Here is a 40,943-nt window from a genome sequence, read left to right as displayed (position 1 = left end):
GACCCCAGCGCCCCAGCGCCCCAGCGCCCCAGCGCCCCAGCGCCCCAGCGCCCCAGCGCCCCAGCGCCCCAGCGCCCCAGCGCCCCAGCGCCCCGAATGATGAGCTCTGTGCCCAGCATCCCGTGACTGGCACAAGCCCGGCACCGGAAAGCGCCGTCACCCGCAGCCGGCAGATCCCCGGCACGCAAGCCACCGTGACCGGCAGCTCCATGACGGTAAGCCCTTTGACCGGCCTTACCGTGACGGGCTCCGTGGCAGGGTCGGGGGTTAGCCGACCTTGATGGTGTTGGTGATGGTGATTTTGGTGCCGTCGGCGGCGGTGCCTCGGATGGTGAGGGTGCCGGTTTTTGCTGATTGGACCGGGCTGATGAGGCGGGTGGCGGTGCCGGCTCGGCTGACGCGGGCGGTGCCGAGGGCGACGGTTTTGCTGATGAAGATGTTTTTTCGGGGGTAGCGGTACGTCTCGGTGACGGTGACGTTGGTGCCTGGTTTGAAGGCGGCTACGTGGACGGTGATGCGGGTTCGTTTGGTGACTTTGAGGCTGGAGATGGTGACGGTGGGGACGTTGTTGGAGACCAGGGCGTAGGGGTTGACGATGCCTGCGCCGTATTGGGCGTCGGGGCCTGGTTCGCCGGCGTCCTGGGCGGTGGCGGTGAGGGCCTGGCGGACCTGGACGGAGGTGGAGGTGGGGTGGGTGGCTCGGTAGAGGGCTACGGAGGCCGCGACTTCGGGGGAGGCCATCGACGTGCCGGATTTGTAGATGTAGCGGCCTGTTTTGGCGTCCAGGCCGTAGATGCCTGTGCCGGGGGCGGCGATGTCGGCGACGCCGCTGGTGTTGGAGTAGGGGGCGACGGTGCCGTTCTGGTCGATGGCGGTTACGGCGATGGCGCCCGGGGAGGAGGCCGGCCACAGGGCCTGGTTTCCGGTGGTTCCGTTGTTGCCGGCTGCGACGACGACCGGGACGTTGTGCTGGGTTGCGTAGGCGACGGCAGGGTCGTAGACCTCGGAGTAGTCGCCGGCGGCCGAGATGTTGATGACCGTGGCGCCGTGGTCGACGGCGTAGACGATGCCGGTGGCGATCGCGGTGGAGGTGCCTGCTCCGTCCTTGTCGAGGACGCGGACGGGGAGGATCTGGGTGCCGGAGGCGAGGCTGGCGACTCCCTTGGCGTTGTTGGTGACGGCGGCGGCGATGCCGGCTACGTGGGTGCCGTGGCCTTCGGGGTCGGTGCAGCCGTTGCCGGCCGGGTCCAGGGTGTCACCGACGAGGTCCGTGCCCAGGTCGCAGCGGACCTGGCCGGGGGCGAAGTCCTCGTGGGCGGCGTCCACGCCGGTGTCGACCACGGCGATGAGCTGGCCGGTCAGGTCGACTGCGGGGAGGTCGTCGGAGCGCAGGACGTCCAGGGCCCACTGCACGGGCCGGCTCGGGTCGTCAGGGGTCGCGGCTGTGCGTACCGCAGCTTCTGTGGCGTGGCCCGCACTGCCGGGGAGCGCATCGGCCCGTCGTCGCTCCTCGGCCGCGGTCCGGGCCTTGACCTCGACGAACGTCGGCCTTCCCGTGGCGTCGACGAGCTGTGCGAGCGTGGTCACCGTAGCGCCGTCGGCGGTAACCGCAGGGCCAGCAAAGGCAGGGGCGGGGGTGGCCGAGGCCGTGAGGCAGGCCACTGCGAGCGCTGGGACAAGAATCACCGATGGGGTACGCACGACTGAGTTATCGGCTCCGACCGGCAGCAGGGCCAGGTTTTCCCGCGTTTCCGGCGCCGGAGTGGGCAACTAGCACCCCAGCGGCACCCAGCCGGCCCCGCAAGACCGACAGAGTCGGAGACTGGGCGGACCTGGAAGACTGGGCGGACCTGGAAGACTGGGCGGTATGAAGAGTGAATTCGGGATCCGGCCCGATGTCCCGCCGTCGGGTACCGGCTGCGTCGAGTGTCTCGCGGATGGCGGATGGTGGTTCCATCTGCGCCGGTGCGCGGAGTGCGGGCACATCGGCTGTTGTGACACCTCCCCCTCGCAGCATGCGACCGCCCATTTCAAGGAGACCGGGCACCCGGTGATCCGGTCCTTCGAGCCCGGTGAGAGCTGGTTCTACAGCTTCGAGACCGATGACGCCGTGGCCGGGGAGCACCTCGCGGCCCCGCAGCACCACCCGCTCGAGCAGACGGTCCCGGGGCCTGAGGGGTCCGTGCCCGACGACTGGCGTCACCACCTGCACACCTGAGGATCTCAGGGTCGGGTCAGGGGCGGATCCCGATGTTTCTGGGGTACGCGGGCGCCCACTCTTGAGAGGTCAGCACAGTGAGTGACCCGAAGGGCAGCGACCATGAACTCGTTCTCCGATTCGATGACCCGTCAGGGCCTGGTCCGGCCGCGTGAGGGCCGCATCCTCGGCGGTGTGTGCGCGGGGCTGGCGCAGCGCTTCGGCCTCGACCCGTGGCTCGCACGCGCCATCTTCGCGGTGACCCTGCTCGTGATCCCCGGCAGCCAGTTCCTGATCTACCCGCTGCTCTGGATCCTGATGCCGTCCGCCTGACCGTCACGAGCCGGCGGCCGGCGGCCCTGACCGACAGGCGGCCCTGACCGACAGGCGGCCCTGACCGACAGAGGCCCTGACCGACAGAGGCCCGTGGCCGGCCGGCGGGCCTGACGGAACAGGGACCCGTGACATGCGGGCCTGGTGGAAGCAGAGCCCGTGGCCGGTAAAGCATCGGCGCTCCGACCGGGTCTGCGGTGGTGATGCCCCGCGGACCCGGATCGGGGACGTGCGCAGCCGCGTACCGGTCTAGGGTGCGGGTATGTGCACCCATTCGCTGAGCCGCCGCGCTGCCCTGACCGGAGCCGCTGCCGCCGTCGGGGGGATGGCCTTCGGCGTGCCGGCGGCCGCGTCCGGGAAGCGGGGTCTTGCCGACCTCACGTACCCGATCACCACGGCGTTCCCGCCGTTCGCCGACGGTGAGGAGGCTCGCCGCAGCGCGTACACCACGATTGCGGATGATGGTTATTACATGCAGGAGTGGCGCCTGGTTGAGCACACCGGGACCCATGTGGACGCGCCCGGCCACTTCACCGAGGGCGGGCGGCTCTCCACCGAGCTCACCCCCGACGAGCTGATCACGCCGGCCGTCGTGGTGGACATCGCGGCCAAGGCCGCGGAGAACCCCGACGCTCAGGTCACGGTCGCCGACCTCAGGGCGTTTGAGCGACGGTACGCGAAAATCCCGCGCGACGCCGCTGTGCTGATGTACTCGGGCTGGGGCGTGAAGGCGGGCTCGACGGACGCGTACCGCGGCACGGACGCCCGGGGTGTCCTGCACTTCCCCGGTTTCAGCGCGGACGCCTGCGAGTGGCTGCTGGAGAAGCGGCACATCCGTAGCCTCGGCGTCGACACGCTGAGCATCGACCCGGGGGATTCCGAGGAGTTCCCCGTGCACGTGACGCTGACCGGCGCCGACCGTTACGGCCTCGAGAACCTCGCCAATCTCAGCTCCATCCCCCGGCACGGGGCGACGATCATGGTCGGGCTGCTCCCCTTCGAGCAAGGCTCCGGCGGACAGGCCCGCATCTTCGCGATGTGGTGACCGACCTGGCGAGCGCTGTGGTGAGCAATCCGGCGAGCGCTGTGGTGAACGATACGGTCGGTGATGCGGTCGGCGATGTGGCGAGTATCGCGGATCACGAGGGCGGGCCACCGGCGGTTTGCAGCGCTAGTCTCGCGTCATGACGTCCCCGAAGGACCCCGCTCCCCCACCGCCCTGGAAGGTGGAGGGACACCCCGGTGGCGCGCCCGGCACCCCGGCGCCGAAGCAACGCCCGGCCTGGATGCGGTTCGGGTGGCTGCTGCTGGCGCTGCTCGCCGTCAACTGGATCGTCTCGTCGTTCATCCTGGCGCCGCCCGAGCGCACCGCCGTCTCGTACACCTACTTCCTCACCCAGGTGGACGCGAAGAACATCGGGGACATCACCTCGACCGGGGACACCATCGAGGGCAGCATGAAGAAGGAGGCCTCCTACACGCCGGTCGGCGAGAAGAAGGCCGAGAAGGTCACCCGGTTCACCACGCAGCGCCCGTCGTTCGCCGACGACAGCCTGTTCACGAAGCTGCAGACCGACGGCGTGCAGGTCAACGCGAACCCACCGGACGCGCCCGCGCCGATCTGGCAGCAGCTGCTCGTCGGGTTCGGGCCGACGCTGCTGCTGGTGGGGCTGCTGATCTGGTTCCTGCGCCGGGGTGCCGCCGCGGCCGGTGGCGGTGGCATCGGCGGGTTCGGCCGGTCTCGGGCCAAGCTTTACCAGCCCGACACCACCACCCGCACGACGTTCGCCGACGTCGCCGGGATCGAGGAGGTCGAGCAGGAGGTCACCGAGATCGTCGACTTCCTGCGCGAGCCGGAGCGCTATCGCAAGCTGGGCGCGCAGATCCCGCACGGCGTGCTGCTCTCCGGCCCGCCCGGCACCGGCAAGACGCTGCTCGCCCGGGCCGTGGCCGGCGAGGCGCAGGTGCCGTTCTTCTCGATGTCGGCGTCGGAGTTCATCGAGATGATCGTCGGTGTCGGCGCCAGCCGGGTCCGTGACCTGTTCGACCAGGCCAAGAAGGTCGCGCCGTCGATCATCTTCATCGACGAGCTGGACGCGATCGGCCGGGCCCGCGGCGGCGCGCAGTCGCTCGGCGGCAACGACGAGCGCGAGCAGACCCTCAACCAGATCCTCACCGAGATGGACGGCTTCACCGGCAGCGAGGGCGTGGTCGTGCTGGCCGCGACGAACCGCCCCGAGATCCTCGACAAGGCACTGCTGCGCCCGGGCCGGTTCGACCGCCGGGTCACGGTCAGCCCGCCCGACCTGGACGGGCGCCGCAAGATCCTCGAGGTGCACACCCGGGGCGTCCCGCTCGGCCCCGACGTCGACCTGGCCGCGATCGCCTCGACGACGCCCGGCATGGTCGGCGCCGACCTGAAGAACCTCGTCAACGAGGCAGCCCTGCTCGCGGCGCGGCGCAAGCACGAGACCGTCGTCGGCGCGGACTTCAGCGACGCGCTCGAGAAGATCGTCCTCGGCACGGTGCGCGGCATCATGCTGACCCAGGACGAGCGCCGCCGCACGGCGTACCACGAATCGGGTCATGCCCTGCTCGGCATGCTCACCCCCGGCGCCGACCCGGTCCGCAAGATCTCGATCATCCCGCGTGGCCAGGCGCTCGGCGTCACGTTCCAGAGCCCGTCCACCGACCGCTACGGCTACTCCGCGGAATACCTCAAGGGCCGCATCATCGGTGCGCTCGGCGGGCGTGCGGCCGAGGAGGTCGTCTTCGGCGACATGACCACCGGTGCGGAGAGCGACCTCGACCAGGTCAGCAACATCGCCCGGCAGATGGTGGGCCGCTGGGGCATGTCCGAGGCGATCGGCCCGGTGACGGTGCTGCCCCCGCCGGGCAGCGAGTCCCCGCTCGGTCTCGACGGCGTGGCCCCGGCCACCAAGGAGCTGATCGACGCCGAGGTCCGCAAGATCGTCGAGGAGTGCTACGCCCAGGCGCTCAGCCTGCTCGGCTCCCATCGCGACCAGCTGAGCCGGTTGGCGGAGCGGTTGCTGCAGTCCGAGACCCTGGACGAGGACGACGCGTACGCCGCCGCGGGCATCGAACGCGACAAGGCCCCCGGTGCCGTGGCCCGCGGCGAGGTCCCCGGCACCGCACCGGCCCCGGGACTGCCGCCGGTGACGGTTCGCGACGAGGACGGCGTACCCATCGCGAAGTAGATTTTCTGGAAAGCCCACTTTCACCACAAACTTCGCAAATCTCGCCTAACGTCCCTCAGTGAGGGCAGGCGGCGAGAAGTCGGAGCTGACGTGGATGCTGAGCTGGACTACCGGCGGCTGTTCGAGTGCGCACCGGTCGCACTGCTCGCGATGGCTCCGGACCTGACGATCGTCGCGGTCAGCGACTACTACCTGACGACGACCGGCGTCAGCCGGGAGATGCTCCTCGGCCGCAAACTCTTCGACGTGTTCCCCGACGATCCCACGGACCCCGATGCTTCCGGGGTCGACAACGTGGGTGGGTCGCTGCGACGGGTTCGCGAGCAGCTCGCCATCGAGGTCATGCCGATCCAGAAATACGCCGTGGCCGGCCACGACGACGAGTTCACGAACCGGTACTGGGCGGTGATCAACGCGCCGGTGCTCGGGATTGACGGTGACCTGACGTTGCTCATGCAAAGGGCCGACGACGTCACCGAATACGTACGCGCGAAGCTCGGGGACGTCTCCCAGCAGGACCTCGCGGACGCGCTGCGGCCGACGTTCCAGGCCGAGTCGGGGGTCTTCACGCGGCAACGGCTGCAGGAACAGAACCAGACGCTGATGGCCGTCCTGAACAGCCTCGACACCGCCGTCGTCGGCTGCGACCGCGAGGGCCGGGCGGTGCTGACGAACCGCAGCGCCCGGGAGCTGTTCGCGCTGCCCGACCACACGGAACCGGTGGACCACTGGGCCCGGCGGTACAGCGGTTTCGTCTTCTCCGACGCGGTCGGCAACGTTCTCGCGCACGACGACCTGCCCACCCAGATGCTGCTGCGCGGCGAGCCCGTGCACAACATGCTGATCGTCGCCAAGGCCGACGGCGTCACCGCCCGTACGCTGCGGATCCACGGGGAGCCGGTCACCGACGGTGGCCAGCTCGCCGCCGTGATCGCCGTACACGAGATCACCCGGGCGAAACGCGCCGAGAAGCTGAAGGAATGCGAACGGCTGATCGCCCACCTGCTGTCCAAGCCCGAACCGCCCGACCATCTGCTCAAACAGGCCGTGGAGCACATCGGCGACATGCTCGGCTGGACGGTCACCGAGTTCTGGACCGTCGACGCCGTCGGCGAGGTCCTGCGCCGCAAAGCCCTCTGGTCCGGCACCGGCGACAATCAGGATCTCCCCGACCGGCTCCACAAAGGAATCGGCATCCCGGGCAAGGCCTGGGCAGTCACGGATCCGATCTGGACGACCAACCTCGCTGCCGACCCGGCCGCGTTGCAGCAGACCGCGCAGTGGCTCCCGCTTCGATCCGCGCTCGCGGTTCCACTGCCCAGCGGGAACATCGTGCTCGGCGTGCTCGTCTGCTACAGCGACAACTTCGAGACCCCCGACGACATGCGCACCGCTGTCATGACGGGCATCGCCGCGCACCTCGGTGAGTTCCTCGAACGCCGGCGCGCCGAACAGTACGCCGCCGAGCTCGAGGCCACCCGGGACGAGTACATCGCGCTTGTCGGGCACGAACTGCGTACGCCGCTGACCGCCATCCAGGCCTACACCGACATGATGCGCACCGACCCCGGCCTCTCCGCCGAGGAGCGCGGGCAGATGCTCGACGTGATGCACCGGCGCGCCACGGACCTGCACACCCTGATCGCGAAGCTGCTCGACGTCGCGGGCACCCGCTCCGGGCACATCGCCCTGCAGCCCCGGCGCATGGACCTGGCGGAGATCGCCCGGGAGGCGGCCGACAACGCCCGTGCCGGCAACCCCGCCGCGAACGTCGACCTCACCGCACTGCCCCTGGTCCCGATCGACGGCGACCCCGAACGCCTCCGCGAAGTCATCGACGAGCTCCTGCGCAACGCCCTGACCTGGGCCCCGCCGGACAGCACCGTCGGCATCGTCGTCCACGCCGACGAAGACACCGCCGTGCTGTCGGTCACCAACACCGGCGCCCGCATCCCCGCCGACGAGCATGTCCGCATCTTCGACCTTTTCTACCGTACGGGCGACAGCCTGCACCACGGCCTGCCCGGCACCGGCCTGGGCCTCACCCTCGCGCGGGCCATCATCGAACAGCACGGCGGCAACCTCACCGTCAGCGAACCCGACGAGGCCGCCACCACCTTCACGATCTACCTCCCCGCCGGCAGCGGCACCACCCACCACCCCGCCCACACCCCGGGTGAATCCCTCAGCTCGCAGAAGGCCGTCCCGCTGACCTGAGGTAAATCGATTGCCCGGCCGAGGGCCGTCGGCCAGGATCCTGGCCATGGCAGAGCTTTCCCGGCCGGTAGCGCTCATCACCGGCGTCGGCCGTACGGCCGGCATCGGCGCGGGGATCGCCCATCAGCTCGCGGCCTCCGGCTGGGACATCGCGTTCTCCTACTGGGTTCCGTACGACGAACGTATGACCTGGGGCGCCGAGGCCGGCGCTGCGGAAACCATCAGCGCCACGCTCGCCGGGCAGGGCGCCGCCGTCGCCGCGATCGAGGCGGACCTGGCCGACACGTCCGCCCCGGCCGCGATCTTCGACGAGGCGGAGCGCCGGCTGGGCCCCGTCACCGCCCTGGTGATGTGCCACTGCGAGTCGGTCGACTCCACGATCCTCAACACCACCATCGAGAGCTTCGACCGCCACTTCGCCGTCAACACCCGGGCGACATGGCTGCTGATCCGCGAGCACGGCCGCCGGTTCCGCGGCATGCACGGCGCCGGGCGCATCATCGCCCTGACCAGCGACCACACCGTCGGCAACCTGCCGTACGGTGCCAGCAAGGGCGCGTTGGACCGGATCACCCTCGCCGCCGCCCACGAGCTGGCACACCTCGGCATCAGCTCCAACGTCGTCAACCCCGGCCCCATCGACACCGGCTGGATGAGCGACCCGATCCGGCAGAACGGCATCCGGCAGACCCCTCTCGGCCGCCTCGGCACCCCGCAGGACACCGCCCACCTCGTGGACTTCCTGTGCTCACCCCAGGGCCAATGGATCAACGGTCAGCTCCTGCTCAGCAACGGCGGCTTCGCCTGACCCGGTCCGCACCGCACTCGCCGCGGATCTGGCCGCACCCGTCGCACACACCCTCTTTGGCATCCTAGGAGGCTAGTTCACCGGCCTGACCCTGCGGCCTGACCCTGCGGCCTGACCCTGCGGCCTGACCCTGCGGCCTGACCCTGCGGCCTGACCCTGCGGCTGCCTACGCCGGCAGGTGGCGGAGCAGGCCTTCCAGGTCGCGCTCGCCTTCACGGGTCTGGGCGCCGTGGGCCAGCCCGCCACCGATCAGCCGGGCCGCCGCCGGACGACCGATCAACCCCGCCCAGGCGTCGTGCTCGCGCAGCAGGCCCTCCCCCAGATCAGCGGGGACGATGGCTCGCTTGGCCGCCTCGATCACTCCGTCGGGGAGCGCCGCGATATTGCGGGCGAGCCGGTCGACGAAGGCGTCGAGCTCGTCCGCGGGCAGCGCCCGGTTGATCCAGCCGTAGCGCTCGGCCGTCTCCGCATCGAACAGATCGGCGCCCAGCACCACTTCCAGCGCGCGGTTGCGGCCGACCCGTCCGGCGAGGTATTGCGTGCCACCGCCGCCGGGGACGATGCCCATCAGTGCCTCGACCTGGCCGAGCCCGGCACGCCCGATCGCGGCGAACGCCATGTCCGCGGCGGCGACGAACTCCGCACCGCCGCCGCGGGCCTTGCCGGCCAGCTTGACGATGGTCACCTGGGGCTGGTGGCGCAGCATCTCCCCCAGGGCCTGGAAGACGTTGACCCCTGCCGGGGCGGTGGCGGCCAGGCCGGCGAGGCTGTCCGGGGTGACGGTCATGTCGACGTGGGCGATGAAGAATTCCGGGTCGGCGCTGTCGAAGACGATCACCCGGACCTCGTCGTCGTCCCGCAACGCGGTCAGCAGGTCGCGCAGGTCGGTCATGAGCGCGACACCCAGGACGTTGACGGGTGGGTTGTCGAGGGTGACGCGGGCGATACCGGGTTCGCGGGTCACGTGCAGGGTGGCGTACATAATGATCCTTGGTCCGTATCTGGTAGGCATCTAAGTTCCTGATGTATACCTACGGTGCGGCCCCGGCCGATCAAGGTCAATAACGCACTTCAGGCATCGCAAGGATCACGGGGGATACCGGTATGCCCACGTCCGACACCGTTTACGAATCCATCGCGAAGGGCGGCACCGTCTTTCGCGCCGACTGCCCCAGCCGCCCGATCCTCGACCAGATCGCCGACAAGTGGTCGATGATGGTGATGGCGGTCCTCGAGGAGCCACGCCGCTTCAACGAGATCAAGCGCCGTCTCGAAGGCGTCACCCAGCGGGTCCTCACCCAGACCCTGCGCCGCCTGGAACGCAACGGCATGATCGAACGCCGGGTCCTGCCGACCGCGCCGATCGGCGTCGAATACTCACTCACCCCCCTGGGTGAATCCCTGCGCGAGCCGTTCGGCCGCCTCTACGACTGGACGGTCGCCCGCGCCGGCGAAATCCAGGCAAGTCAACGCGACTACGACACCCGGGCAACGGGCTGAGCGACCGGGTGCACGGGACGCCGCGTGCCGAGCAGACGATCAAGATCGCGGCTATCCTCGGGCAGATGTCCAGTAACACAATCGTCGCGTACGAGGATGTCACCACCGACGGGCTGCTCACCGCGGTGCTGGAGGGCGATCTCGACCTCGACAGCGCCGATGAGGTGCGTGACAGCCTCGCCGCCGCGGCCACCGGCACCGGCTGCCGCTACCTGCACGTCGACGTGGGCCGTCTCGGCTTCATCGATTCGTACGCCCTGGGCGCCCTCGTCAGCGCCCGCAACAGCGCCGCAGCCGCCGGTGTCACCCTGACCTTGACCAACGCGTCGTCGCCGGTGCGCAAGGCCGTGCAGGTGACCGGTCTCGCGCACGTGTTCGGCATGCCCGCCGAGACCGAACCGGCCGAAAAAGCGGGCAGATCCGCGGAGTAGTTCAGGCAGCGTTGCGGGCGATCGCCGCCGTGATCCGCGGCCACAACTCGCGCGGCAGGTCGTGGCCCATGCCCGGGATCGTGAGAAGCGTGGAGCCGGGGATCGCCGCGGCCGTCGCCCGGCCCCCGCTCACGTCGATCAGCGGGTCGTCCTCGCCATGGATGACCAGGGTCGGTGCGGTGACCCGGCGCAAGGCCTGCGTACGGTCCGGGGAGGCCAGCACCGCCGCATATTGCCGCAGCGTCCCCAGGGGCCGGTAGGCCCGGTCGTACTTGGCCGCCGCACGCGCGGTCAGGTATTCCTCGGTCGCGGGGTAACCCGGCGAGCCGATCACCCGCGAGCCCGCCACGCTGCCCGCGATGACCTCCTCGCGGCTGGCCGACGGCGGACGGCCGATCATCGCGGCCGCCTCGGGGCGCGGACGCCCGACCGTGAAGTCGCCGGTCGTGGACATGATGGAGCACAGGCTCGCGACCCGGTCCGGGTAGTCGATCGTGAGCTGCTGGGCGATCATCCCGCCCAGCGACGCGCCCACCACGTGCGCCCGCTGCACGCCGAGCGTGTCGAGCAGGCCCGCGGCATCCGCCGCCAGATCCGCGATCAGGTAGGGCGCCGAGGAACGGTCACCGCCCATCAAGGCGGGGATATCGGGTACGCCGGAATCGTCGAGGGCTGTCGAAAGTCCCGCGTCCCGGTTGTCGAACCGGATCACGTGGAAGCCGTTCGCGGCGAGCTGTTCCGTGAACTCGAGCGGCCAGTCCGTCAGGTGCGCCCCGAGGCCCATCACCAGCAGCAACGCGGGCGCCGCCGGATCTCCGTGGGTCTCGTAGGCCAGCTCGACGCCGTTGGTTTTCGCGACCGGCACGTTCTCCCCTTTTCCCGCGTACACGTGGACGTTCACAGCATTTCAGATCTTGACCGGAAGCATCGACAGGAGTTGGGTGGCTCATACAGTTACACCTCTCATTGAGGGAGACCCCGGAAGATGCTGATCCCTTCAACACTGAGGTACCGGATCACGGCCGTCGTCGCGGTGGGCGCGGCAGCCGTCTCGGTCCTCGGCGCGGCGCCCCCGGCGTCGGCGCGCCCCGGACGGCACACCATCAGCGGCAGCAAGCCGAAATGGATCGCCCGTGCCCAGCAGGCCGGCACCCCGGCCGCCGCCAGCACCATCCAATTCGGCCTGCTGCTCGCCATGCGCGACCAGGCCGGTGCGGAGTCGTCGCTCGCCGCACTGTCCGATCCGGGCAGCGCCAGCTATGGCAAATGGCTCACCGGCACCCAGTTCGCGTCGCGCTACGCCCCCGCCGCAGCCGACGTGAAATCCGTGTCGTCCTGGCTCACCGGCCAGGGCTTCCAGCTGCGCGACACCCTCGCCGGCGGCCTCTACGTCGAGGCCTCCGGCACCACCGCACAGATCAACAAGACCTTCGGCACGACGGTGCGTGACTACACGTACGAGGGCAAGACGGTGCACGCCAACAGCACCGACCTGTCCCTGCCGGAGGACGCCCCCGCCGTCGTCACCGGGCTGCTCAGCGGCGTGATCGGGATCGACCAGGGCTCGCTGCTCAAGGAGCCCGCCGACACGCTGCCCCCGCCCGGAGCCGGCTTCCGCGCGGCGACGCCGTGCTCGTCCTACTACGGCGAGAAGACCGCGACGACGCTGCCCAAGGCCCCGGACGGCAAGAAGGCGCCGTACGTCGTCTGCGGCTACACGCCGAAGCAGTACCAGGAGGCGTACGGTGCCACCGACCAGATCAAGAAGGGTCTGGACGGCAAGGGCGTAACGGTCGCCGTCACCGACGCCTACGCGTCGCCGACGATCGTGCAGGACGTCGCCAAGTACAACAAGAAGTACGGCCTGCCCGCCTTCAAGCGGGGCCAGTTCAGCCAGATCACACCCCCCGCGGACGGCTACGCCTACACCGAGGAATGTGACGCGGCCGGCTGGTACGGCGAGGAGACCCTCGACATCGAGGCCGTCCACGCCATGTCGCCCGGTGCCAACATCGTCTACGTCGGCGGCACCGACTGCGTCACCGGCCTCGACGAGGCCTGGGCCGAGACGATCGACAACCACGTCGCGGACATCATCACCAACTCGTGGGGCTCCGGCACCGACGACATCGAGCTCCTCGGCGCCGAAGCCGTCAAGTTCTACCAGCTCTTCTCGCTCGAGGCAGCCCTCACCGGCATCACGGTCGACTTCTCCAGCGGCGACGCCGGCGACCAGACCGCCGGCGGCACCGACCTCGCCGCCAAATCGGTCAGCTTCCCCTCGGACCTGCCCTTCGTCACGAGCGTCGGCGGCACCAGCGTCGGCATCGACAAGAAAAACAACCGGGTCTGGGAGTACGGCTGGCAGAACGCCTACCAGAGCCTCAGCAACAACGCTTGGGGCGCCTCGGCGTACAGCTCCGGCGGTGGCGGCGGCACGAGCATCCTGTTCGAGCAGCCGTTCTACCAGAAGGGCAAGGTGCCCGCCTCGATCTCGAAGTACTTCTCCGCGACCCCGGCGCGCACCACCCCCGACATCTCCATGCCGGGCGACCCCAACACGGGCTTCCGGGTCGGCCAGACCCAGGAATTCCCCGACGGCACCTACTACGACGAGTACCGGATCGGCGGCACCAGCCTCGCCTCCCCGCTGCTCGCCGGCCTCCAGGCGGTAGCGAACCAGAAGGCACGCCACGCCCTCGGTTTCGTCAACCCGCTGTACTACGCCAAACTCGGCACCTCCGCACTCAACGACATCAAGGCCCCGAAGAAGGCCGTCTACGAGGCACGCGCCAACTACGTGAACTCGGTCGACCCCTCCGACGGACGGGCCTACATCCTGCGGCAGGTCGACGTCCAGACGACGACCATCCACAGCACCCCGGGCTACGACGCCGAAACCGGCGTCGGCGTCCCCGGTGAGAAGTTCTTCTCGGCGGCCCCCAGCCGCTGGTAACGAAACCCGGGCGAGGCCCCCCAAGGCCTCGCCCGGCCCCGTTTCACGCACATCCCGGCCGGCTCCCCAGCCACGCCGCCCCGGCACGCTACTCACCGGTCCGTTCCGATGTGCCGCGCCGCGCTGATACCGATACGCTCCCGGTTCCCACCGCGATGAGCCGCTGCCGGATCTTCCCCGCCGTCGCGCAGCCACCGGGCGGTCGCCGCCGTCGCGAGAGCACCGGGCCGTCCCCGCACTCGCGCAGCCACTGGGCCGTCCCCGCCGTCGCGAGAGCACCGGGCCCTCCCCGCCCTCGCGCAGCCACTGGGCCGTCCCCGCCGCCGTTGCGCAGCCGACGGACAACCCCCGCCCGCCACCGTTGCGCAACCACCGGTCCCTTCCCGCGGTCGCCGGGCATCCCCGCCGCAGTCGCGCAGCCACCGAACCCTCCACGCCGTTGCGCAGCTGCCCGCCACGCCGTTGCACAGCAGCCCGCCACGCCGTTGCACAGCAGCCAAGCCCACCACGCGGTTGCCACAGCCCGCCCGCCGAGCCCCACGCCGTTGCGCGCGAGCAAGGGCGGTCATCGACATTGTCGAGGCCTGGTAGTGCCCCCGCAGCCGCCAACCGCACCGCCGCGGGCGCCAGCCTCCGCACCGCTCCAGCCGCACCGCTCCAGCCGCAGCCGCGTAGCAGGGAGGCCGCAGCCGCCGCAGCCGCAGCCGCCCCAGCCGCACCAGCCGTAGCCGGGAGGCCGCGGGTCAGCTTGCGACGCGGCGCAGGCTTTCCGCGCTGTCAGTGGGCGACGCGGAGCAGGCTTTCCACGCGGGTGGCGGCTTCGAGCAGGTAGGGGCCTCGCAGGTGGTCGACCTTGGCGTTCACCGAGTCGGGGCCGTGACGGAGAAGCATCTCTTCGTGGCGGGCGGCCGGGGTGACCCGGAGCCCGGTGGGGCCGACGGTCTGGTCGGCGTAGGTGAGGGTGTCGAAGAGCATGCTGTCCTCGTAGGGGTACGCCGCGAGGCGCTCGCCCAGGCCACGCGCCGCTGCGACGAAGCGGGCGCCGGAGTGATGGGCGACCTGGGCCGCCACCGAGAGGGGCCAGCCGCGACCGGCCAGGTGGTCGGCGCCGTCGAGCGGGTGGAAGCCGGTGACCTTGATCGGGGCCGCGTAGCCGATGTCGTGCAGCCAGGCGGAGGCGACCAGCGTGTCGTGGTCGAGGCCGAGGCTGTCCGCAAGCTCGCCGGCGCGGTCCGCGACGCCGGCCGTGTGCAGCCACCGGTTGCCCATCGAAGCGAGCAGGTCGTGGGCTACCTCCCGGGCGGCGGTGACGAAGGCCCGCGTCTGAACGCTCATGAACGGATCGTGGCCCGCTCAGATGAACAACAGTTGAATGAGATCTTGCCCAGGACTGAACCACCCTGTCACCGCCCTGAGAGATAGTGCCGCGCGGTCGCCCGCAGCCGTTCATGCACCCCGTCGTAGGCGATTGCGGACCCCAGGTAACGCTTCGCCACCTTCGCGAGCATCGTGTAGTTCGGGTCGCATACGTTGCCCACGGGGGCTTCGCCCGCCTGGCTGATCAACTGGTAGGCGTCGAGCGGATCCAGCCCCGTGAGCCCTGCCGACCAGGTGACCAGGTCGTGCTGGCTGATCCGGTAGGCGTCCTCGAGCGGGCGCGCCGACCCGACCGCCATCAGTGCGTCGTCGGTCTCCAGACGTGGCGTCGGCGTCCCGGCGCCCTTCACCACGTCGACGATCACCACGGTGTTCATCGCCGACTCGATCCCGCTGCCGCAGACCTCCCCGTGCCCCTGCCGGCAGTGCCCGTCGCCGAGGGCGAACATCGCCCCCGGCACATTGACACCGAAGTACGCGGTGACCCCGGCCCGCAGCTCCGGGGTGTCCATGTTCCCGCCGTGCACGTCGGGCACGAGTGTCATCCTGACCTCCCCGGCGGCGGGCGCCACTCCGGCCGTACCGTGCATGGGTTCAAGAGGCAGCTCCACGCTGAAGTCGCCACGCCGGGCCCGGTAGCGAACGGTCCTCGCGGCCACATCGACGTCGTAGCGCCACACCACCTCGTCCAGCGGGGGCTGCAGGGTGGCCGTCGCATGCGTGCCGGTCAGCGCCCCGAAGTGCGGAAACGTCGACGAGATCGCCCAGTCGCGGGCCGGCACGATCTCGACGAAATGCACGGCCAGGGTATCGCCCGGCTCGGCGCCCTCGACGTGGAACGGTCCGGTGACGGGGTTGAGGTAGGGGAACTCGCACACCTTCGACGGCAGGTCACCGACCTCGCGGACCTGCCCGCCGTAGCAGTCCTCGGTGTAGAGCTCGAGAACTGTCCCCGGAGCGACGCGCCGCACGGCCTCACGCCCCCCGAACGTGTATGCGAATTCGCCCGGCTCGGGCCGGTAGCTGACGACATCGGTCATGAAGCGCCTCCTTCTGAGATCCAGCCCACGCGGGCCGCGTCCCGATCAGTCTTGCGTCTCCCCTTAGTGGAGACGCAAGAGTGGACGCAGGACGGAAAAAGGGAGCGATCATGAAGTTCTTCAATCTTTTGCCGGTTGGCGGAACGCGCGGGCCGATCGGTGCGGCGCTCAGGCCGATCGGCGTACGGGCGGCAGCCGATCTTTCTTTGTCGCGCTCCTTGTGCATATGCACGTGCATGAGCCCTTGCAGAACCGGTTGAGCAGGGAAATGCTGGGTTGCAAGCGGCGCGGCCACCGCAGGGGGCGCCGGACAAGCGGGAGCGTGGATGGATCGGAATCGTGGCCCTGTGAGCCCGGTCAGTTGCTTCGCCGAGCCGGATTACCGCTTCGGCGCCGGGCCACTCTGGATGCGGGTGGAGCGGGTCGACTGGAACCGCCCGGTCCGCTACGACGAGGACAACTGGTACGAGGTGGACGGCGTCGAGACGACCTCGGAGGGCCGGGAGATCGGCCGGCGTCAGGCCCTGGTCCGGGCCCGCAGCCTCGGCGCACTACGGCGCAACGCCCGCCCCTGAGCACCCGGGCCAGGCCGCCCCGGCAGGCCTGGCCCCGCGGCCAACCCGGCAGCCCCGACTCCGCAGTCAGCCCGGCGGCCCCGACTCCGCAACTAACTCAGCAGCCCTGGCTCCGCAGGCAGCCCGGCAGTCCTGGGTCCGCAGGCAGCTCGGCAGTCCTGGCTCCACCGGTAGCACGCCAAACCGGGCCGGCATGCATGCAGTACGCCGATCCTGGCCAGCAGGCGGCACGGCGTCTCTACCGCAGCGCCGCTGGAGCCCGGTGGGAGGCGGCGTGGTTGCATCTGATCATGATTAATTTCGGTGCCTTCGTCCCGCAGGGCTGGAAGATGGACCTGGTCGAGATCGCCGACCCGGTGGAGCAGTACGAGGCGATGACCGACGTCGCCCGTGCCGCGGATGCCGGGCCGTGGGACTCGGTATGGGTCTACGACCACTTCCACACCGTGCCCGAGCCGACCGTCAACACGACCTTCGAGGCCTGGACCGTCACGTCGACGCTGGCCCGCGACACCAGCCGGGTCAACATCGGCCAGATGGTCGGGTGCAACGGCTACCGCCAGCCCTCCCTGTACGCCAAGATCGCCTCCACCGTGGACGTGGCCAGCCGGGGGCGGCTGTACGCGGGTCTCGGCGCCGGCTGGTACGAGCACGAGTGGAAGGCGTACGGCTACGAGTGGAAGGAGGTCCCCCAGCGGATGGGCGAGTTCCGGGAGGCCGTCGAGATCGTGCACAAGATGTGGACCGAGGAACGCCCCGTCTTCGCCGGTAAGCACTACTCGATCGACGGCCCGATCAACGAGCCGAAGGGTGTCCGCAAGCCGCACCCGTCGTTCTGGCTCGGCGGCGGCGGCGAGAAGGTCACGCTCAAGCTGGTCGCCCAGTACGCGGACGCCTGCAACGTCGGCGGTGGCGACCCCGAGCTGATCCGCCACAAGCTCGCCGTGCTCAAGGACCACTGCGACCGTCTGGAGCGCGACTACGACCGCATCATCAAGTCGACCGGCCTGGAACTGGATCTCGCCGCGTCGTCAGCCGACACGATCGCCCGGATCGAGAAGATCGCCGAAGCCGGCGCCGACTACGTGATCGTCTACATCCCCCGCGTCGCATACGACCACGAGCCGATGCACCGCTTCGCCCAGGAGGTGATCCCCCACTTCGCCTGAGACCCGGTCCTTGGAGAAGACCCCCTTCGCCCGAGGGCGGGTGACCCAGAGGGGTGATCCCCAGAAGAGGTGACCTCACAACAGGTCACCGCCAGAACAGGTCACCGCCAGAACAGGTCACCGCCAGAACAGGTCACCCCCAGAACAGGTCACCCCCAGAACAGGTCACCCCCAGAACAGGTCACCGCCAGAACGAACCGCTCCGGATCAGAGGCCGGGGGATCGGTTCACCGGGGGCCGGTTCGGGTGAGGGTGGTTTGTGCGACGGCGGCCAGGGCGAGGGGCAGAGCCGGTTTGGGTGCGATGTACGCGTGCCGTGGCCGGGGGACCGGCCACGGGCGCAGTCGCGCGGGGCGTTTGGCGGCCAGGTCCTCGACCCAGCCGAAGACCAGTACTGCCGTGGTGAGGAGGGTGACCGCGATCGCGGAGAAGACGAGGTAGATCAGGGCGCCCTGGCCCGCGTCCCAGAGCATGATCCGGTCGCCGATGAGGATGGCGACGGTGATCACCACGTTGTGCCAGAGGTAGATGGTGACGGCTCGGTTGTTCAGGGCGGCGATGATGCGCTGGACCAGTGGCATGCGGGCGAGCCAGCCCATGGCCGGGCTGACACGCAGGAGGGCCAGGACGAAACCCATGGAGTAGAGCGCGTGGGCGAGGGGGAACGGTACGAGGTCGAGGCCGCCGGGGCCGGGATGCTCGACGACCCAGCCGAGGCTGATCAGGGTGCAGCCGGCGACGAGGGTGGCGACCAGGGCGGGGTGCAGTTTGCGCAGGTCGCCGTCGCGGTGGGCGAAGCCGAGCAGCCAGCAGGGCAGGAAGGTGAGGACATAGCCGATGGTGCGTACGGCGTTGTTGCCGGTGGCCAGCGGTTCGGTGTGCAGCAGGGCGAGGGCGATCAGCGGGACGGCGATCGTGAGCAGTCGCTGGCTGCGGTAGAGACGCAGGAGGAGCGGTGACAGCAGGACCAGCCAGAGGTACGTGGCCAGATACCAGAGCACGCCGGCGCCTTCCGCGCCGACGTCACCGATGCCGTGGCTGGCGGGTGGTGTGGCCAGTGGCACGACCCAGAGCAGGAGCCCGGGCCACGACGGCCGGTGCACCCAGCCGGCGATCAGCATCAGCGGGACGAGGATCAGGCCCATCACCCAGAGTGCGGGCAGCAGCCTGCGGACCCGGCCGCGGACCACGGTGGTGCCCGCGGAGCGGTCGAGCGAACTCGCCATCAGCGAACCGCCGAGGGCGAACATGACGCCCATCGACGGGAACACCAGCGCCAGGACGGCGTAATGGAACGCGTGATAGGCCACGACGCGCACGATCGCCACCGCACGCAGCGTGTCGAAATAGCGATCCCTAACCACCGGCACCCCTGCACTTTCAGGTTGATCAAACTAACCGACAGTAGCGGAATGCTGGGGGATGCCCCTGGCCCGAACGGCTCAGGAAAAGGGGCGGGCGAGCAGGGTGTGTACCCGTCTGAGCAGCTCGTTCGGGCTGAACGGCTTGGTCAGGTAGTCGTCCGCGCCGATGGCGAACCCGAGGTCGATGTCGTACGGGCGGGCCCGCGCGCTGAGGATCAGCACCGGAATGTCCGCCGTCGCCCTGGAACGGTGGATCGCGTGACAGACAGTGAGCCCGTCAAGGCCCGGCATCGACACGTCGAGGATCATCAGACCTGGCAGCATCTGCTCCGCGAGGTCGAGCGCCCGCTGCCCGTCCGGCACGGTCAGCGTCCGGTAACCCGCCCCGCGCAGTTTAAAGGCGACCAGGTCACGGATGTCCTCGTCGTCATCGGCGACGAGGATGCTGGGCGGCGCGGGCGGGCGAACCCCGTCCCGGACCAACAGGTGCTGCTGCATGGAGAAGCTCCTCTCGAATGGCGCCCCCATCGGCACCCTCCGCGCGCATCCAAGCCGACCCCAGGTTGCATCCCTGGAGCACCCACCGCCCCCGGGCGACCCACCCAGCAACACCCCCGGAACGCCGGGCGGTCAGCCGACGGTGACGCCGTCGGCGACCCGGCCCCACACCGCGGCGGGGAAGGAATGGCCCATCGCCGGGTAGACCTCGGAGCGTGCGCCCGGGATGCGGCGGGCGAGTGCGGCGGCGGCGGCCGGGCGTACGATCGGATCGTCGGCGCCGTTGATCAGCAGCGTCGGCACGGAGATCTCCCCCACCCGCCGGCTGAGGTCGCCGGCCCCACGCCCGGAGGCCATCTGCCGCCGGGTCCCGGCGGGGTCGCGTCCGCCGCGTGCGGTGTCCAGCTCTGCGGTCCGTCGTGCCCACTCCTCGTCGAACGCCTCCCGCGGCGAGGCCATGGCCCGTGCGATCGCCACCGTGACATCCGTCGGATCAGGTCCGGCGCGCCTGGCCGCCCGCACCAGCCCGAGAATCCCAGCGGGCTTCAGATAACGCAGCGTGTCGATCTGCCGCCACGGTGTCGTATAGAGCCCGACGATGCTGCGCACCCGCTCGGGATGCAGGATCGCCGTGGCCATTGCGAGCGTGCTGCCCAGCGAGGCGCCGATGACGTGCGCGGACCGCCACCCGACGGCGTCCATCACAGCGAGCCCGTCAGCGACCATGTCGGCCGTGGTGTAGCCCGGTATGCCCCGCGTCGAAAGCCCCGAGTCCCGGTTGTCGAAGCGGACGACATGGAACCCCCGGTCGGCGAGGAGCTCGCAGAACGCATCCGGCCACCAGATCATCGAGAAATCAAGGCCCATGATCAGGAGCAAGGGCTCACCGCCGGCGACCCCGAAGCTTTCGTACGCGATCTGCGCGCCATCGTTTTTCGCGACCTGCACCCCGTACCCCCCAAATTTTTTGTAATGCACTCGCATGATAAAAACATAGCGTGCCCCGCCTTGTCGACCACGAAGAACGCCGCCGCCACATCGCCCAGGCCCTCCTGGGGATCGCCGGAGCCCAGGGGCTCGAAGCGGTCTCGCTGCGCGAGGTGGGTCAGGCGGCCGGCGTGTCGATGGGCACTGTCCAGCACTATTTCCCGACAAAAGACGCGATGCTGGTGTACGCGCTGCAGCACTGGCTCGCCCTCGCCGTCCACGAAGGATTCACCGCCCGCGTCCGCAAGCGCTTGCCGCCCGGCGCCCCGCCCGCACCGCCGGTCATCCTCACGGCCCTGGCCGCGGAGTACCTGCCCTACGACGAGCCGAGCCGGATCGACGCCCGCATCGCAGCGGCCTTCGCAGCCCGCGGCGCGGTGGATCCCCAGGTGGCGGAGGCCCTGCAACCGGCGTTCGCGGGCCTGGTCACCACGATCAAGACCGTCCTGGGCCACACCGATCCCGCGCAGGCCTGGCATTTCGCCGCCCTGCTGGACGGGCTACGCACCCCGGTCCTGCTCGGCGCGCTCCCCTACGAGGAGGCCCTGTCCATCGTCCGGCGCCATCTGGACGCGACGCCGTACGGCGCGATCAATGAACGAGGTCTGCGCACAGAGTGATCATCGCGGCGGTGCTCGTCGGCGCCGGGGTCGCAGGTGTCCTGGTCAACGAGGGGCTGGACCGCGCCGAGAAGTGGGTGTCCATCGTCGTCGGCGTCCTCCCCCTGACGCTCGCCGCAGCGGCCTGGCACGCGACCCGCACTACCCAAACGCCAGCCCGCGCTACCCAAACGCCAGCCCGCGTTACCCAGGCGCCGGCACGGCGCGCAACCCGGGCGGCGGGCCCTGGAATTGCACAAACGGGCAAGTACCGCGTGGACGTCCATAATTCTCAGGGCGTGGCCGTCGGGGACCACGCCACCCAGCACAACTCGTTCGACGACGCACCTTGAAATGCTCCCTGAGCAGCTCATGCGGGAATTCGTAACCCACGGCCCCGGCGGCGCAGCAGGCAACAGTTCTCGGCGTCGTCCAGAAATCCGGGCAGGTCGCGGGGCAGGTCGCTCTCTCTGCCCAGCATGATGCGGATGCCGTGCTGCCGCGCCCAGGCCAGACCACCACCGTGCAGCCCCAGTGCGGCGAACGCCAGCAGCACGGCGACAGCCAGGTCCATCGTCGGATTACGGTTGTCGTCCGGCTGCAGCAACCGGATGACAAGAGTTAGGCAGTACGACGCCAGAAACGCACCGAGTGGCCGGGTGACAACACTGTGACGGGCCCCGGCTCGGACCGTGGCCCAGGACACCAGCAGCACACTCGCCATGACGAGGCTGTTCCCCAGCCACCATTGCAACCCCAGCGGCACCAGGACAGCGAACAGAACCTCGTCCAGCGCCGGGCCCGCGAGGACGGCGACGATCAACGCCAGACGCTTCGCCACCGGCGTCGACCGGGTGGCCAGGCGCCGGAGGTGCCACGTGATCCGCACCGTCCGCGGTGCGGTGCGACCGGGGCGGCGGGCCACTGCCCGTACCAGGCCACCTCGCCGCGGGGCCGCGAGCACCGCGACACCGGACACCACCCCCGCGAGCAGAGCGCCGTAACTCCAGAGGGTGACGGCGGCGTCGACCCCGACCAGCCACGCCACGGCGTAGAAATGATGGACAACGGCGTTGACAGCGAGGATGAGAAAGGCTGACGCGCCGACGATCGTCACAGCGGCTGCCCACACCCGTAACGCGTTGCGGCGCGACGCCTACAGTGCGGCTTCCGGCATCGCGGACGCGGAATTTCCGACCGTCGTGGTGAGACCCTGACCCGTCAGCAGCGCCGCCATGATGAGCAGGGATACCGAGGCCGAGCCGAAGATACCAGCGGCGGCGGGCGACCGGAGAGATCTCAGACCGCACGGAACGGGCGACTCTCAGAACGCACGGAACGGGCGACTCTCAGACCGCACGGAACGGGCGACTCTCAGACCGCACGGAACGGGCGGCTCTCAGATGGGCGCAAGCGATCATCCTGCGCGGAACGGGCGGCAAGTGATCATGCCGCGCGGAACGGGTGACAAGCCGATCAGGCCGGTGGGACCTCGGCGCGGCCGTCGTACTCATCGCGGGCTTCCTGAATCAGCGGCAGGTTCTTGCCGCTCCAGTCCATCAGCGGCGTGGCGGCGTCGAGCATGGCGGTGCCCAGGGGCGTCAACTCATAGCTGACATTCGGCGGCATGACGTTGTGCACCGTACGGGTCAGCAGGCCGTCGCGTTCCAGGCTCCGCAGGGTAACGGTCAGCATCCGCTGGCTGATCCCGTCAATGCCGCGCTTGAGTTCGGTGAACCGCCGCGGCCCGTCGCCGAGCCGGGACACGAGCAGCAGCGCCCACTTGTCCGCGACGATCGCCTTGCAGCCCTCCACGGTTACCTCCACAGAACCGGGGCACCCAAAAGTGCCTGATTGCGCAGTTCGTGACACCTGCGGAGCATGGTTACCAGTCCGCTACCGCGAAGGATAATCATGAGCACATTTCTTCTGATCCACGGCGCCTGGCACGACGGCCGCAGCTGGGACAGGGTCACACCCCTGCTGGCCGCCGCCGGGCACCGGGTGTTCGCGCCGTCACTGACCGGCCACGGCGACCGGGCCGCGCTGCTCAGCCCCGAGGTCGGCCTCGACACCCACGCCGCCGACGTCGTCCGGCTGATCCTCGACGAGGACCTCACCGACGTGATCCTGGTCGGCCACAGCTACGCGGGCCTGGTCGTCTCCTCGGCGGCCAACCAGGTCCCCGACCGGATCGCCCACCTGGTCTATCTCGACGCGATGGTCCCGGAGGACGGCGAGAGCGCCGCCGACATCATGCCCGTCACCCAGCTCCTGATCGACCAGGCCGCACAGACCCCCACCCCCTGGAGGATCCCGCCGCTGCCGGAGATGCCGCCGCCCGCGGGCCTGTTCGGGGTCACCGACCCCGCGGACAAGGCCTGGCTGCGCACGATGATGTCGGACGAGTCGGTCCTCTGCTTCCAGCAACCTGCCCACCTCGACAGCCCCACCCTGGCCACGGTCCCCCGCACCCACATCCACAACGTAGGCGAGGCCGCCGGCCGCCTCCCCCGCCGCCCTGTCCCCGCGCTCCAGCCCAACGGCACCCCCGCCCAGGTCTGGGACCTCCCCACCGGCCACGACAGCATGATCACCATGCCGAACGAACTCGCCGAACTCCTCCTCAAGCTCGGCTGACCCGGCAGACGGCGTCATCGCTCACCTACAACGCGACCTCCCGCTCAAGCTGGGCGGACGCGATAAAGCGCCGTCCACGTAGTCGTCACTCGCCTACAACGCGCCCCCGGCTCAGGCCCGGCTGACCCGGTAAACCATGCCCGTGTAGTCGCCTCACTCACGTAAAGGGCGCCGTCCGGCTCAGGCCCGGCTGATCCGGTAGACCGCGCCCGCGTAGTCATCACTCACGTAGAGCGCGCCATCCGGACCCTGCACGGCCATGACCGGGCGTCCCCACCGCGAGCCGTCCTCGCCCTGAAAACCGGTGATCAGCGTCTGCTGCGGCCCGAGCGTCCCGTCCCGCCAGGCGAAGAACGACACCTCAGGCGCGCGGGGCGGCTTGCGGTTCCATGATCCATGTACGCCGACCAGCGCACCCGGACCGTACCCGTCCCCCAGCCCCGGCGCCGTGGCGAAACTCAGCCCGAGCGGCGCCGAATGCGCACCCATGCCCTGCTCGATCGGCGCCAGCGCTGCACAGTCCAGTTTCGACCCATCCGCGTTGGTCTGCACATCACGCACAAGCGGCCGCTGCGTGTAGCTCAACGGCGAGTCCTTCTCCCCCGGCTTCAGATCCGGATCCGGGTTGCAGTAAGGCCAGCCCAGGTCCCGCCCCTGCTCCAGCCGCGCCAAGGGCTCCAGCGGATGATCATTGACGTACGCCTGGCTCACCTCGCCGGGATTCGCGGGATCCTCCATGTTGTCCCGCCCGTTGACCGCCGTCCACACCCCACCATCAGGATCAACAGCCAATCCAGTCCCGTTACGTACGCCGTGGGCGAACACGCTCGCCGCCCCGCCACCCGCCGGCACCCGCAGGATCGACGCCCGCTCCGGGTCGGCGTCCCGATCCGCCGCCGAGATGTTGCCGGTCGACCCCACGGAAACGTAGAGCGCACCGTCCTGTCCCACCGCAACGCTCTTCAACGCGTGCGCATAGGCACCGCCCAGCTCCGGGCTCTTGGCATCGGGCAACCCGTCCACCACCACGCGTTTGCCGGAGACCGCACCATCCGCGTATGCGAAGCTGTCGACCTGGTCGCTCTCCGCCACGAACAGCGTGTCGCCCTGGAAGGCAAGCCCGTGCGGCTGGTTCAGCCCGTCCACCAGGGTCCGCTGACTCGGCGTGGCATCCCCCTGCCCCGGAACCAGCTCGACAACATCCCCGCTCTTGGGCCGCGAAACCAGCAACCGCTTGTCCGGCGTCCACGCCAGCAACCGAGCCCCCGCCACCCGCGCCCACACGCTCACCGTCCACCCGGGCGGAGCCTGCACCCGCCGCTCCTGGTCGAACGGAGCCGACCCCGTCCCGTCGAGCGGCCGCACAGCCGTGCTGACCAGGGCCGGCACCGAAGCCGGAACCGACCCCACCCCCGACGAAGGCGCCACGGTCGCCCGCAGAGCACCTCCAGCGGCCCCCACCGGTTCCTCAGCGGAACAAGCAGCCAGCGCAAACGTCAACCCGCCGGCCACCACAGCACGCACGACTGTCCTCATGGACGCTCTCACCTGCCCTTGACCGTGACGACCACCCGAGCATCCGGATGCTGAACACTGGCACACACGTACCGCCCCGGCTTGTCGATGGCGAGAACCTGAGTCTCGCCCTTCTCCAGCCGCGAATTATCCCCGTTCCCCCCAGGGTCAGGCGTACACATCACGGTCTGCGGACCCCCCGACCGGTTCACCACGGTGAAATTCTCCGTCGCCACCACCGACATCTTCGCCGGCGAAAAGGCATTCTCCCCGGTCACGGTCACCGTGGGCTCCGGAGTGCCACACCCGCTCTCCCCCGCAACCGTGAGCTTCAGAACGGCCCGATGCGCGCCCTTCACCGTGAACGACCCCACCTCAGGAAACTGGATCACCTGCCGCTCATCCACCCCGAGCACACTCGTCACCATCCCCGCATCCGGCTCCGCAACCAGCGCATGAACCCGCCCCGACCTGTTCGTGATCGCCAGGAACCCCCCACGCTGAACAGTCACCGCCCCCGGGCTGAACGAATACCCCTGCGCCGAACTCCCCACAACCGCCACCTTCAACGCCTTGGTGCAGTCCGCACTACCCCTACCAGCTCCCGCAGCCCCGCTCTCCGTACCCCCAGCTTCCGTGGCTCCGGCCTGACGTGATCCCCCCGCCGAATCCTTCTGGTCAGCGGCACCACCCGTAGCCGGCGCACAAGCCGCCACCGCGAGCAACGACACCACCACCCACCCGGCCAAACCAACCCCTGAAACTCGACGCACCACGCCGCCCTCCCCACCCCGGCAGCCAGCACCCCAGCCGCGAACCACTCACCGCAGCAGATACGTCCCCCACCACCCGTCAGTTCAACGAACTCCCCTCCACAACAAGCAAGCCAGCCCTGTCCCATTCCACAATCGCGCACCAGCAACCGCCCGACCCCTCATTCCATAAGGTCGAGCTGGCGCCCCTGAAACAATATCCCCGCCACCCTCCGCACCACCCCCGATGTCGCCCAGCTCACGTCACCCTGAGCAATTGTTTCGTGACATCGAATTTGGCATGATCAAATACCGATCAGGGTGGAACGATCATGCCGAGGAGGGGGATGATCTGACGCATGGGGCAGTTGCAGATATTCACCCCGGCCCAAGTGTCGGCAATGCGCGACCGAACACGGTCCCGCAACTATTCACCCACCCGAGAAGCCTTCCGCCGCGACCACGAACACCGCCGCGCCTGGGGCAAATACCGCCTGCACACCCAACGCCTCCACGAACTACGCGCCGCACAAGGAAATCCCACCCTCCACAGCACCAGCGGCATCCCCTGGAACGACATCCTCGCCACCGTCACACCCCCACCACAGCACCCTTCACCACCGCCACAAGCCACAGCCCCACGCCCACCTCGCCCGTCGCCGCAGACCGCACCCCCGCGTCTACCGCACCCTTCGCCATCACAGCACGCAGCGCCCGCACCCGCGCCACTACGAGCGCCAGCCCCGACGCCGGTCCGAATGCTCCAGACCCCGCCCCCACCACAGCCGTCGCCATTGCGCCAGCAAAGACCCACACCCGCATCACTTCCAGAGCCAGGCCTGGCACCGGTCCAGATGCTTCGAACCCCGCCCCCACCAGGGCGATCGCCATTGCCACAGAAGACACCAGCACCCGAGCCTGCAGCAGCACCCCCGCCGCTCCCCCTACCGCCGCAACCGCAGCTACCTCCACCGCTACCGCCGCAGGAAGCGCCACCACGTCCTGCGTTCAAGTTGGGCGCGCTGGATCTACTACGCGCGTTTCGGCGCGCGCCGGTTGAGCGGGGGCGATCCACGGTGCTGGGCTGGCCCTCGGAACGGGGTTCCTCACCCCGCCGCAGGGGTCGGACCGATCGGCCTGGATCGAACCCAGCCCGGGACGGGCACGATCGCGAACACCCCAGGGCGAAGCGGCGCGGATCCAGACAGACGCGGGGCCGGCGGGAAGCTACCGAAGCAACGCAGGACAGCTGCGCGGTAATAGCTATTTGGCCGATTCCAAGAACGCGCCAACCGGTAACGGTACACACAACAAAGATATCGCCGGAACAATTCAGGAAAAGGAATCTAGTCACAGAAATGCAATCACTGAAAACGGCGTCATATTTGTTGCGGAATTTGGGACAATGTTCGGACGAGTGGGTTCCGCCATGAGTTCCGTATTGCCGATTCACCACATCGTTCCCGGGGAGGGTTGATTGCCAGAAAAGATGGCGTACTAAACGCGTGTGGCAGTCAGGGGGTTGTGCGAGTTCGGGTGATTATGGCGGCGGCAGCGGCGATTGTTCCGGTCAGGCCTGCCGCCGTTAAGAGCCATAGGCCTGACCCGATGCTGAAGTGCATGGATGCGGCCAGGGATGCGGTTAGACCGAAGGGGTCAGGTTCGGTTGCTGGGGGAACCAGGGCGGCTTCTGCGTGTTTCAGGGCGATGATCTTGGTGGTGGCCAGGGCGGTGATGCCCAGGGCTGCGGTTCCGGCGAGCCAGTCGGTGGGGATTGGCAGGTCGTGGTTGCGCAGGCGCAGGGTGGCGTAGATGACGAGGATCAGGCCCAAGAACGCGGTGATCGCGCCGGCTGCGCCGTCGGTGCCGGTGGCTGTCATGGTGCCGAGGAGGGGCGCGGTAACGGTGGCCCAGGGCAGGAGGGTGCCGATCAATGCGGCGATGCCTGCGCCCAGGGCCAGCCATGCCGAGGCCGGCCGCGAAGGGGATGCGGGCGCGGACAAGGCAACAGGCCCCGAGGCCGCAGGGCCCCAGGCGGTAAGCGCGGAGACCGCAGGCCCCCACACGGCAGGCGCGGAGACGACAAGAGCGGAAACCGGAGGACCCGAGACGACCGGCACGGAGACCGTAGGGCCCGGGACGGCAGAGCCCGGGACGGCAGAGCCCGGGACGGCAGGGGGAAAGGCATAGGGCGGGTAGGGGTTGGGGTGTTGCTGCTGGTGGTCGAGTTGCTGTTGGTAGTAGGGCGGCGGCCAGGTTTGCTGGTTGGTCAGGGGGTGGGACATGGGGTGGGCTCCTCGGGTGCGGGGTGGCATTGCCGGGAGCGGCGCTCTGGCGTACGGACATGGTCGGCTGGGGGCGTGTGCACTTGAGGGTGTGGACGGCAATGGTGCCCGCCGCGGAGAGCGGCGGGCACCAGGAGAGCGACCCAGTTGGCCAGGAGGGCAACCCCGTAGGCCAGGCGGACAATTCCGCAAACCGGCAGAGCAACGGCAAGCCGGGCCAGCGCCCGGCAAGGCAGGGCCAGCGCCGGCAAGGCAGGGGCCAGCAGCCCGGCAAGCCAGGGGCCAGCAACCCGGCAAGCCAGGGGCCAGCAACCCGGCAAGCCAGACCTGTAAGCCAATAGAGCGACCTACCTGGCAAGCCAGGCATGGCAGCCCAGCCACGCAACCCTGCAGCCCACCTCAGCGAGCCAGCAGAGCAACCCCGCAAATCCCCGGCTACTGATCCTCGACGAGCCGACAGCCGGCCTGGACCGGAACAGCGGCTCCGCTTCCGCGATGCAGCCCGGCCAAAAATCCAACCCGGCGACCCGGCGACCCGGCGACACGGGCCAGCAGAACGACCGGCGATCCAGACGCGCGTCCCTGCATCCACGCGATGCAAACCAGCAAACCGGGGCCGAGCAAACCAGCAAACCGGGGCCGAGCGACCCGGCAAACCGGGCCGGTCAGCCCGGCGAGCGGGGGCGCTGGAGCGAACGAGACGACGATCTTCGATGTACGGCATCGAGTGCTGGATCGAAGTGCCTCAGCCCGGCGAGCGGGGCGCGGGGAGGTTAGCCGTCGCAGGCGGTGTGGTTGCCGTTGCGGTCTAGGAGGTGGTTGTCCTTGCCTTGGACGGTGAGGTTTTTGAAGCCGTGTTTTTTGAGCCAGGTGCATTTGTCGGTTGTGCCTGGGGGGAACTTGAGGGGGACGCATTGGTTGCGGTTGCCGTAGGCGTGGTTGCAGCCGTCGGCGAAGGCGGGCATTTTTACCGGGGTTGTGGGTGAGGGTTGGGGGGTCAGGTCCTTGGTGCCTGGCTGGTCGGCGAAGGGTTGGACGTAGGGGGCCGGGGTGCCGGGTGGGGGCTGGGTGGTGGGGGTGGGGTCGGCGGCGGCGGGGAGGTTGAGGGGCCAGGTGGTGTCTGTTGGTTCGGGGACGGCGGTGACGATGGTGGCGGCGGTGGGGGTGCGGAGGGTGGCTACGGCCATGCCGGTCATGGTGAAGATGGCGGCGATGCCGGTGACGGCGGCGAGGGTGAGGCGGGTGCGGTTCATCCGACGTGGACCCATTCTGCGACGGACGGCACGCCGTTGGTGCCGAGGGCGAAGAGCATGTACCAGCCGGGGGGTGCCAGGTTGGGGTTGCTCGTGAGGTTGAGGCCGATGGTGTTGCCGTTGACCGTCATGGGGAGGTCGACGAAGCGCTGGTTCGGGTCGCTGGAGTGGGTGACGGCTTCGGGGCGGATGAGGGCGGCCCGGGTGATCGGCCCGTCGACCTTGATGGTGTTGGTGCTTCCGTACGCCCACTGCGTACCCGTGAGAGAAGTGATCTGGGGTCTGGCGCCCTTGAAGAGGTAGGGCGGGGAGTAGACCGAGATGCGCATGTCGAAGGAGCCGTCGCCGGGGTTGTCGCCGACTGCCATGACGCGGCCGTCGGGGAGCAGGAAGGCGGACGAGTGGTAGGTGCGCGGGACGGGGTCGGTGGCCATGCCGGCGTTGAACGTGTTGGTGACCGGGTCGAACATGGAGGCTTCGTAGACCGGGTCGGCGCGGTTGTGCAGGCCGCCGCCGGTTTCGAAGACCTTGCCGTCGGGGAGCAGGACGGTGGAGACGTACATCTTGCCCTGGGTGGCGGTTTGCGGGACGCCGCCGGTCATCGTGCCGGAGGGCAGCAGCGGACCCGGTTGATAAACAGGGTTGGCCTGTTTGAGGTCGATGATGTCGGTGAGCCGGTTGGCGTCGGGGTTGCTGTCGATGTTGCCGCCGCCGATGGTGAGGACGCGCTGGTCCTGGGCGGGTGGCAGGAGGACGCTCATGGACTGGTCGCGCTCGTCCTTGCGCTGCAGTCCGCCGACGGGGGTGATGGCCTCGGTGCCGTAGTTGTAGATGGACGCGCCGGTGCCGGGGGTGCCGTTGCCGAAGACGTGGCTGCCGGAGTAGAAGAGCCGGCCGTCCTGCATGAGGATCATCGACGGGTAGAGGCCCCAGAAATTCCACGTCTGCTTGGCTTCGCCGAGGCTGAGCCAGCGCTGCTGGGCGGCGTTGAAGTACTGCGTGGCTACAGTGCCGGACGAGTCCTCGCCGAGACCGCCGAGCGAGATGACGTCGCCGTTGCCCATGACGGTGGCGGACGGATACCAGGAGCCCGCGGACATGTCGTTGACCCTCGTGTACGCCGAGGTGGCCGGGTCGAAGATGTACGAGTCCCTGAGCCCCTTGTACCCGTGGCTGGCGTCCGCCGCCGGGTAGTCCTTGTTGCCGCCCATGATCAGCACGCGGCCGTCGGAGAGCTGGACGTGCCCGGAGCAGAACAGGTCGGCGGGGGTCGGCACGGTGGTGAACGTGCCCGTGCGCGGGTGGTAGACCGAGGTCTTGAAGGTGCCCTGTGCGAACGCGTCCGGGTCGTTGCCGGAGCCCGCGACCAGCAGCACGTCACCGTTCTTGAGCACGACCGTGTGGATGGCGCGGACGGGCGAGTTGAACGGCATGACCTGCCACGCGCCCTTGGTGCAGGCGGCGCCGGCGCTGCAGGCGGTGCCGGGGGTGTTCTCGGTCGCGTCGATGAACGTGTAGTCGTCGGTCTGGAGCGTGCCGGCACCGTAGATGGTGACGCCCCAGGCGACCTGGTCGGTGCCCGGCGGCACGACCGGGGTACGGACCGTCTTCTTCGTCCACGCGTTCGCGACCGGCAGCGTGGCGAGGTCGGTCCAGTACGTCCAGCCCTGGGCGGCGTCGTGCCGGAAGATCGTCAGGACGGTGTTCGCGGTGGTCGACTTGTACCAGACCGAGGCGTCGTACTGGTGTCCCGGCGTGACGTTCGGCGCGCAGGACGGGTTCTCCAGCATCATCGCCTTGCGGTCACCGTTCGTGATCGCGGCGACGGTGACCTTCATGGCGTTGGCCCCGCCGTGCGGCGCGGTCTTGCTGACCTCGAACGTGTGCGTGCTGTCGCCCCAGCCGGACTTCTCCCAGCACAGGGGGAAGCCGGTGGAGTCGACCGCTTCGAGGCCGCCGTTGGCGAGCAGGTTCGCCCCGGCCGAGGACCGGCCGGGGACGAGGACGACCAGGACCAGGGTCAGAACCAGGACCTGGGCGATGCGTACGCGGTTCGCGCCGCTGAAAAGGGGACGTGGAGGTGCTGAGGTCATCCGGCGGCCTCCAGGGTCTTCGGCTTGTTCAAATAGATCACCCGGTCGAGAATCAGGAACCGCACGACGAACGAGGCGACGAGCGTGATCAGGTTGGCCACCAGCACCCCGAGGTGGACGCCGTCGACGAGCACGGCGAGCAGCGGGATGCGCAGCAGCAGGTCAGCGTTGCCCATGACGAAGAACCGCGTCATCCGCCCGCTGAGGCTGCGGTGACGGCGGTTGCGATAGAGCAACGAGTCGGTGAGGGCGAAGTTCCAGCCCACGGCGATCAGGTTGGCCGCGATGGCGGCGGGGACGTAGTGCACCCCGGCGACGTGGGCGAGCAGCCAGAGCGCCAACTGGTTGGGGATCAGGCCGGAAACACCGATGAGAGCGAAGGCGAGCATCCGGGTACGCTGCGCGCCGAACCGCAGGATCGCCAGGTGCTTCAGGAAGCGGGCACCCTCGGCAAAGCTCGACTTGGACTCGCCGGCGTGGCGCTGCTGGAACGCGTAGGGCACCTCGCCGATGCGGCCGGGCCGGTTGCGGACGAGCAGCTCGAGCAGCACCTTGAAACCCTCGGGGCGCAGCTCGCCGACGTCGAGGGAGCTGGCCCGCACGGCGAACAACCCGCTCATCGGGTCGCTCACCCGCAGCAGGGAATTCCGGAAGACGAGCTTGGTCAGCACGGTGCTGCCGCTGGAGACGAGCCGGCGGTAACCGTCGGAGAGCCCGTCGGTGCTGCCCCCGCCGGCGTAACGGGTGCCGACGACGAGGTCGGCGCCGTCGCGGGTGCCGGCGGCGATGAGCCGCGGCACCATCTCCGGCGGGTGCTGCAGGTCGGCGTCCATGACGACGATCCACGAGCCGCGGGCGTGCCGCATCCCCTCGACGACCGCGCCGCCGAGACCGCCGGTGGCGTGGTCGCGGTGATAGACCGTGACCGGCAGCGGGCAGTCCATGGCCGCCTGCAGGATCAGGTCCGGGGTGTCGTCGGTGCTGTCGTCGACGAAGATGATCTCCGTCTCGCCGGCGGGCAGCACCGCGGTGAGCCGTTCCAGGAGAGCACCTATGTTGTCGCGCTCGTTGAAGGTGGGTATCACCACGCTCTGCTTGAGCGCGGTGGGCACCTGCAGGACCCCGATCTGACCGGTGAGGCGGATCCGGGCGGGAGAGGGGATGACGACCGGCGGGGTCATTTCGAGAGTCATGGGTTCTCCTTGTCGACACGACGGATCTCGACCGGCCCGGAGCCCGGGCCGAACGACGCGACCACCGTCGAGTTGGTGAGCAGCTTGGCGACCGTCGGCAGGGAGTTCGGGTCCTGCCGCAGCGCCGGGGTGGAGACGATGTAGTCGACGTCGCGCCAGCCGTTGGCGAGCCGCGCGGCGACCGCCGTGTCGAGGTCGAGCTTGTAGAACCAGATGACGTTGTCGCGGGTGTAACCGGCGCGGACGGCGTCGAGCCAGAGCACGTCGTCGACGACCAGCGTCGTGCCCGCCCGGTCCGGCAACCGCGTCCGCAGGTAGTCGGCGGCCTCCTGGTACGGCGCGTTGTCGTTCGCGACGAGCGCGCGGCGGTCACCGACGTACCAGTGCGGGACGACGAAGCCCAGTGCGGTGACGACCGCGACGCCGAGGATCGTCCAGCGCCACCAGACCCGCGCCGGGCGCAGCTTGTCGACGCCGAACTCGGTGACCCCGGCGATGAGGATCGCGAAGAACGGGAGGACCTGCACGACGTACATGGCCGGCAGGTAACCTCCGGGCCGGATCGCCACCAGCGCCAGGACCAGCCCGGCGACGCCCGGGGCACGCAACTTGCGCACGAACAACGCGACCGCGGTGGCCGCCAGCCCGCCGAACAGGATGACCGAGTCGTAGTAGAGCCACGAGTCGATCAGCGCGCCCGAGCCGGACGCCTCGTCGAAGACGCTGCCCGACCCCGAGCGCGACATCAGCTGGAACTGCCACGCCCCGATCAGCGAGACGTGCCCGTCGCCGGGGAACAGCTCGCCGCGCAGCAGGGCGTACAGCGGGTAGAAGATGCCGACCAGGGCGAGCCCGCTCGCGAACGCGCCGAACGCCCACGGCCGGGTCGTGCTGCGCGCGGCCTTCTGCCACATCGCCACCAGCACGGCCGGCAGGGTGATGACCATGGTCTCCTTGGACAGCACCGCGATCGCGGCGGCACCCCCGGCAGCGGCGTAGTGCCACAGATGCCGGCGCGGCGACAACGCCAGCGTGAGCGCCGCGAGCATCCACATGACGGCGAAACTGTCCAGGTAGATCTGCCGGTTCATGGTCAGCGCCAGCGGCGACAGCCCGAACGTGAGCAGCCCCAGCGCGGCCGCCCACCGCCGCATGCCGAGCCGCTTGCAGATCACGTAGACCAGCAGCAGCGTGACGGCCTCGACCGGCAGCATCGCCAGCCGCCCGCCCGCGACGGACAGCAGCGTGGGGAACACCAGCGCCGGGAGCCACGACAGCCCGGCGAGCTGGATCCAGGCGAGCGGCGGGTGGTCGTACCAGTAGGTGTAATGGGCCAGGCCCTTGCCGTGCGCGACCGCCCAGGCCTGCGCGAGGTAGGTCCCCTCGTCGTCGCTGGCCATCGGGAAGCCGGTGATGTTCCAGGCCAGCAACACCAGGCAGAGGGCGGTCAGGCCCCCGGCGAGATACAGGTCCGTGCGATTCTTTTTCGGTACGCCCGGCAGCGCACCCGCCGTGCCCCCCGCACGTTCCACGGCAACTTCGGGACGGTCCAAGACAGTCATGCTGTACCTCCGGGCATGCCTTCGTGGCCCTCACCGTCAAGGTCGCCGGCAATCGCAAGCAGGCGAGGTTCGGTGCAGTCACTCATGCCGCCACTCCTGACTCCGCGACAGCGGGCTTGGTCAAGTGGGCACCGACGTGCGCCGTGAGCTCCCAGTTGCGCTTGCCGGTGTATTCGCGCCAGACCGCGCGCAGTGCCGCGACCGCGAGCACCAGGGCGTACGGGAAGGCACCGATGATGAGCCGCGCGTAGTGGTGCCACCTGATCCGCAGGTCGAACTGCTCGCCGAAGTCGCGCAGCCCGACCACCTGGAAGACCAGGTTCGCGACCATCGGCATGACCGGCACGAACGTGAGCAGGGCGACCCCGACCGGCAGCCGGGCCCAGATCGCGATCGCGATGCCGATCGGGATGACGACCCCGGAGAACGCCTGCAGGAACGGGCCGGTCAGGGTGTAGCGGGCGAGCAGCCGCTGGCCGAAGCCGGGCAGCTTGCGCCACTCCCCCTTGCGGTAGACCTGCAGGAAGCCCTGGTTCCACCGGGTCCGCTGCTTGAGCAGCGCGGTCACCGATCCGGGTGTCTCCTCCCGGGTGACCACGGCGGAGTCGTACGCCACCGCGACCCGTTTGCCGCGGCTGCTGAGCCGCACCCCGAGGTCACAGTCCTCGGCGAGACAGGTGCCGTCCCAGCCGTTCGCCTCGCGCAGCGTCTCCGTGCGGACGAAGACGGTGTTGCCGCCCAGCGGGATGAAGCCCTTGCGGGCGTGCAGGTGCAGCCGGCTGCGGAACCAGAAGAAGTACTCCAGGCAGTTGTGCAGGCTGTACCAGCTCGAGTGGAAGTTGATGAGCTGCACACCGCCCTGCACGACGTCCGCGCCGGTCGCCCGGAACGCGTGGTCCACGTGCGCGAGCAGCTCCGGGTCGACCTGGTCCTCGGCGTCGAAGACCCCGACGACGTCACCGCGGCAGTAGGGCAGCGCGGCGTTGAGCGCGCGCGGCTTGTTCTTCTGCTCGCTGTGGTCGGTCACCACGAAGATGCGCCCGGGTGAGGTCGCGGCGACCCGCATGGCGACCTCAGCGGTCTCCGGGTCGTCGTGCCCCACGATGATGATGATCTCGAAGCCCGCGTGGGTGGAGAGCAGGAGCCGCTCGACGGTGTGCTCGAGGACCGCCTGCTCGTGCCGCGCGGGCACGAGGAGGGAGAACGTCAGTTTGTGCTCGCCGTCCGGGGCGGCGAATCGGGTCGAAGCGAGGGTCTCCGGTGTACGCCAGGCGTGCATCGTCCACCAGAGGGTCACCGCGGCGAAGCCTGCGAGGACCAGAGAAACCAAGATCATGACGGCGGCAGCCAAAGCCGTTGCCTTTCGCGCTGGAGGCGGGCCCCAATTCCCGCCAGCGCGGAAACCATAGCCGGGAATGCGTCCACGTCCTCAAGCAGACTGACAATTTATTTACAGCCTTCAGTGGACAGTTTTCTCTCTCGTCGAGGGCCGGAAACAATTCCTTTACAGAATCGATGTCCATTACCCCACCAGTTCCTGCAATTGCCACGCGGGCGGACATCGGCGGATTGAATCCGATATAGAGCGTTCACCCCGTTCGCACCAGGTAGGACTCCGGTGCTGCCCGCGAGCGCCAAAGGTACTACATCGATCATCCTTTCAGCGCGTTGACCTGCCCCAAAGATGGTCATCTCTTGCCCTCCCCCGAACGGTCGATCCAATATGGTCCGTCGGTCGGGCGCGCCACACCGAGATCCGCGCCACCCCGGAACGAGTCGGCAAAAAGGGCCGCCCACATGGGACGGCCCTTGACTGAGAACAATTCATCTTGTTATTTCACGCGAGCGCGTGATTAACCGTTTCACCCATTCAGGTGGGGCCCCAACAACGTGAGATCCGCCGCCGACAACCGGTCGTTCGCGGTACGCGCCTGATGCCAGTACGGATAGAGCAGATCCGGCGCACTCACCTGATCGAGCCGTGTCCGTTCCGCGTCGCTGAGTTTCAGCTCCGCCGCGGCGAGATTGTCCGCGAGCTGCTCGGCCGTGCGCGCCCCGATCACCAGCGAGGTCACGGCGGGCCGGCCCAGCAGCCACGCGAGCGACACCTGCGCGGCGGACACCCCGCGCTCCTCGCCGATGGCGACCAGCACCTCGACGATGTCGTAGAGCTTCTCCCGGTCGTAGACGGGCGGCTCGTTCCACTCGGACAGCTGCCGCGACCCGGCCGGCGGCTCCTGACCGCGCCGGTACTTGCCGGAGAGCAGCCCGCCGGCGAGCGGGCTCCACACCAGCACCCCGAGCCCCTGGTCGACGGCGGCGGGCACGAGCTCGTACTCGGCGTCCCGGCCCTGCAGGGAGTAGTAGATCTGCTCGCTGACGAACCGCGGGGTCCCGGTCCGGTCGGCGGCCCCCAGGGCCTTCATCAGCTGCCACCCTGCATAGTTGGAGGCGCCGACGTAGCGCACCTTGCCCTGCTGAACGAGCAGGTCGAGGGCCTCGAGGGTCTCCTCCAGGGGCGTCTGACCGTCCCACTCGTGCACCTGATAAAGATCGATGTGGTCGGTACGCAGCCGGCGCAGGCTCGCCTCGCACCCGGCCACGATGTGGTGCCGGGAGAGCCCGGCGTCATTCGGCCCGGACCCCATCGGCATCCGCACCTTCGTGGCGACGAGCACGTCGTCGCGCCGCCCGTCGAGCACCTCCCCCACGATCTCCTCGGAGAGCCCGTCGGAGTAGACGTCGGCGGTGTCGATGATGTTGATCCCGGCATCCAGGCACTGATCCACCTGCCGCCGCGCCTCGGCGACGTCGGTGGACCCGACCATGGCGAAGTTGCCCTTCCCGCCGAAGGTCATGGTGCCCATGGTGAGAACGGAGATCCTGAGGCCCGACCGGCCCAGCTGGCGATATTCCATGTCTTCAACTTAATCCGGAACCGGGCGGTACGTTCGGCCGCTGTTACATCGAGTGGCATCCATGTATCCAGGAGGTGACGACCGGTCACCGCCGCTCATCCCCCTCAGCGGGCGGCGAGGCCCCTACCCCGAAGGATCGTCATGGGCAAACGAACACCCCGCTCCCTGCTGTCCGCATCCCTGGGCGTGCTCCTGATCGCCGCCGGAACGGTGGCACTGACCACCGGTCCCGCGGCGGCTGCCACGGTCACCGTCCAGGCCGAGTCCTACACGGCGCAGTCCGGCGCCGCGACCGAGCAGACCGCCGACACCGGTGGCGGCCTGAACGTCTCCTACCTGGCCGCCGGCGACTGGCTGCGCTACGACAACGTCGACCTCGGCCCGGCCGGCACGCTGACCGTCCAGGCCCGGCTCGCGTCCGCCACCGGCGGCAACGGCGCGGTCGAGCTGCGCACCGGCTCGCAGACCGGGCCGTTGCTCGCCACGTTCCCCGTCACCGCCACCGGTGGCTGGCAGAGCTGGGTGACGAAGACGGCGACGGCCACCACCCATCCGACCGGCGCGCAGACCGTCTTCGCCGTCCTGCAGAACCCGGCCGGCGGCGACTTCGTCAACCTCAACTGGTTCACGTTCGGGGACGGCTCAGCCCCGGCCGGCTGGGTCACGATGGACCAGGCACGCTGGAACGCGCAGCTCGCGGCGTTCCGGGCGCTGCCGACGCATCCGGCCCCCGCCGACGCCGTACGCGTCGCCGAGTTCAACGCCGCCTGCCACTACAGCCACTCCAAGCCGGACGACCCGATCGTCTTCCCCGGCCTGCCCGGCGCGTCGCACATGCACTCGTTCCTGGGCAACACCAGCACCAACGCCAACACGACCACGCAGTCGCTGCTCGCCAACGCCGGGACCAGCTGTGCCCCGTCGACGGACCTGTCGGCGTACTGGATCCCGACGCTCTTCGAACACGGCCAGGCGGTGGAACCGTCCGGTGTGACGGTCTACTACGGTTCCCGGCTCGCCGACCCGTCCGCGACCGTGCCGTTCCCGCAGGGCTTCCGGATGATCGCGGGTGACGCCCGCTCGCAGGTGCCGACCCCGCGTGGCACCGTCAACCAGTTCTACTGCGCGGGCCCGGGCGGCGAGACCGGCCGCAGCGCCGACGGCAACTGGCCGGTCTGCGCACCGACCGCCGACCTGGTGTTCCAGCTGGTCTTCCCGGACTGCTGGGACGGCGTCCACCTGGACAGCCCCGACCACAAGTCCCACGTCCGCTACATCGGGGGCGCCACCTGCTCGGGTGAGTTCCCGGTCGCGATCCCGAGCATCTCCTTCGTGATCGCCTACCGCACGAGCGGCACCACCGACGGCTTCGAACTGGCCTCCAAGATGGCCTCCTCGATGCACGGCGACGTCTACCTGGCCTGGGACAACACCGCCCTCGGCCAGCGCGTCAAGGACTGTGTCGTCCAGAAGGCCAAGTGCAACACGGCAGGCGGCTTCTAACCGACAGGTACGGTCCCCCGGCTCGCACACTCCTTCAGCACTTCGAGGAGTCTGCGGGCCGGGGGCGCCGACTCGACCGAGGTCTGGATCAGGGCGTGGATCGACCGGACCGGGGTCGGGGAGACGATGGGTACGGCGGTCAGCCCGGCCGGGAGCCTAACAGCGCCGAGCCGCGGCAGCACGGTGATGCCGATGCCCGCGTCGACGAACGCGATCGCCGTCGGGTAGTCGTGGGCCTCGACCCGGAACGGCGGGCTGAAACCCGCGGACTGGCAGGCGTCGAGAAGGTTGCGGCGGCACCAGCCGTGGGCGAAGTCGTTGTCGATCCAGGTCTCCGTGGCGAGCCGGGCCAGCTCGACCCCGGGTTCGGTTCCGAGCGGGTGCCCGCGTGGGACCAGGGCGACGTACGGGTCGTCGAGCAGGTGGTGGGCGCGGGCTTCACGCGTACCCGTGAAGTCTCGCGGAGCGACCACGACCTGGACGTCGGGTCGCGGGCCCGGCCCGGCAGCCACGTCGTCGCTCAGCCGCAGCCCGAGCCGCAGATCGGGGAAGTCGGCCAGCAGCGCACGGGCCACCGCCGGCATCCACGCCGACCCGACGGACGCGAAGTAGGCGATCGACAGCGAGCCGGTCCGGCCCTCCCGCAGATCCGCCGCAAGCGCCTCGACCTCGCCGAGCTGGGCGAGCACGCCGTCGATGCGGTGCGCCAGCGCCCGGCCCACCGACGTCGGCTCGACACCACGGCCACTGCGCGCGAGCAGCACCAGGCCGGTCTCGCGTTGCAGCGCGGTGACGTGCTGGCTGACCGCGGACGGGGTGTAACCCAGGTTGGTGGCGGCGGCGTTGACCGAGCCGCTGGCCACGACGGCGCGGAAGACGCGGAGGCGGTGGACGTCGAGCATGGCCCCGACCGTACAGTCCCGCTTAACGGTTGGCGAGCAATAGTTGCTGGTGCTGAAGTCCCGGAACCCGCAGGGTAGAACCATGATCGAGACCGAGACGCGGAGATCGTCCGCGCTGCCGGCGGTCGCCGCGGGGATCACCATGGTCCTCTGGGCGTCCGCCTTCATCGCCATCCGCTCTGTCGGGGCGCACTACAGCCCGGGCCCGCTCGCGCTGGGACGACTCGCCACCGGGTCCGTGGCGCTGACCGCGGTGGCGCTCACCCGGCCCCGGAGCATTCCGCGCGGGCGGCCGTTGCTGCTGGTCGTGGCGTACGGCGTGCTGTGGTTCGGCATCTACACCACGCTCGTCAACGCGGCGGAGCACCACCTCGACGCCGGGACGACCGCGCTGGTCGTCAACGTGGGACCGATTCTGATCGCGGTGCTCGCCGGGATCTACCTCAAGGAGGGCTTCCCGCGCGGGCTGATCGCCGGGCTGGCCATCGCGTTCTGCGGCGTCGCCACCATCGCCGTGGCCACCTCGACGGGCCGGCGCGACGTCACCGGGGTGCTGCTCGCGCTCGGCGCGGCCGCCCTCTACGCCGTCGGGGTTCTGCTGCAGAAGCAGGCCCTGCGCACGGTCGACCCGTTCACCGCCACCTGGCTCGGCTGCCTCGCCGGCACGGCCATCTGCCTGCCGTGGGCGGGCACGCTGATCCACGAGGTCGCGGCGGCGCCGGCTCCCGCCACTCTGGGGATCGTCTACCTGGGCCTGTTCCCGACCGCAATCGCTTTCATGACCTGGGCGTACGCGCTGCGGCGGATGAGTGCCGGACGGCTCAGCTCGTCGTCGTACCTGGTCCCGGCCATCGCCGTGCTGTTGTCCTGGGCCCTGCTCGGCGAGGTCCCGACCGGCCTGGCCCTGATCGGCGGCGCCGTCTGCCTGCTCGGTGTGGCCGTGACCCGCCTGCCACCCGGCTTTTTCACGCGGCTGAAGCGACCCGGCTGAAGCGACCCGGCTGAAGCGACCCGGCTGAAGCGACCCGGCTGAAGCGACCCGGCTGAAGCGACCGGCT

Annotated in this window: 37 protein-coding genes; 16 read left to right on the top strand and 21 right to left on the bottom strand. The window is 69.4% G+C overall.

Features of this window, described 5'->3' with window-relative positions; genetic code table 11:
• Nucleotides 1-267 precede the first annotated feature (267 nt).
• Complete coding sequence (locus tag Ahu01nite_RS51310; protein ID WP_203835777.1) at nt 268-1,587, bottom strand: S8 family serine peptidase; 1,320 nt, start codon at nt 1,585-1,587, stop codon at nt 268-270.
• A 280-nt stretch (nt 1,588-1,867) separates the two neighbouring features.
• Here Ahu01nite_RS51310 and Ahu01nite_RS07965 point away from each other — a divergent pair, with 280 nt between their 5' ends.
• The 6 genes from Ahu01nite_RS07965 to Ahu01nite_RS07940 all read left to right on the top strand — a co-directional run bounded on the left by Ahu01nite_RS07965 (nt 1,868) and on the right by Ahu01nite_RS07940 (nt 8,773).
• The gene (locus Ahu01nite_RS07965) at nt 1,868-2,218 is read left to right on the top strand and encodes a UBP-type zinc finger domain-containing protein (protein ID WP_203835776.1); all 351 of its coding nucleotides are present in this window, start codon (nt 1,868-1,870) and stop codon (nt 2,216-2,218) included.
• 102 nt (nt 2,219-2,320) lie between these two features.
• Nucleotides 2,321-2,530 carry a PspC domain-containing protein gene (locus Ahu01nite_RS07960; RefSeq protein WP_203835775.1) on the top strand — a complete coding sequence of 70 codons (210 nt, stop codon included), beginning with the start codon at nt 2,321-2,323 and terminating at the stop codon, nt 2,528-2,530.
• A gap of 262 nt (nt 2,531-2,792) precedes the next feature.
• Nucleotides 2,793-3,575 (top strand): cyclase family protein, encoded by a 783-nt coding sequence (locus Ahu01nite_RS07955; RefSeq protein ID WP_203835774.1) that lies wholly within the window; start codon nt 2,793-2,795, stop codon nt 3,573-3,575.
• A gap of 139 nt (nt 3,576-3,714) precedes the next feature.
• On the top strand, nt 3,715-5,748 hold the full coding sequence (gene ftsH, locus Ahu01nite_RS07950; RefSeq protein WP_203835773.1) for an ATP-dependent zinc metalloprotease FtsH: 2,034 nt from the start codon (nt 3,715-3,717) through the stop codon (nt 5,746-5,748).
• A 90-nt stretch (nt 5,749-5,838) separates the two neighbouring features.
• Nucleotides 5,839-7,965, top strand: a complete 2,127-nt coding sequence (locus Ahu01nite_RS07945) for a PAS domain-containing sensor histidine kinase (protein WP_239158704.1) — start codon at nt 5,839-5,841, stop codon at nt 7,963-7,965.
• A 46-nt stretch (nt 7,966-8,011) separates the two neighbouring features.
• Nucleotides 8,012-8,773, top strand: coding sequence for an SDR family oxidoreductase (locus Ahu01nite_RS07940; RefSeq protein ID WP_203835772.1), 762 nt, complete (start codon nt 8,012-8,014; stop codon nt 8,771-8,773).
• A 166-nt stretch (nt 8,774-8,939) separates the two neighbouring features.
• Here Ahu01nite_RS07940 and Ahu01nite_RS07935 read toward each other — a convergent pair whose 3' ends face one another.
• Complete coding sequence (locus tag Ahu01nite_RS07935) at nt 8,940-9,785, bottom strand: enoyl-CoA hydratase/isomerase family protein (RefSeq protein ID WP_239158703.1); 846 nt, start codon at nt 9,783-9,785, stop codon at nt 8,940-8,942.
• 92 nt (nt 9,786-9,877) lie between these two features.
• On the opposite strand from Ahu01nite_RS07935, the gene Ahu01nite_RS07930 reads away from it, so the two are divergent.
• Both Ahu01nite_RS07930 and Ahu01nite_RS07925 read left to right on the top strand, forming a co-directional pair.
• Nucleotides 9,878-10,273, top strand: a complete 396-nt coding sequence (locus tag Ahu01nite_RS07930) for a winged helix-turn-helix transcriptional regulator (protein ID WP_203835771.1) — start codon at nt 9,878-9,880, stop codon at nt 10,271-10,273.
• A gap of 65 nt (nt 10,274-10,338) precedes the next feature.
• The gene (locus tag Ahu01nite_RS07925) at nt 10,339-10,704 is read left to right on the top strand and encodes an STAS domain-containing protein (RefSeq protein ID WP_203835770.1); all 366 of its coding nucleotides are present in this window, start codon (nt 10,339-10,341) and stop codon (nt 10,702-10,704) included.
• 1 nt (nt 10,705) lies between these two features.
• Here Ahu01nite_RS07925 and Ahu01nite_RS07920 read toward each other — a convergent pair whose 3' ends face one another.
• Nucleotides 10,706-11,569: an alpha/beta fold hydrolase gene (locus tag Ahu01nite_RS07920; protein WP_203835769.1), complete on the bottom strand. Its 864-nt coding sequence runs from the start codon at nt 11,567-11,569 to the stop codon at nt 10,706-10,708.
• A gap of 120 nt (nt 11,570-11,689) precedes the next feature.
• Between Ahu01nite_RS07920 and Ahu01nite_RS07915 the strand changes: the two genes are divergently transcribed.
• On the top strand, nt 11,690-13,660 hold the full coding sequence (locus tag Ahu01nite_RS07915) for a S53 family peptidase (protein ID WP_203835768.1): 1,971 nt from the start codon (nt 11,690-11,692) through the stop codon (nt 13,658-13,660).
• 777 nt (nt 13,661-14,437) lie between these two features.
• Here Ahu01nite_RS07915 and Ahu01nite_RS07910 read toward each other — a convergent pair.
• Complete coding sequence (locus Ahu01nite_RS07910; protein WP_203835767.1) at nt 14,438-14,995, bottom strand: HDIG domain-containing metalloprotein; 558 nt, start codon at nt 14,993-14,995, stop codon at nt 14,438-14,440.
• 68 nt (nt 14,996-15,063) lie between these two features.
• On the bottom strand, nt 15,064-16,077 hold the full coding sequence (locus tag Ahu01nite_RS07905; protein ID WP_203835766.1) for an acetamidase/formamidase family protein: 1,014 nt from the start codon (nt 16,075-16,077) through the stop codon (nt 15,064-15,066).
• A gap of 347 nt (nt 16,078-16,424) precedes the next feature.
• Between Ahu01nite_RS07905 and Ahu01nite_RS07900 the strand changes: the two genes are divergently transcribed.
• Nucleotides 16,425-16,652, top strand: coding sequence for a hypothetical protein (locus Ahu01nite_RS07900; protein ID WP_203835765.1), 228 nt, complete (start codon nt 16,425-16,427; stop codon nt 16,650-16,652).
• Nucleotides 16,653-16,942: 290 nt separating this feature from the next.
• Nucleotides 16,943-17,821: an LLM class F420-dependent oxidoreductase gene (locus Ahu01nite_RS07895; RefSeq protein ID WP_239158702.1), complete on the top strand. Its 879-nt coding sequence runs from the start codon at nt 16,943-16,945 to the stop codon at nt 17,819-17,821.
• 227 nt (nt 17,822-18,048) lie between these two features.
• On the opposite strand, the gene Ahu01nite_RS07890 is transcribed toward Ahu01nite_RS07895, so the two are convergent.
• The 3 genes from Ahu01nite_RS07890 to Ahu01nite_RS07880 all read right to left on the bottom strand — a co-directional run bounded on the left by Ahu01nite_RS07890 (nt 18,049) and on the right by Ahu01nite_RS07880 (nt 20,667).
• Complete coding sequence (locus tag Ahu01nite_RS07890) at nt 18,049-19,185, bottom strand: acyltransferase family protein (RefSeq protein WP_203835764.1); 1,137 nt, start codon at nt 19,183-19,185, stop codon at nt 18,049-18,051.
• Between the two features lie 78 nt (nt 19,186-19,263).
• Nucleotides 19,264-19,683, bottom strand: a complete 420-nt coding sequence (locus tag Ahu01nite_RS07885; RefSeq protein WP_203835763.1) for a response regulator transcription factor — start codon at nt 19,681-19,683, stop codon at nt 19,264-19,266.
• A 132-nt stretch (nt 19,684-19,815) separates the two neighbouring features.
• Entirely contained in the window at nt 19,816-20,667 is an 852-nt protein-coding gene (locus Ahu01nite_RS07880; protein ID WP_203835762.1) for an alpha/beta fold hydrolase, read from the bottom strand.
• Nucleotides 20,668-20,681: 14 nt separating this feature from the next.
• On the opposite strand from Ahu01nite_RS07880, the gene Ahu01nite_RS07875 reads away from it, so the two are divergent.
• Nucleotides 20,682-21,290 (top strand): TetR/AcrR family transcriptional regulator, encoded by a 609-nt coding sequence (locus tag Ahu01nite_RS07875; RefSeq protein ID WP_203835761.1) that lies wholly within the window; start codon nt 20,682-20,684, stop codon nt 21,288-21,290.
• A complete protein-coding gene (locus tag Ahu01nite_RS07870; RefSeq protein WP_203835760.1) occupies nt 21,287-21,622 on the top strand; it encodes a hypothetical protein in 336 nt (111 codons plus the stop codon). The genes Ahu01nite_RS07875 and Ahu01nite_RS07870 overlap by 4 nt, the downstream gene beginning before the upstream one ends.
• A gap of 17 nt (nt 21,623-21,639) precedes the next feature.
• Here Ahu01nite_RS07870 and Ahu01nite_RS07865 read toward each other — a convergent pair whose 3' ends face one another.
• Together Ahu01nite_RS07865 and Ahu01nite_RS07860 are read right to left on the bottom strand one after the other, a co-directional pair.
• Entirely contained in the window at nt 21,640-22,386 is a 747-nt protein-coding gene (locus Ahu01nite_RS07865; RefSeq protein WP_203835759.1) for a hypothetical protein, read from the bottom strand.
• 359 nt (nt 22,387-22,745) lie between these two features.
• Nucleotides 22,746-23,096 (bottom strand): winged helix-turn-helix transcriptional regulator, encoded by a 351-nt coding sequence (locus Ahu01nite_RS07860; protein WP_203835758.1) that lies wholly within the window; start codon nt 23,094-23,096, stop codon nt 22,746-22,748.
• Between the two features lie 87 nt (nt 23,097-23,183).
• Between Ahu01nite_RS07860 and Ahu01nite_RS07855 the strand changes: the two genes are divergently transcribed.
• A complete protein-coding gene (locus tag Ahu01nite_RS07855) occupies nt 23,184-23,909 on the top strand; it encodes an alpha/beta hydrolase (RefSeq protein ID WP_203835757.1) in 726 nt (241 codons plus the stop codon).
• 180 nt (nt 23,910-24,089) lie between these two features.
• Here Ahu01nite_RS07855 and Ahu01nite_RS07850 read toward each other — a convergent pair whose 3' ends face one another.
• The 10 genes from Ahu01nite_RS07850 to Ahu01nite_RS07805 all read right to left on the bottom strand — a co-directional run bounded on the left by Ahu01nite_RS07850 (nt 24,090) and on the right by Ahu01nite_RS07805 (nt 37,480).
• Nucleotides 24,090-25,445, bottom strand: a complete 1,356-nt coding sequence (locus Ahu01nite_RS07850) for a PQQ-dependent sugar dehydrogenase (RefSeq protein ID WP_203835756.1) — start codon at nt 25,443-25,445, stop codon at nt 24,090-24,092.
• 8 nt (nt 25,446-25,453) lie between these two features.
• The gene (locus Ahu01nite_RS07845; RefSeq protein ID WP_203835755.1) at nt 25,454-25,831 is read right to left on the bottom strand and encodes a cupredoxin domain-containing protein; all 378 of its coding nucleotides are present in this window, start codon (nt 25,829-25,831) and stop codon (nt 25,454-25,456) included.
• A gap of 936 nt (nt 25,832-26,767) precedes the next feature.
• A complete protein-coding gene (locus Ahu01nite_RS07840) occupies nt 26,768-27,106 on the bottom strand; it encodes a hypothetical protein (protein WP_203835754.1) in 339 nt (112 codons plus the stop codon).
• A 584-nt stretch (nt 27,107-27,690) separates the two neighbouring features.
• Nucleotides 27,691-28,461 carry a hypothetical protein gene (locus Ahu01nite_RS07835; protein ID WP_203835753.1) on the bottom strand — a complete coding sequence of 257 codons (771 nt, stop codon included), beginning with the start codon at nt 28,459-28,461 and terminating at the stop codon, nt 27,691-27,693.
• 773 nt (nt 28,462-29,234) lie between these two features.
• Nucleotides 29,235-29,714, bottom strand: coding sequence for a hypothetical protein (locus tag Ahu01nite_RS07830; RefSeq protein ID WP_203835752.1), 480 nt, complete (start codon nt 29,712-29,714; stop codon nt 29,235-29,237).
• Nucleotides 29,711-31,807, bottom strand: coding sequence for a galactose oxidase early set domain-containing protein (locus Ahu01nite_RS07825; RefSeq protein ID WP_203835751.1), 2,097 nt, complete (start codon nt 31,805-31,807; stop codon nt 29,711-29,713). The genes Ahu01nite_RS07830 and Ahu01nite_RS07825 overlap by 4 nt, the downstream gene beginning before the upstream one ends.
• Nucleotides 31,804-33,000: a glycosyltransferase gene (locus Ahu01nite_RS07820; protein WP_203835750.1), complete on the bottom strand. Its 1,197-nt coding sequence runs from the start codon at nt 32,998-33,000 to the stop codon at nt 31,804-31,806. The genes Ahu01nite_RS07825 and Ahu01nite_RS07820 overlap by 4 nt, the downstream gene beginning before the upstream one ends.
• The gene (locus Ahu01nite_RS07815; RefSeq protein WP_203835749.1) at nt 32,997-34,562 is read right to left on the bottom strand and encodes an ArnT family glycosyltransferase; all 1,566 of its coding nucleotides are present in this window, start codon (nt 34,560-34,562) and stop codon (nt 32,997-32,999) included. The genes Ahu01nite_RS07820 and Ahu01nite_RS07815 overlap by 4 nt, the downstream gene beginning before the upstream one ends.
• 82 nt (nt 34,563-34,644) lie before the next feature.
• On the bottom strand, nt 34,645-35,898 hold the full coding sequence (locus Ahu01nite_RS07810; RefSeq protein ID WP_203835748.1) for a glycosyltransferase: 1,254 nt from the start codon (nt 35,896-35,898) through the stop codon (nt 34,645-34,647).
• Between the two features lie 526 nt (nt 35,899-36,424).
• Complete coding sequence (locus Ahu01nite_RS07805; RefSeq protein WP_203835747.1) at nt 36,425-37,480, bottom strand: aldo/keto reductase; 1,056 nt, start codon at nt 37,478-37,480, stop codon at nt 36,425-36,427.
• A gap of 141 nt (nt 37,481-37,621) precedes the next feature.
• Here Ahu01nite_RS07805 and Ahu01nite_RS07800 point away from each other — a divergent pair, with 141 nt between their 5' ends.
• Complete coding sequence (locus tag Ahu01nite_RS07800) at nt 37,622-38,983, top strand: DUF1996 domain-containing protein (RefSeq protein ID WP_203835746.1); 1,362 nt, start codon at nt 37,622-37,624, stop codon at nt 38,981-38,983.
• Here Ahu01nite_RS07800 and Ahu01nite_RS07795 read toward each other — a convergent pair.
• Entirely contained in the window at nt 38,980-39,885 is a 906-nt protein-coding gene (locus tag Ahu01nite_RS07795; protein ID WP_203835745.1) for a LysR family transcriptional regulator, read from the bottom strand. The genes Ahu01nite_RS07800 and Ahu01nite_RS07795 overlap by 4 nt on opposite strands.
• An 82-nt stretch (nt 39,886-39,967) precedes the next feature.
• Between Ahu01nite_RS07795 and Ahu01nite_RS07790 the strand changes: the two genes are divergently transcribed.
• Nucleotides 39,968-40,876, top strand: coding sequence for a DMT family transporter (locus tag Ahu01nite_RS07790; RefSeq protein WP_203835744.1), 909 nt, complete (start codon nt 39,968-39,970; stop codon nt 40,874-40,876).
• Nucleotides 40,877-40,943 lie beyond the last annotated feature (67 nt).

Source organism: Winogradskya humida (assembly GCF_016862215.1).
In the GTDB taxonomy this organism is placed as follows: domain Bacteria; phylum Actinomycetota; class Actinomycetes; order Mycobacteriales; family Micromonosporaceae; genus Actinoplanes; species Actinoplanes humidus.
Note: the sequence above shows the minus strand (reverse complement) of the source record. Positions and strands in the feature narration are given on the sequence as shown.

Bases quoted from the DNA above. Each gene is read 5' to 3' on its own strand.
- Ahu01nite_RS07965 (WP_203835776.1), top strand. From the start codon at position 1,868: ATGAAGAGTGAATTCGGGATCCGGCCCGATGTCCCGCCGTCGGGTACC.
- Ahu01nite_RS07830 (WP_203835752.1), bottom strand. From the start codon at position 29,714: ATGAACCGCACCCGCCTCACCCTCGCCGCCGTCACCGGCATCGCCGCC.
- Ahu01nite_RS07925 (WP_203835770.1), top strand. From the start codon at position 10,339: ATGTCCAGTAACACAATCGTCGCGTACGAGGATGTCACCACCGACGGG.
- Ahu01nite_RS07910 (WP_203835767.1), bottom strand. From the start codon at position 14,995: ATGAGCGTTCAGACGCGGGCCTTCGTCACCGCCGCCCGGGAGGTAGCC.
- Ahu01nite_RS07930 (WP_203835771.1), top strand. From the start codon at position 9,878: ATGCCCACGTCCGACACCGTTTACGAATCCATCGCGAAGGGCGGCACC.
- ftsH (WP_203835773.1), top strand. From the start codon at position 3,715: ATGACGTCCCCGAAGGACCCCGCTCCCCCACCGCCCTGGAAGGTGGAG.
- Ahu01nite_RS07895 (WP_239158702.1), top strand. From the start codon at position 16,943: ATGATTAATTTCGGTGCCTTCGTCCCGCAGGGCTGGAAGATGGACCTG.
- Ahu01nite_RS07815 (WP_203835749.1), bottom strand. From the start codon at position 34,562: ATGACTGTCTTGGACCGTCCCGAAGTTGCCGTGGAACGTGCGGGGGGC.
- Ahu01nite_RS07960 (WP_203835775.1), top strand. From the start codon at position 2,321: ATGAACTCGTTCTCCGATTCGATGACCCGTCAGGGCCTGGTCCGGCCG.
- Ahu01nite_RS07810 (WP_203835748.1), bottom strand. From the start codon at position 35,898: ATGATCTTGGTTTCTCTGGTCCTCGCAGGCTTCGCCGCGGTGACCCTC.
- Ahu01nite_RS07850 (WP_203835756.1), bottom strand. From the start codon at position 25,445: ATGAGGACAGTCGTGCGTGCTGTGGTGGCCGGCGGGTTGACGTTTGCG.
- Ahu01nite_RS07935 (WP_239158703.1), bottom strand. From the start codon at position 9,785: ATGCCTACCAGATACGGACCAAGGATCATTATGTACGCCACCCTGCAC.
- Ahu01nite_RS07825 (WP_203835751.1), bottom strand. From the start codon at position 31,807: ATGACCTCAGCACCTCCACGTCCCCTTTTCAGCGGCGCGAACCGCGTA.
- Ahu01nite_RS07835 (WP_203835753.1), bottom strand. From the start codon at position 28,461: ATGTCCCACCCCCTGACCAACCAGCAAACCTGGCCGCCGCCCTACTAC.
- Ahu01nite_RS07800 (WP_203835746.1), top strand. From the start codon at position 37,622: ATGGGCAAACGAACACCCCGCTCCCTGCTGTCCGCATCCCTGGGCGTG.
- Ahu01nite_RS07940 (WP_203835772.1), top strand. From the start codon at position 8,012: ATGGCAGAGCTTTCCCGGCCGGTAGCGCTCATCACCGGCGTCGGCCGT.
- Ahu01nite_RS07795 (WP_203835745.1), bottom strand. From the start codon at position 39,885: ATGCTCGACGTCCACCGCCTCCGCGTCTTCCGCGCCGTCGTGGCCAGC.
- Ahu01nite_RS07855 (WP_203835757.1), top strand. From the start codon at position 23,184: ATGAGCACATTTCTTCTGATCCACGGCGCCTGGCACGACGGCCGCAGC.
- Ahu01nite_RS07955 (WP_203835774.1), top strand. From the start codon at position 2,793: ATGTGCACCCATTCGCTGAGCCGCCGCGCTGCCCTGACCGGAGCCGCT.
- Ahu01nite_RS07880 (WP_203835762.1), bottom strand. From the start codon at position 20,667: ATGCGAGTGCATTACAAAAAATTTGGGGGGTACGGGGTGCAGGTCGCG.
- Ahu01nite_RS07820 (WP_203835750.1), bottom strand. From the start codon at position 33,000: ATGACTCTCGAAATGACCCCGCCGGTCGTCATCCCCTCTCCCGCCCGG.
- Ahu01nite_RS07790 (WP_203835744.1), top strand. From the start codon at position 39,968: ATGATCGAGACCGAGACGCGGAGATCGTCCGCGCTGCCGGCGGTCGCC.
- Ahu01nite_RS07905 (WP_203835766.1), bottom strand. From the start codon at position 16,077: ATGACCGATGTCGTCAGCTACCGGCCCGAGCCGGGCGAATTCGCATAC.
- Ahu01nite_RS07885 (WP_203835763.1), bottom strand. From the start codon at position 19,683: ATGCAGCAGCACCTGTTGGTCCGGGACGGGGTTCGCCCGCCCGCGCCG.
- Ahu01nite_RS07805 (WP_203835747.1), bottom strand. From the start codon at position 37,480: ATGGAATATCGCCAGCTGGGCCGGTCGGGCCTCAGGATCTCCGTTCTC.
- Ahu01nite_RS07915 (WP_203835768.1), top strand. From the start codon at position 11,690: ATGCTGATCCCTTCAACACTGAGGTACCGGATCACGGCCGTCGTCGCG.